This is a genomic window from Rhodanobacter sp. FDAARGOS 1247, from assembly GCF_016889805.1.
Classification (GTDB): Bacteria; Pseudomonadota; Gammaproteobacteria; order Xanthomonadales; family Rhodanobacteraceae; genus Rhodanobacter.
Window position 1 is genome coordinate 3114654 of the sequence record NZ_CP069535.1, and the last position, 54605, is coordinate 3169258.

A 54605-nucleotide genomic window follows, 5' to 3' on the forward strand; every position below is an offset into this window, starting at 1 on the left:
GTGATGCAGCCGTCCATTCGCCACGCCATCCGCGCACCCGTCACGGAGCGGTCCCGGCAACTTCATGGAGCTGATCCGTGAGTGCCGGCCAGCGCCGTTTTGGTTGAATGGCGCCGGCGCCGGATGCATCGCCCGCGTCAGGCGGGCCGCCGCCTTCGTGCCATCACCACGGTCACGAAGGCGCCCAGGAACAGGCCCAGCAGGAGGCCGATGCCCCAGGTCAGTTCGGGATTGGGAAACGCCTGCTTGTCGGGCACGTAGGCTGGCCACATCATCGACGTGCTGTAGGTGTAGGTGGGCCCGAGACGCTCCAGCAGATCGATGCGCCCTGCCCGCAGGCCGCGGATCTCTTCGTTCTTGTTGGCCAGCAGCAGGCTGGCCAGCATCGGGTTCTGCACGTCCTTGCTGTCCGCCCCGCCCTGGTTTCCCGGCATCGCCGCCTGCCGGTAGCGGGCCTGGTCGGCCAGCGCCGTCTGCAGGTCGGCCTCGAGCTGGCTGAGGCGCGCCCGCGCCGCCTTCAACGGCACCTCCTCGAGTTGCCGATGGACCTCGCTGAGCCGGGCGACCGTCGCGTTGGCCAGTTCGACCGCCTGCTGGCGCGAATACGCCCGCACCGTGAGGCGGATCAGCGGGCCGGCATAGGGCATCGGCTCCAGCTTCAGGCTGTTGCGATAGAGCCTGGCCACCGGCGAGGTGTCGGCATAGCCAGCGCTTTTCAGGATCTCGTTTTCGAACGGCACCCGTTCCAGCCGCTCGATCACCCGCAGCAGCGGCTCGACCTTCGGATCCTGGCCGGACATGACCTGCCCGACCTGGCCGATCTGGATCCACGCGGTCGCCTGCCATTGCCGTTTCACCGTGTGCGCGAAGACGTAGGTGCAGGCCAGGGTCAGCAGCAGCACCCCGACGAACCACATCCAGCCACGGGTGAAGATCCGCCACAGATCGATCAGATAGATTTCGTCTTGTTCCATGGTTCTGCGCTCAGCGGGAAGAGGAAGGGAAAGGGGTGTGCGCGGTCGTCGCGGGCACCGGTTCGGGCGACCGCCGGTTCGGCAGCCACGCGGCGAAAACCTGCAGGACCAGGCACAGGCCTATGAAGCCGGCGTTCGTCCACGTGTAGGCCTGCGGCGCGAACGGCGCCATCACGCAGACGTAGGAAACCCGCAGGAAGATCAGCAGGGAAAACAGCGGCACCGTGGGGCGCAGGCGCTGCACGCTCCACAGCAGCATCGCGTACAGCCCCACGATGGAAACCACCGCGCCGAACGGGCCGAGCGCCATCAGGAACGGGAAGAACTCCGTGCCCACGTTGATGTTCGACGCATCCAGCGGGATCGTCGTGCCGGCCGTCGCGACCGAACCGCTCAGCGGCACGACCTGGTGGATCAGGAAGTCGGCGTTGACGTACCCCTTGGCCAGGATCGCGCTGAAGTTGTAAGGCCCGGCGCTGACGTAGAGCAGCAGCCACTTGATTCCTTCCGGCGCCGCGCGGTACATCGCGCCGAACGGCAGGGTGACGTGATCCAGCGGCCCCGAGCGCAGCATGCCGAGAACCGAGAAGACGCTGACGCCGACGAAGCCCAGCAGGCCGACGGCCTTCCACGGCAGGGGCCTGGCCTCGTCCCGCCGCAGCATGATCAGCAGCGCAAACGCGAACACCGTGGCGAACACCCGGTTGCGATCGATCACCAGCACCGGGAACAGGAAGCCGACGGCGATCAGCGTGTTGCGCAGCCAGCGATTCCTTGCGCACAGCAGCCCGATCGGCGGCAGCACCCAGCACATGTCCGACACGTGCCGGATGTGTTCGTGGCCGCCTTCCATCACCGCGTAGGCCGACGGATTGTTGAACAGCGGGATCGGGAACAGCGCCAGGTCGAGCAGGCAGAAGGCGGCGACCAGCCCGGCCAGGACCAGCGCCACGAAGGCATCGCGCGTGCCGCCGTAGCGGCGGGCGCGGAACCGCGCGGCCGGCGGAATCCTGACCCCTGCCTGCACGTCGAACAGCAGGATCGCCGCAGCCATCACCGCCAGCAGCAGCACGCCCGGCAGGTAGTCGAGCGGAAGCTCGTAGGTGAACAGCGTCACCGCGCAGGCCAGCAGCAGCGGCAGCGCGAGATAGGCCGAGGGCAGGCACACCAGGCGTTTCATGTCGCCTCCGCGCGGTGGTCCGCCGAGGGCGACGCCAGCCTCGACATCGCGGCCAGCCAGGCATACGCCAGCAGGTGGGCGGCCACCGGCAACGGCTGCCGCTGGAGGAACGAGATCTTGGCCCCGATGTAGTGCGACTGCGCCTGCAGCAGGGTCTTGTACGGTTCGTCGAACAGGCAGGCCCGGCGCTGCGCCACCTGCCGCGACTCGGCCAGGTTGGCGATCCGGGTCGCGGTGTGTCGCGTCTTGCTCAGGTTTGCGCCGTGGATGCGGTAGGCGCAGACGCTGACGTCGATGAAGCCCAGCGCATCGGCCGCGGCCAGGCGCAGGAACAGATCCCAGTCCTCGATGCGCAGGCCTTCGCTCCAGCGGTCGACGGTGTCCAGCGCGCTTCGTCGCATCAGCGCCACCGGCCCGCCGATGGCCCAGTGGCTGATGATGGCGCGGCGGATGCCGTCATCGGATCGATACAGCCGCTTGTCGGCACGATGCAGCACGCGCATGCCGCTGTCGTGCATCCGGTTGCCATGCTGGTCGACGACGATCGAGTCACCGATCACCGCGCCCTTGTCCGGATGCGCCAGCAGGTAGCGCATCTGGGCGTCGAGTCCGCCGGGCAGCAGGTAGTCGTCGCTGGCGCCCGGGCGCAGGAAGTCGCCGTTGGCGCGCGCCGCCAGTTCGTTCAGCGTCGCCGCGATGCCGCGGTTCTCCCGTCGCACGTACTCGATCGGGATGTCCATGCAATGCATCGCCACCCAGTCGGCGATGCGTTCGGCGGTGCGGTCGGTGGAGCCGTCGTCGATAACGATGAGCTCCTTGGCCGGATACGGATCTTCCAGCACGCTGTCCAGGCAGCGCTGCACGAAGCGCTCGTGGTTGAACGCCGGTATCAGCACGGACACCAGCGGCATCGCCGCCACGTCCCTCGGCACGTCGCCGTCCATCATCGCAGCCCTCCCAGGTAGCGCCGGGCCACCAGCAGGTTGAAGCCCAGATACAGCAGGTAGTTGAGCGCGAACGCATACATCGCGCCGACCAGGCCGAAGCGCGCGGCAAGCACCCAGACCAGCACGACATAGCTGGCGGCGAACACGCATTCGGAAACGACGAACAGCTTCGTCATCGCCTTGGCCAGCATCAGGTAGGAAAGGATGAAGGAGGCGATCTTGATCACGTCGCCGACCAGCTGCGGGCCGTACAGCGCGTTGGCGGCGGCGAAGTCCGGCGTGAACAGCAGCCGCGTCACCCATTCCCGCAGCGCGTAGACCGCCGCCGCCAGCACGACGACCGCCGGCAGCAGGATGCGGCAGGCGGTGCGCAGTTCGGCCAGCAGGGCCGCCCGCTCGTGCGTCGACGCCAGCCTGGGCAGGTAATGGATGTTGATCGCCGTGGTGAAGAACAGCAGGTAGGCGTCCGACACCTTGCTCACGGCCTGCCAATAGCCGACCGGCTCCCAGCCGAACTGCAGCGCCAGGTGATCGCGCACCGCGATGTTGACCAGCGGCGGCAGCAGGGCGGAGCTGAGCGTCATCACCGAGAACGTGGCCAGCCGCAAGCTCATCTCGCGGTCGTAGCGCAGCCGCAGCATGCCGCGGCGGAAGTACGAGCTGCGCCACCACGCCGGCAGGCCCACCAGCAGCCACGACAACTGGCCCAGCACCAGCGCCAGCAGCGCACCATGCAGGTGCTGCCAGCGCGCCAGCCAGACCATCATCACGATGCCGATGAGCGAGCCGCTGACCTGGATGAAGGCCAGCCGGCGCACGTCCATGAAGCCGTTGACCACCGCGAGGAGGTAGTTGAGCAGCGCAATGCCGAGCTGGGCGACGGCGAGCACGCGGATCAGCCCGGCGTACTGCGGATCGCCCAGCAGCCATGTCGCGAGCTGCCGGCTGAGCAGCAGCGCCACGCCACCCATCAGGCAGGACGCGCAGAACGCGTAGCACAGCGCGGCGGACAGCAGGCGCGACAGCCGCTGCGGATCGTCGCGGTACTCGGCGACATGTTTCACGATGGCCGCGCCGATGCCGCCGCCGGCCAGCACCGCCAGCAGCGACATCAGGCTCATGAACTGGCCGAGCTTGCCCACGCCCTCGGGCCCGGCGAACCACGCCACCAGCTTGATCGCCACCAGCCCGGCGAGCAGCCGCGCCGCGGTGGCGATGCTGGTGTAGAAACCGGTGCGGACGATGTTCATGCGCCGCGCCCGAACGCGTTGCAGGCGTCGATCACGCGATCCACGTCGTCATCGCGCAAGGTCGGTCCCATCGGCAGGCTCAGCACTTCCCCGCACAGCCGCTCGGTCAGCGGCAGGTGGACGTGCTGCAACGACGGGTACGCAGGCTGCCGATGCACCGGCACCGGATAGTGCACCAGGGTCTGGATGCCCCGCGCGCGCAGATGCCGCTGCAACGCATCGCGCTGCGCGCTGCGCAACACGAACAGGTGCCAGGCGTGCTGTTCCCCGCGAACCACGTGCGGCAGCCGGATCTGCGGATGGTGGATGCCATCGCGATAGCGACGCGCCACGCGGCGGCGCCACGCCACGTCCGCATCGAGATGCTTCAGCTTCACCCGCAGCATGGCCGCCTGCATTTCGTCGAGGCGCGAGTTCACGCCCTGGTAGAGGTGGCGGTATTTCACGTCGGAGCCGTAGTTGCGCAGCGCCGCGATCCGTCGCGCCAGCGCGTCGTCGTCGGTCACCACCGCGCCGCCGTCGCCCAGCGCGCCGAGGTTCTTGGCCGGGAAGAAGCTGAAGGCCGCGGCGTCGCCGAACGCGCCGGCCCGGCAGCCGTCGCGCATCGCGCCGTGGGCCTGCGCCGCATCCTCGATCAGCAGCAGCCCGTGCTGCCTGGCCAGCGCCCGCAGCGCCGGCATGTCGGCCAGCTGGCCATACAGATGCACCGCCATGATCGCCCGCGTGCGCGGACCGATCGCCGCTGCCACGCAGGCCGGATCGATATTGAACGTCGCCGCGTCCGGCTCCACCGGCACCGGCACCAGCCGGTTCTCGCTGATCGCCAGGAAGCTGGCGATGAAGGTGTTGCCGGGCACGATGACCTCGTCGCCCTCGGCGAGCAGGCCGAGTTCCCGGTAGCCGCGCAAGATCAGCGACAACGCATCCAGCCCGTTGCCCGTGCCCACGGCATGGCGCAGGCCGCACCAGGCGGCGAACTCCCGCTCGAACGCCGCCAGCTCCTCGCCCAGCACATACCAGCCCGAATCGATGACGCGCGCCGCCGCGGCCTTCAGCTCGTCGGCGTAACGCGCATTGACCTCGCCGAGATCCAGGAACGGTACGTCGACCCGGCGGGTATCCGCGATGGCGTCCATCACAGCGGCCACTCGTAGACATCGTGCACGATGGCGCGTGCGCCGAAATATTCCTTCTGCGTGACCAGCCCGCCGTTGAGCACGGTGCCGGCCTGCTCGGTGGAGACACCGAAGGAAAAGTGATGCCGGTCCGCATACGTGTCGCCGATCAGCGCGGCGAGCAGGAAGCTGAGCGCATCGAGCGGTCGCCCCTGCTCCGAGGCGGCCAAGTACTGGGTATGCACCACGCGGCCAAAATCGTAGACCAGGGCGCCGGCCAGCAGCACGCCCTGCCTGCGCGCCTCGTGCAGCACGATCTGCCCGGGGAAGCGCGCCTGCAGCAGGCGCAGCTCCGCCAGACTGTGGGTCGGTGCGACGTGGTGCCTGTCCAGCACCTCCACCAGCAAGGCGTGGAAGTCGGCCGGATCGGCGCCGACCTGCAGGTCGATGCCTGCCCGTGCCGCCTTCCTGACCGAACGCCGGCGCGCCTCGGTAAACCGGAACGGCTCCCGCAGCGCGATCACCGACGACAGGTCGCGACGGATCAGCCGCGCGCCCATGCGCTGCAGCGCGTACAGATCCTCCTCGGCCGGATACGCATGGAACACATGGGGCACCGCCTTGTAGACGATGCGCTCCACGCCGAGCGCGCGATAGTGCCCGGCGATCTGCCCGAACACGGCCAGCGTCGCTTCGGCGCGCAGGGCCTGGCTGCTGATCAGCCCGGCGTAGGTGAGGCCGCCGTGGCTGGTCGCCAGCTTGCCCGCGAGGTTCGCCGGAAACACCGCCACGACTTCGCCATCGCGCTCGACCAGCAGGGAGCCATCGACGAAGCGGTCGGCGTGATAGTCCATGTAGCCGCGCCGATGCAGCAGGTTGCCGTTGCGCGAGCGCGCCACCAGCGCATCCCAGGCGCTCGCGTCGGTCGATGCATAGGGCCTGATGGTGAGCATCACGCGCCACCCTCGACAGGGGACAGGCGCGCCTCGGCCACGCCAAAGCCATCCACGCCCATGTCGTTGCCGTTGTAGAACATCAGCAGCTTGTCGCGCTGGCGGATCAGCGCGGGATAGCAGAGGGTGCGCGAGTCCCAGCCGCTGGCGGAAAGCGTGAGGCCCAGCGACTCGTCATGGCGTTCCCAGTGGATGCCGTCGTCGCTGCAGGCCACGCCGGGAAAATATTCGCCGGTGAGGTTGCCCCGCGTGAAGTACATGAGGTATCTGCCGCCGAGCCGATAGACGCGCGGCCGACCGATCCGGTACTCGCTGCCGCGCGGCAGCAGGCAGACCTGGTCTTCGCGGGGCATCGCGCGGAGATCATCCGTCTCCGCATGGCGGATGTGGTAGCGCGGAAACGGCTGGCCGCCGATGATTTCCCAGTCGTCGCCCACCGCATACCACAGCCGCCAGCGACCGTTCTCGTGGATGGCCGCATGCACCGCGCCGATGGTGCTGCGACCGGGCGCCCGATCCAGGATCGGCGTTTCCTGCACGCGCCAAAAGTGATCGCCGCCGTCGGTCGAGACAGCCAGGCCGGTGAAGGCCAGGAACTTGGCCCGCGCCACGCGCTGGAAGCCGACGTAGAACATGTGCAGGCCGCCCGGCGCGTCGACCACGTCGCCCAGGATCATCCCGTTGTCGTCGAAGCAGCCGGGGCGGCCGATGTCGAGCACCGGTTCGGCGCCGACCCGCACGATCGTCGCCGGATCGTCCGCCCGCACGTCGACGTGGCCGATGCGGCTGACGCCTTCGTCGTCGCGAAACCCCGCGTAGACGCGGATGGTCTCGTCGTCGAGGCGATACGGCGTGGGCGTGAGCGCGGAGTGGCGCATCCAGCCGCCCACGCCCTGTCGCGCGGTTTCGAACACCAGCCCCTTTTTCCTCCACGCGTACATGCGCGCTCAGAGCTTCACGTCGAAGCTGGACTTGTCCGGCACGGCGTGCGCGGGCGAGCCCACGTAGATCCGCCCCGGCTCGGTATCGCGCGTCACCAGCGCACCGGCGCCGATCACGTTGTCGGACGCCACCTTGACGTGGTCGTTGAAGGTGCTGTTCACGCCGATGAAGCTGTTCGCACCGATCTCGCAATAGCCGGAAATGACCGCGTGCGAAGCGATGAACACGTTGTCGTGCACCACCGTGCGATGGCCCACGTGGTTGCCGCTCCACAGGATGCAGTTGTTGCCGACGCGCACGAACGGCTGGATCACGTTGCCTTCGAAGATGAAGCTGTTCTCGCCCACCTCGGCGTTGCGCCACACGAAGGCGCGCGTGCTGACATAGGTGGCCAGCCGATAGCCGCGGCGCTTCATGTCGAGGTAGAGGCGAGTGCGCAGGCGGTTGAGCTGGCTGGAGGGGACGGCGACAAACACGTCCACCTCGGCCGGCGGGTAATCCGCCTCGAGTGTCTCGAAGGCCACCACGGGACGCCCTGCCAGCGTCGGCTGCGCCAGGTAGTCGCGCTCGACGCTGAAGGCCACCACGTCGAGGTCGCTGTCGTGCTCGAAGTATTCGCAGGCGATCTGCGCGAACTCGCCCGCGCCGATGAGGACTAGCGGCCTTGGCATGCCGTCATGCCCTCCAGCTGTGCGGCGCCGTTGACCTCGCGCTGGAAGTCGCCGTAGTCGGTGATGTAGTCGTCCGGGTCGTACGGATGGTCGGCCAGCACCATCAGCACGCAGTCGTCGCTGAAATCGTACAGCTCGCGCCACACCATGCTGCCCAGCAGCAGTCCGCGCGCGGGGTCGTCCAGCACGACCTCCGCCACGCCGTTGCCATCGTCCAGCAGGAAGGTCACCGATCCGCGCACCGCCACCGCCAGCTGGTTGAGATGGCGATGCGCGTGCCGGCCACGATGCACGTCGCGCCCGGTGGCGAAGATGTAGTACACGCGGCGGATCGCGAACGGCACGTTGCCATCCTGCTCCAGCGCGACGAGCATGCCCCGGCTGTCGCCATGTTTGTGCAACTGGACACACTGGATTTCCATGTTTCAGGCCCGGCTGCAAATCATGGGATGACGACTTACATCGCTGAGTGCCGCCTGGCCGGACAAAGGTTGCGTGGTGCATCGAAGGCGTGAACGACGACGCCTTGCCGACGCCGGCGCAACCTTTCGCGGCCGGCTCGGCACTTACCCGCATTCCTGCAGCGCGGCTGGCATGACCGGGGCGCCGGCGCTGACGGGCACATGACGCTTCGTTCATCGCCGTCCGATCACGACAAGGAAATCCCATGCTGCCTTTCCTGAACCGACCTGCGAACCGCCGTCCCCTGAACCCGTGGCTGTGGCACGGCCTCGCGCTGTTGCTGCTGGTCGCCGGCAACAGCGCGCAGGCGACTCCCTCGTTTGCCCGGCAGACCGGCTACGTCTGCGCGGTCTGCCACGCCAGCGCCTACGGCGGCGGCGACAACGGGCCGGCGCTGACGCCGACCGGCATGCGCTTCAAGATCAACGGCTACACCGAGGCGAACATCCCCGGTGCACTGCCGCTGGCCGCGCAGCTCACGCTGGCGCACACCAACCCTGCCCGCGGCGAGGACCGGACCCGGCTGACGGAAGCCGACATCTACCTGGCCGGACGACTGACCGATCATGTCGGCGGCTTCGTCAAGATCGAGACCGACAATGTCGGCGGCGGCAAGTACAACACCAAGCTGAGCAACCTCGACCTGCGCTTCGTCGCCAAGTCGCTCAAGCTCGGCGGCAAGGACCTGACGCTCGGCGTGAGCGTCAACAACAACCCGGGCTTCAACGATCCGCTCGCCGTCCTGCCAGCCGCTTCGACGCTGGGGCCGCCGGGAGTCACCGGCACCCTGCTGAATCTTTCCAGCCCCGCCGCCCCGGCCAACCACGTGATCGGCGCCACGGTCTACGGCCTGTATGACTCGAACTGGTATGGCGAAGTCGGCACCTACAACTCGCTGCAGCCGTCGGTGCAGGATCGCCTGGGCTATTCCCTCGGCAGCGATCCGGGCCGGCTCAGCGACACCGGGTATTTCCGCTTTGCCTACATGAGGGAATTCAAGACCCAGTTCTTCTCCGCCGGCGTGGTCGGCTTGTCGACCCGCCGCCAGCGTCCGCGCCTGGGGCCCGCCGACGACATCACCGACCTGGGTTACGACCTGAGTTACCAGTACCTGGGCAATCGGCAACACATCGTGCAGCTCAGCTACGTGAACATCTTCGAGAAGCGCGATTACGGCAGCACGCCGCCCAGTCCGGTGGTGCCGGGCCTGCTGGCGCTGTCGCACGGCGACGCCCGCGACCAGATCGCCACCGCCATCTATACCTTCAAGCAGAGCTACGGCATCGCCGTGTCCCACATGGTCAGCACGGGCTCGCGCGATCCCGCCCGTTACATCCCGTATGGCAGCCCGGACACCACCAGCAATCTCGTCAGCGTGTTCTGGGTGCCTTTCGGCAAGGAGTCCTTCAACTCGCTGGCCAATCTGAGGATCTACGGCACCTGGTTCCGCTTCAGCCGGTTCAACGGCGCCGGCACGAACATCTTCGGTGCGCCGCCCGGAGCGCCGGCGACCAACGCCAGGGACCTGGACGCCTTCACGATTTCCGTGAGCGCGGCGTTCTGAAGGGCGCGGGCGACACCGGCGGGACATCCAGCGCTCGCAAATCGGTTATAAGGCAGGCATGCCCCGGTGGTGCGGCAAGACCATCGGAGGCAACCCTGCCCGGTCGAGCGAATGACGAGACGATGTGGTTCAAACGCATGCAGCCCGATGCTCCTGCTGCCACGCGCCGCGACCACGCGCGTTCGCGGCACGGCCCTGCCGTCAGCAGCTCCGCCCGCAGCCGGGCGGGTCTGCTTGTCCTGGCCATCGTCGCCTGCCACCCCACGCCGGCGGATGCCGGGTCGTCCGCCACGAACGGCACGATCGCGCTCAGTTCGCAGCTGGTCGACCGCGGCCTGGCGATCACGCCGGCCACGCCCATCATCCAGGCGGCCGTTTCGTGGGCGTCGCCGGCGGGCTGGTCACTGGGCCTGTCCGGCAGTACCGAACTGCGCTCGCCACGACGCATCACCCAGAGCCTGCTGCAGGGCTCGCGCTCCTGGTCGCTTTCCGGTGACTGGCAAATGCAGGCCGGCGTGCTCTACTACCGCCACTCCGGCGACGCCCGTTCGACCGCCTACGACCGCGGGGAGGCGGGGATCAACTGGCTCTACCGCGACACCCTGACCTTCGGCGTGTCGGCCATCCGCCTCATCGGCGCGGGCGACCGCCGGACGCGGGCGGCCGCCGACCTCGATGTCCACTGGCCGCTGACGGAGCACCTGTTCCTTTCCGGCGGCGCCGGCGTGGCGCACGTTCCCCCGGTGCGCTACAGCTACAGCTACAGCCGCTACCGGCACTACCGCTACCACGATCGCGAAGGCTTCTACCGCTACGGCCATGTCGGCCTGATGTGGGTTGACGGGCCATGGCGGGTCGAACTCGATCGCGTCGCCACGGACCTGGAGTCGTCGCGCTCGACGCCGGACCCCGACGCATCGCCCTGGATGGCCACCATCTCGCGATCCTTTTGATGCGACGGCAACCTTTTGGGGCTGAAACGTCACCTACGCACTGACCGACCGGGGTCCGACCGCAAGCTGCGAAGCCATGAACGACGCTAATAACGATGCCGACACCGCCGACCGCATGCTGCTCCAGCGCATGGCGGCGGGCGATCGCGCCGCGCTGGCGGTGCTCTACCGCGGCTACCACGGCAGGTTGTGCCGCTTCCTGTCGCGTCTGACGCGGCGCGCCGATGTCATCGAGGAAGTCATCAACGACTGCTTCTGGATCGCCTGGCAGAAAGCGGACAACTTCCACGGCGACTCGCGGGTTTCCACCTGGATCATGGGCATCGCCTATCGCTGCGGCCTGAAGGCCCTGCGCCAGCATGGCGACGAACCGGTCGCGGACGACGCGGTGCCGGAAGACCGCGTCCCCGCCCACAACCCGGATGAGGACCGCGAACTGCGCGACTGGCTGGGCAAGGGACTCGTCCACCTGTCGGTCGACCAGCGCGTCGTGATCGAACTGGTCTACGGCGTGGGACACTCGCTGGACGAGGTGGCCGCCATCATGCAGTGCCCGGTCGGCACGGTGAAGGCGCGGCTGTTCCATGCGCGCGTGAAGTTGCGCAACGTGTTGCCCCCCCTGGCTGGCGACTCGCCGATACGTGAAGAGAGCGTGCCATGATGTTCCAGACAAATTCCGGCCGGGACTGCGCCCGCGCCTGGGAAGCCATGCCCTGGGTACTGCAGGGCAGCGCCCCGCAGGAACAGGGCGAATCACTGATGAGCCACCTGGTGCATTGCGAGGCGTGCCGCACCGAGTTTGCGCGGCAGAGCCGACTGCAGCTGGCGCTGTCGCTGCCCTCGGACATTCCGCTGGATGCCAACGTGGGACTGAAGCACCTGCTGGGTCGCCTGGATGCGCCCGCCCCGCTGGAAGCGCCCGCCCGCTCGCGCACGGCAGGCTGGCTGACCCGCGCCCTGGTCGCCGCCGTGCTGGTCCAGGCGATCGGCCTCGGTGCGCTGGGCATGCGACTGTGGTCCGAAGACGCCAGCCCCCGCTACCGCACGCTCAGCGAATCGCCCGTGCCCGGCACGCCGGGCTCGATCGCAGCGGGCTCCATCCACGTCGTGCCCGATGCCGGCATGAAGCTCGCCGACTGGGATGCGTTGCTGCATGCCCTTGGCCTGCAGGTGGTCGCCGGTCCCAATGAGGTCGGCGCCTATACGGTCGTGCCGCGAGGCCCGAACTCGACCCGGCAGCACGTGCTGCAGCAGCTGCGCGCCACCCGCGGCATCCGCCTGGCCGAACCGGTGACCACCACGCCATGAAATGCGGCGTCCTGGTCCTCGCTGCCGCGATGGCCCTGAGTGCCTGCGCGCGCCTGCCGCCGGTGGCGTCGGCCGGCGATCACGCCGCTACGGGCCGCGCCACGCTGGCCAGCGTGTCTACCATGGACAGCCAGCGCGACATCGTGCTGGCGGTGGCCAATCCGCTGGCACCGCCTGCTACGCACGCGGGTTCCAGCCTGCTCGGTTACCTGCCATCGGCGAACTACGGGATCGGCCAGCGGGCGGCATCGACCCTCGCGGCGCTGAAGAAGATCTATGGCTGGCAGGAGGTGACCGGCTGGCCGATCAAGGCGCTGGACGTGTACTGCATCGTGCTGACGCCGCCCCCCGGGATGTCCCGCGACACGCTGCTCAAGGCGCTGGCCGCGGACGCCCGGGTGCGACTCGCCCAGCCGCTGCAAAGCTATTCGACCTACGCCGACCCGCCGCCACCGGATGCCCGCCGATACAACGATCCCTACGCCGACCTGCAGCGCGGCTTCGTCGAGACCGATGCCGCCGTCGCGCACAACCTCAGCCGCGGCGACGGGGTTCATGTCGCGATCATCGATACCGGCGCCGACCTGGCCCACCCCGACCTGCAGGGGCGCATCCGCGACACGCAGAACCTGGTCGACGCGGACCGCACGGCGTTCGACCGCGACAACCACGGCACCGAAGTCGCCGGGGTGATCGCCGCCACCGCCGACAACCACCGGGGCATCGTGGGGATCGCGCCCGGCGCGGTACTGAGCGTCTACAAGGCCTGCTGGTATCCGCCGGTGCCCGGCGCGGGCGCCCGCTGCAACACCTTCACCCTGGCCAAGGCGCTGGCGGCGGTGATCGACACCGATACGCGCATCATCAACCTGAGCCTGGGCGGCCCCGCCGATCCCCTGCTCGACGAATTGCTGAGCCGTCTGCTCGAGCAGGGCCGCATCGTGATCACGGCGATGCCGCCGGACGGCAACGTCGGCGGATTTCCCGACCGCGCGCCGGGCGTCATCGTGGTGCGCACCAGCCGTGCGACGGAGGCGCCGCCCGGCGTGCTGAGCGCCCCGGGCAGCGACATCCTCACCACCCAGCCCGGCGGCGGCTACGACTTCACCTCCGGCTCGTCGATGGCGGCGGCACATGTCAGCGGCATCACCGCTCTGCTGCTGGCGATGGCCCCCGCGCTGGATGCACGTTCGGTCCACGACCTGCTGCTGCAGAGCAGCCGCGTTTCCGACGGCATGCTCCAGGTGAATGCGGCGGCGGCCATGGCGCGCCTGCGCGAGAGGCGGAAAGCCGGCCGCTGACCCGGCCGCCACATCAGCGAGGCCGTGATCTTGCGCCCCGCGCGTCGTGTCGCCGGCGGGCATCTTCGCCGGCACCCACGGATGGACACCACGGCTCAGCCGCTGCGTATTTCCTTGTCGTTCGAACGTTCCGCCTGCTGCTCGGGCCGCGCCTTTTCGCCGCGGGCGGCGGACAGTCCGTGGGTGAGTTCGGCGCCCATCAGCACGATGGTCGAGGCGTAGTAGACCCAGGTGAGCAGCACCACCAGCGCGCCCGCCGGTCCGTAGGCGCCGCCCACGCTGGCGTGGCGGATGTACAGGTCGATCGCGTACTTGCCGGCGATGAACAGCACGGTGGTGAGCAAGGCGCCGCGCCAGGCATCCGCCCACGCGATGCGCGCATCGGGCAGGACGCGATACATCGCGCCGAACGCCGCGATGAACACCAGCAGCGAAATCACCTGCTCGGCGACGCTCCAGATCCACGAATCCGTCGGCACGAAGAAACGGATCAGCGTGCTGACCACGAACGACACGATCAGCAGGAAGGTGACGCCGACCAGCAGCGCGATCGCCCGGGCGCGCGCCCACAGCCAGGCGGTGATGGCCTTGCCGGGGCGGGCCTGGACATCCCAGATGACGTTGAGCGCGCCCTGCAACTGGGCGAAAACCACCGAGGCGCTGAACAGCGTGATCAACAGGCCCACCACCCCGGCGACGTTGCCCAGCGTCGGCCTGGACTTCGCGTTCTGCAGCACCAGGGTGATCGCGCCGGCGGCCTTTGCGCCCAGTATCCCGGCCAGCCCGTCGGTCAGCTGTTGCTGCCACTCCGGCCGCAACGCAGCCAGCAGCCACAGCAACAACACGATCAGCGGTGCGAACGACAGCGCGGAGTAGAACGCGATGGCCGCCGCGCGGGTCAGCAGCGCGTCGTCGCCGATCCCTCCGATCGTCTTGCGCAGGATGCTGGCCAGTCGCGACAGCTGCATGGGCTTCCCCGGTGGTTGACCGTTGGCGGCGCGTCTACGCCGACCGCTTCTTCTTCAGCACGCTGAAGGAGCCGTCGCTTTCCAGGTACATCGCCCTGACCTCGTCGAGCCGCTCGACGTCGGACAGCCGCAACTGCGCTTCGATCTCCTGCTCGGTGAGGTTTTCCCGGCGCATGTTGCCGCGCTGCAGGCGACCGTGGCGGATCATGAGCACCGGCGGCGCGTCGGTCAGCCGCGAGATCAGCGCGTAACGGCAACCCAGGTAATCCAGCAGATAGTTCCAGCAGACCAGGGTGGCGATCAGGGTCGCGCCGTCGGCCACCGTCTGGCCGTCGCCGATCATGGCGTTCTGCGCCGCGTCGCCCAGCAGCACCACGAACAGGATGTCCGCGATCCCGGCCGATCCCGCGTTGCGGCGCAGGACGAAGCGGAAGATCACGAACAGGAACCAATACATCAGGCTGCCCCGGACCAGGATCTCCAGGGGCGACATGCTGAACGCGAGAAAGGACATGTTCATCGGTCTGTCCACGGCTTGCCGCGGGTTCGTGCGCTCCCCCGCGGGCATCCGGCGGCCACGGTCACGGCCGGAAGCCTGAAGCGGATGCCGGCGGGCATCGACCGATCAACCCGCACCGGTCTTGCGGCGGGACTCGCTGTCGATGTCCTGCCGGTCTTCGCGGACCTCGCGGTCGCGCTCTTTCTGGTTGGGGGCGTCCTTCTTCGCGACATCGTCGTCGTTGCGATCGCCGTCGCCATGCCTGCGGTTTCGAACCGGCTCGACCATGTCTGCGCTCTCCTGTCGAAAGCTGCACCTTGCACGCGGTCGCATCAAGAAAGGGTGACCACAAACCGCCCCCTGATCCGGTACCCGGCACCACCCGTCTTCATCGGCGGACCACGGCCGGCGCGGTAGCGTCATCGCCCATCGATGACTTGTGGAAGCTCCATGGCCAGACTGCGCATCGGCATTTCCGGCTGGCGCTACGCGCCATGGCGTGGAAGGTTCTATCCGCAGGAGCTGCCGCAGCGACTGGAACTCCACTACGCCTCACGCCAGCTCGACACCATCGAGATCAACGGTTCGTTCTATTCGCTGCAGCGGCCCGACAGCTGGCGCAGCTGGTATCGCGACACGCCGCCCGGTTTCGTCTTCGCCGTGAAGGCGCCACGCTTCATCACCCACGTGCGCCGGCTGCGCGAGGTGGACAAGCCCCTGGCCAATTTCTTTGCCTCCGGTGTGCTGGAGCTGCGCCAGAAACTGGGACCGCTGCTGTGGCAGTTTCCGCCGAACCTGAAATACGACCACGGGCTGTTCGATGCCTTCCTTGCCTCGCTGCCGCGCGACAGCCAGTCCGCCCTGCGACTGGCCAGGCAACACGACCATCACGCCCGCTTCGTCGGCGACCTCTCGCCACGACGCAATCACCGCCTTCGGCACGCCATCGAAATACGCCGCGACAGCTTCAGCAATCCTGCCTTCATCGCCCTGTTGCGCAGGCATCGCGTGGCCCTGGTGGTCTCCGACGCGGCCACGACGTGGCCCCAGCTGCATGACCTGACCGGAGGCTTCGTCTACATGCGCATGCATGGCGACCAGGTCCTCTATTCCAGCGGCTATTCCGATGCCGCGCTGGACGAATGGGCCCGACGCATCCGCGCATGGATGAGCGGCGGGCAGTCCGCCGACGACAGCCATCGCGCCAGCAGCACGCCCCCACCACCGCGAAAGTCGCGCGACGTGTACTGCTACTTCGACAACGACGCCAAGGTGAAGGCGCCGTTCGACGCGATGAAGCTGCGCCGGCGCCTGCAGGCCTGACAGCCGCCTTCAGCGCACCGTGAAGCGCTCGCCGTACTTGTCGGCGTGGGCGATCAGATAGGCGTTGAAGAACTCCTGGTCGCTGTAGCCCTCGCCCCTTATCCGTTCCAGCAGGTCCGGGTCCATCTGCGAGCGGATCTGTGCCAGATCATGGCGGCGTCCTTCATGGATGATGCCGTGAGCTTCGGTGGCGCCCGTCGCCTCGACCTCGGGCACCTTCGCCGGCACGAAGGGCGAAACCGGATCGCTGGCCGGGAAGGTTTCTTCCAGCGCCTCGTCCTGGTTGTCGCTTTCCCTGGCCTTGCGTTGCGCACGCATGGCCGGCGTTTCCGGCGCGGCCGGGGTGTCCTTGCAATCGGGATGTGCCGGATCTTTGCGGTCATGGCTGGACATGGGCGTCTCTGCTGCGGGAGGGGGATCGCAGCGTGCCGGCCGGGCGGTTAAGTCCCGATGTGCGTTCTGTCTAGAGCTTGTGCCGACGCACCTGCGCAAACGGAAAGCCCGGCGGGCGTGACGCCGTCTGCGCAAACCTTGCACGACCCATTCACTGGCGGGTGGGCATTGTCGGCTTTCCCCCAAACGGAGCTCCCCATGGACGCGATCACCCTGCTCAAGAACGACCACGATGCGGTGGAAAAGCTGCTCGAGGAATTGGCGCAAAGCACGCCCCGCGGCGTCAAGAAGCGCACCGAACTGCTGGAGAAGATTCGGGTGGAGCTGAAGGCCCACACCACCATCGAGGAAGAGATCTTCTACCCCGCATTCAAGGCCCGCGGCGACCAGTCCGATGACGACAAGATGTACTTCGAGGCGCTGGAGGAACACCGGGCCGCCGGCGACCTGGTGCTGCCCGACCTGCTGGCGACGCCCGTGGGCAACGAGAAATTCTCCGGACGCGCCAAGGTCCTCAAGGAGCTGGTGACCCATCACGCGGACGAGGAAGAGAAGGAGATGTTCCCCCGTGCGAAGAAGTTGCTCGACAAGGCGACCCTGGCGTCGCTTGGCGAAAAGATGGCGATGCGCAAGGCCGAGCTGGTCAAGCAGTTGAAGTCGGATCGGGGATGAACCCGTTGCCATGCGCCTGAGCTGTCGCCCGGCACGACCGGACTTCACGCAGTCCGGCCGTGCCGGACGTTCCGTTTCTTTCCGGAAGGCTTACACTCACCCGGACAATGCACGGTCGCCGGGACTTGGAAGATGCCATTCGAAAAGGGAAAGCGGGTCTTGGTGGTCGAGGACGACCCCGTCGTCGCCATGGTGGTGGAAGACAGCTTGCGCGACATGGGGCTGGAGGTTTTCGTCGACCTCTCCCTCATCGATGCGCTGGGTGACATCGAGAGCGGCGACTTCGATGCGGCCCTGCTCGACGTGGGCCTGCGTGGCGAGACCGCGCACCCGGTGATGCTCGCGCTGCAGCAGCGGCAGGTGCCGTTCATGGTGATGTCGGGTGGTGACCTGCAGGAGCTGGCAGCGGAATTCCCCGGCGTCCGGATGATGTCGAAGCCGCTGGACATGAAGTCGCTGTGCAAGGCCGTGCAGGATCTGCTGGCCTGACGTCGGCTTGCCGACGGTTCGCTGAACGACCGCGCGTTTCACGCGCTCAGGACAAGTCCCCCGCCCGGGCATCCCCCAGCATTCGGCGCAGCCGGGTCGCCAGCGCCTCGACGGTGAATGGCTTGGTGATCAGCTCCATCCCCGCGGCAAATCCTTCGGATGCCGAAGCATCGGACGCGTAGCCGGTCATCAGCAGGACCTTGAGGTCGGGCCGCAGGGCCCGCGACGCATCGGCCAGGGCCCGACCGTTCATGCCGGGCAGGCCGATGTCGGAAATCAGCAGGTGGACGTCTTCGCAGGACCTCAGCGCAGCCAGCCCCGCTTCGCCGTCGGCGGCCTCCAGCACCATGTAGCCCAATTGATGCAGCACCTCGACCACCACGTGGCGCACCACCTCTTCATCCTCCACCACCAGCACGATCTCGCCCTGGCCGGGCGCAGCCGGCGCGAGCCGTGTCGGCGGTAAGGTTTCCCGCCCGGTCTCGTCCAGGTGATACGGCAGATACAGCACCACGGTGCTGCCCTGGCCCGGCATGCTGCGGATGTCGCAGTAGCCGTTTGACTGCCGCGCAAACCCGTACACCATCGACAGGCCCAGCCCCGTGCCCTGGCCCACCGCCTTGGTGGTGAAGAAGGGCTCGAACGCACGATCGATCACCTCGGGACTCATGCCGATGCCGGTGTCAACGACCTCGATGCAGATGTAGCGGTCGCTGTTCACTTCATGCCATTGGCGCGTCTTGACGTCGTCGGCGGTCACGTTGCGCGAGCGGATGATCAGCCGGCCACCCTCGGGCATCGCGTCGCGGGCGTTGATCGACAGGTTCAGCACGGCGCTTTCGAGCTGGTTGGGATCGCATAGCGCCGGCCAGAGGTCGGGCGCCAGGTCGAATTCCAGGCTGACCTGTTCGCCCAGGGTGCGCTGCAACAGGTCGGCCATCGACAGCATCAGCGGATTGGCCTGCACCGGTCGCGGGTCCAGCGGCTGGCGTCGCGAGAAGGCCAGCAGCCGATGGGTCATCGCCGCGGCGCGGTTGGCCGAGTTCAACGCGCCATCGACGAAACGCGTCACCTCGCTCGTCCTGCCCGCGTCCACCCGCAGCTGGATCAGGTCGAGCGAACCGATGATCCCCTGCAGAAGATTGTTGAAGTCGTGGGCAAGCCCGCCGGTCAGCTGGCCCACCGCCTCCATCTTCTGCGCCTGACGCAGTTGCGCCTCGATCAGCACCTTCTCGCTGAGGTCGCGGATGAAGATGTTGGTGCGGTAGCCCTGGTGCAGGGACAGCGAGCTGACGCTGATCTCCACCGGAATCCTGCGACCATCACGGCTGACCATCTCGATCGGCCGCACGGCCGCGCCCGAGGCACCCCGCGCGGACGGCGAGCGCAGGCTGTCCTCGAAGCGCTGGCGGTCCGGCTCCGCCACCACCAGGGCGGACAGCGGCTGGCCGATGGCCTGTTCCCGCTGCCAGCCGAACAGGCTTTCCGCGCGCGGATTCCAGCGGACGATCAGGCCGCCCTCGTCCAGTTGCGCGAAGCCGTCCAGCGCGGTGTCGATCACGCCGCGAGCCAGGTATTCGCTTTCCACCAGCGCCGTCTCGGCCTGCATCCGCTCGGTGACGTCACGGGTGATCTTGGCAAAACCGATCAGCCTGCCGCCGTCGTGGATCGGGTCGACCACCACGTTGGCCCAGAAGCGGCTGCCATCCTTGCGCACGCGCCACCCTTCCGCGTTGTAGCGTCCTTCGCGGCGGGCGGTCTCCAGGGCGGCCGCCGGCATGCCCCTGGCGCAATCCTCGGGCGTGTAGAAGCGGGAGAAATGCGTGCCGATGACATCCTCGGCGGTGTATCCCTTGATGCGTTCGGCGCCGGCGTTCCAGTTGGTGATCACGCCCTGCGGATCGAGCATGTAGATCGCGTAGTCGATCACGCTGCCCACCAGCAGGGCGAAATTGCGCTCGCTGCGATGCAGGTTCATCGACGTCGTTTCCGCCACCCGGATGCGTTCGGACACGCGCTGTTCCAGCCGGGCGTTGCGCCCTTGCAGGGCCTGCTCGGCTTCCTTTTGTCCGGTGACGTCGAGCAGCATGTTCACGCCGCCGCTGAGGCTGCCGTCGTCATCGAACAGGGGCGTGGGATAGGTGGCCAGCGTGAGCCGGCTGCCATCGGGCCGTTCGGCCACCACCATCTCGCCGTGCACCGGCCGCGCCTCGCGGAGCGCGATGGCCATCGGATACCGCTCGCGAGGCAGCGGTGTGCCGTCCAGTCCGGACAGCTTCCACGAGGCCGCCCAGTTCTCGCCCAGCGAGGGGCGCCGTCCGGCGAGATCGATCGCCGCCTCGTTGAAGAAGGTGAGCCTGCCTGCCGCATCGGTGGTGTAGACCGCCACCGGCAGGGCCTGCAGCACCTGGCCGGAAAACTGCTCGCGCTTGCGGATCGTCCGGCTCAGCTGCTCCTGCCCGGAGACGTCGACGGTGAAGCAGCGCGAGTGGACGAACTGGCCATCGGCAAAGCGGCCGCTGGAGCTGATCTGCACGTGCCGCACGCGACCGTCCGCACCCACCAGCCGGGCCGGATACCGGTCCACCGATTCACCCGCGCGGACCTGTTCGAGCAGCCGGGCCAGGCGGTCGCCGTCGGCATCGAACTCGCCCAGCTTGTGGCCCACGTATTCGTCGCGCCGGTAGCCAAGCAGGTCCAGTTCCGTCCGGTTCGCGCGCAGTATCGTGCCGTCCGCCGCGACCAGGCGCAGCCCCACCGCGCCGTTCTCGAAAAGGTCTTCCGCGTCGTCGCTGGCGCGAGCCAGCTGGAAGCATTTCAGCAGAACACCGGAAGGAAGCTCGCCGCCCATCACGGCCGACACGCTGAGCGAAGCGCGCAGCCGCTCGCCGGCGGCGGCCTCCAGCACGATGTCGATGTCGTCCGCTGCATCGCTGGCCTGTGCTGCATGCGGCGATGCCCCGGCCGCGGTCCACAGCGCGTGGTCGCTGCCGCCGACCCGCAGGGCATCGCCCCACAGCCGGGCGGCCTTCGCATTGCAGGCAAGCACCACGCCGCTGCCGTCGCACAGATAGGCCGGCATCGGCATCGCCTCCAGCAAGGCCGGGAAAGATCCGGAGTAACCTCCCGCGCCAACTGTCCCAGCCATCCGCCCCACCCCCATGCCCTGTCTGTCGACCTGATTCGAAGGGCTGGCTTCGAAGCGTCGTGCGATGCATTCACGACCCTCTCACGCGGCGTCTTCAATCTTCGATCTTCAACTATAACAACGCCCGCCCTCCACACCCCGCCAAGCATGCTGCCGTGACTGTCCACGCGATGTGTCGACCCGAGCTGTTGATCGGCTGCGCCGGCTGGTCGATCCCTGCCGCCCACGCCGATCGCTTCCCCGAGGGAGGCAGCCATCTCGAACGCTATGCGCAACGCTTCAACTGCGTGGAGATCAATTCGTCGTTCTATCGCCCGCATCGACCGGCCACCTGGCGACGCTGGGCGGCCAGCGTGCCGCGGGATTTCCGTTTCGCGGTGAAGATGCCCCGCACCATCAGCCATGAAGCCCGCCTGCGCCACGCCGAACCGGCATTGCGGGAGTTTCTGGCTCAGGTCGACGAGCTCGGCGTGAAGCTGGGTTGCCTGCTGCTGCAGTTGCCGCCAAGCCTCGTCTACAAGCCGTTGGAGGTGCTGCCGTTCCTCGATCAGCTGAGGCGCCTGCACGCGGGTCCGGTGGCGTGCGAGCCGCGGCATTCGTCGTGGTTCCATCCTGCCGTGAGCCGCTTCTTGCGCGAACGCGGCATCGCGCGGGTGGCCGCCGACCCCGCTCGGCATCCTCGCGCCGCCGTGCCGGCGGGCGATCACCATCTGCAGTATTTCCGTCTGCACGGCTCGCCGCGGATCTATTACGACGCGTATTCCGAAGCGGCCCTGCGCCGGATCGAGCGCCGCCTGCAACGCCCCGACCCGGAGCCTGCCCGGCACTGGTGCATCTTCGACAACACGGCACTGGGCCACGCGGTGGCCAACGCGCTGGAGCTGAGGTCGCGCGTGGGCGATGCCGCGGACCTCGGCTGAGAGGTCGTGATTTTTTTCAACCTCGAAGCCCGGCCACGGCGAGGGCATGGATGCCCGATGCGATAGAAGAAAACCACTTCCTGTGGTTTTCTTCACAGGCTCCGGGCGCTTCACCTTTCGTGCTCGTTGCCCGTTGCACGATGACCATTCCCCACATGCGGAAGCATCGATGCCGGAAGGTCCTTCCATCGTCATCCTGCGCGAACAGGCGGCCGCCTTCGCCGGGCGCACCATCCGGCGCGCCACCGGCAACGCGAAGATCGACCTGCAGCGCCTGCCCGGCCGCCGGGTGCTGGCCTTGCGCAGCTTCGGCAAGCAGTTCCTCGTCGAGCTGTCCGGCGGGCTGAACGTGCGCGTCCACCTGCTGATGTTCGGCAGCTACCGCATCAATGAAGAACGGGACATCGCGCCGCGACTCGGCCTGGGTTTCGACGAAGGCGAGCTGAACTTCTACAACTGTTCGGTGCGCCTGCTGGAGGGCAGGCTCGACGACTTGTACGACTGGCGCGGCGACGTGATGTCGGAGCACTGGGACCCGAAACTGGCCAGGGCGAAGCTGCGCGCCATGCCGCATACCCTGGTGTGCGATGCCCTGCTCGACCAGACCGTGTTCGCCGGCGTCGGCAACATCATCAAGAACGAGGTGCTGTTCCGCATCCGCGTCCACCCGCTTTCCACCATCGGCGCGCTGTCGCCGTACAAGCTGGCCCAACTGGTGGAGCAGGCCCGCGTCTACGCCTTCGAATTCCTGGCCTGGAAAAAGGCCTTCGTGCTGGCCAGGCACTGGCTGGTGCACAACCGCGGGCGTTGCCCGCGCCACGACATTCCGCTGCAGCGCGCGTACCTGGGCAAGACCCATCGTCGCAGTTTCTTCTGCCTGCGCTGCCAGAAGCTGTACACGGACGACTGACCAATGCCCGCGTCCGCTTCGCACAAGGTGGTCCTTGTCGCCCTGGGCGGCAACCTGATGATCGCGATCGCCAAGTTCGTGGCCGCCGGGATCACCGGCAGCTCGGCGATGCTCAGCGAAGGCGTGCATTCGCTGGTCGACACGGTCAACGAACTGCTGCTCCTCTACGGCTTGCGACGGGCGGCGCGGCCAGCGGATCGCACCCACCCGTTCGGCTATGGCAGGGAGCTGTATTTCTGGAGTTTCATCGTGGCCCTGCTGGTGCTGGCGATGGGCGCGGGCGTGTCGTTCTACGAGGGCGTGATGCACATCCGCCAGCCCGAACCGGTCGCACGGCCGCTGATGAATTACCTGGTGCTGGCGGTGTCGTTCGTGTTCGAAGGCAGCTCGTGGTGGGTGGCGCTGCGCGAGTTCCGCGCGCGCAAGGGCAGGCTGGGCTACTTCGAGGCGTTCCGCCTCAGCAAGGACCCCGCCACGTTCACCGTGCTGCTGGAAGACAGCGCGGCCCTGCTGGGCCTGCTGGTGGCGCTGGCCGGGCTGGTCAGTGCGCAACTGCTCGCCCAGCCCGTGCTGGATGGCGTCGCTTCGATCGGCATTGCTGCCGTGCTGTCGCTGTCGGCGCTGCTGCTGGCCCGCGAAACCAAGGGACTGCTGATCGGCGAACCCGCCCATCCGGTGGTGGGCGAGGCGATTCTCGCCATCGCGGCGGGCGACGCCGGCGTGCGTTGCGCCAACGGCGTACTGACCGTGCAGATGGGGCCGAGCCAGGTGGTCGCCACGCTGAGCGCCGAGTTCGAGGACGCGCTGACCACGCCGCAGATCGAGGCCTGCATCAACCGCATCGAGAAGCAGGCCAAGCAGGCCCACCCGGAAATCGTCTCGCTGTTCATCAAGCCGCAGACCGCCGAAACCTGGCGCGCGCGACGCCACATGATCGAGGCCGAAGGCCGGCACCGGGCCCCGTGATGCAGCACCACGCCGATGGCGCCAGCGCACGCCATGCCGCTTCTTCACGCCGTCTGGCGCCATCGCGGCGGTAGCCTCGTGCACCCGTGGCCTGCCGGAGTCGGTTCGATGAATTCGCTGATGCACTTGTCCATGCCGTGGTGGCATTTCGCGCTGCGTGGCGCGGCGGTCTATCTCATCCTGCTGTGCCTGCTGCGCCTGGCCGGCAAGCGCTCGTTCGGCGAGATGTCGGCCTTCGACGTGGTGGTGCTGATCCTCGTCGGCGGAACGATGCGCACCTCCATCATCGGTTCGGATACCTCCTTCCTCGGCGGCATCATCGCGGTGGCCAGCATTCTGGCGGTCGATCGCGGCCTGGCCTGGATCTGCACGCGCAGCGCCCCGCTCAATCGCCTGGTCGAAGGCTGGCCCTCGATCCTTGCCCGCAACGGCCAGCGCAGTCCGGAAGCCCTGCGCCGCTGCAATCTGCCCGAAGCGGCGTTCGAACGGGCACTGCATGCCGCGGGGCTGGAGAACGAAGCCACCGTCATCACCGCGCGACTCGAACCCAATGGGCGGATCACCCTGATCCGCGAGCACCAGTCGTGATCACCGGACCCGCGAGCACGTCGTCATGGCGCAACTGAGCCTGTTCGACCATGGCCCGCAACGGCTGCTGGACGACGCCAGCGGTCGCATCGTGCTGACCCCGGAGCTGGTGGATGGGGAGACTGCGGCGCGCTGGTTCGAGCAACTGCAGGCCAGCGTGCGGTGGAAAGGCGGAACGCGGCTGATGTACGAGCGCGAGGTGGACGTGCCGCGGTTGCGGGCCCACTTCCGACTGGACGATCCCGCACTTCCCCCGGCGCTGCAGGAGGCTCGCGACGTGACGATCGCCGCGGTCGGCGCACCGTTCGACAGCGTGGGGCTCAACCTCTATCGCGACGAACGCGACAGCGTCGCGCCGCACAACGACAAGCTGGCCGATCTGGTGCGCGGCGAGCCGATCGCCCTGCTCTCGCTGGGCGCCACGCGCCGCCTGACCGTGCGGGCCAAGCAGCCGCCGCGCCGGCTGCTGCACATCGACCTGGAAGCCGGCAGCCTGCTGGTGATGAGCTGGGATACCCAACTGCACTATGACCACGCGATTCCCAAGCAGCGCATGCCGGTGGGTCCGCGCATCAGCCTGGCTTTCCGCGTGCGCGGCGAGCACCTCGCGTGAGGGGCCATCCGCCAGCGCCCGCGTCTAGCGTTCGCCTTGCTTCGCGCGTTCGCCTTGCTTCGCGGCTGGTTGCTTCGTGGCCGGGCGCCGCCGCGGGATGCGGCGCGAGGCGTCCGTATCCGCTGTGTCGGGCAGGTGTTTCTGCCATTCAAGCGGCTCGGGGATCGGCGGATGACGGCCGTCCAGCACCGGTGGCACCGAGGACGGCGAATGGCTGCGTGTGGGGTCGGCTTTCATGTCGATACTCCGCGTGGCAAGGTTTCGAAACCATCGATGCGCGGCCGCGGCGGAACAGCACCGGGAACGCGGGGACCGGATCACGCACGGGTGGGCGGTTGCGGCGGATCGGCCGGCGGATCAGGCGGCGGCACTTCGGGCTCGGCCGGGGGCTGGGGCGAGGGTTCGCCGGGATCGGGATAGGTGGGCGGCGGCGGATCGGGCGGCCGGTACTCGGGATCGCCTGGTGCGCTGGCGGCCACGGCCGCGGCTGGACGGTATGGATGCATGACTGGACTCCCGTGCGAGGTGCTGCCGATCCTCGCCTCTTGCGCGCCCAGCCCGCGTGATATTCATGCAATGCCTTCGTGAGTGCCGTCGCCCGGGCCGGCCTCGCGGATGGATCGAAACTCGGGCATCCGTCATGAGGACTCGCCGATGACCCCGCTGAACAAGCTGCTGCGACGCGAACTGGCGATCGACGATCGCCATTACACGCTGAGCATCGATCCCGCCGGGCTGAAGCTGGTGGAGAAGGGACACCGCAAGGGCGTGACGCTCGCCTGGAAGGATCTGCTCAACGGGGACGCCGCGCTCGCGGCGGCGCTGAAGGCGTCGCTGTCGTAGCGGCGGCTTGCCCTTCGCGCCCGCGCTTGCCGCGAATTTCATGGCGGGGAAGACATGCTGCTGCGGCACCCTCGAACGGCCGCTCCATGAACCTGCTTGGCTGGACCGCATCCATCGGTTTCCTCCTGCTGCTGATGTCGCTGGCGTCGGGCTGGATCAGGCATCTGCCGGTGACCACCTTCAGCCTGTACCTCGCCGCCGGCATCGTGGCCGGCCCCTGGTGCCTGAAGCTGCTGGACATCGAGCTCACCGCGCATGCGCACGGCATCGCCCGGCTGACCGAGATCGCGCTGGTGGTGTCGTTGTTCATGACCGGGCTGAAGCTGCGCCTGGGCTTTTCCGATCCGTCCTGGCGCACCGCCGCGCGACTGGCCTTGCCCGCGATGGTGCTGACCGTGGCAGGCGTGGGCATGGTGGCGCACTGGCTGTTCGCGCTGCCGTGGCCACTGGCGATGCTGACTGGCGCGATCCTCGCCCCGACCGATCCGGTGCTGGCCAGCATGGTCGCGGTGGACGACGCCAGCGATCGCGATCGCCTGCGCCTCGCGCTGTCCGGAGAGGCCGGCCTGAACGACGGCACCGCCCTGCCCTTCGTGGTGCTGGCCCTGCTGTTGCTGGGTGACCATGGCTCGGCCAGCGCGCTGGGAAGATGGCTGGGCCTGGACTTCGCCTGGCCGCTGGTCGGCGGCCTGGGCATCGGTTTCGCACTGGGCTGGATGATCGGCTGGATCGGCGTGCGCATGAAGACCGCCAGCGCGGATGTCACGCCGAACGATGTTCTGGCGCTGGCCCTGATGGCGCTTTCGTATGCCGCGGCCACGGCGCTGTCGGCCTCGGGTTTCCTGGCCGCCTTCGCCGCGGGACTCGGCCTGCGCCACGTGGAGCTGCACGTGGTCAGGCGCCACCCGCATCCGGACCTGGGCAAGGACGACGATCGCGGGGCGGCAACCCATCCGCCAGCCGAAGTGCTCATCGATCCCCGCCGCCGCAACCCCGAACAGGCACGCAAGCCGGTGGCGTCGATGGGCATGGTGGTCTCGGACGCGCTCTCCTTCGGCGATACGCTTGAGCGGCTGATCGCTGCCGCGCTGGTCTTCCTGCTCGGCGCCGCGTTCGCCAACCACTGGCACCCCGCCGCCACGCTGCTGGCGCTGCTGCTGTTTGCCGTGGTGCGACCGCTGGCGATCTGGCTGGCAACGATCGGCTCGCAGATCCCCCGTTCGCGACGCCTGCTGATCGGATGGATCGGCATCCGCGGCATCGGCAGCCTGAATTACCTGGCCTACGCCGCCACGCATGGCTTGGGGTCGACTGCGACATCGGTGGTGGCGGAATACGTGATCACCACGGTGGTGCTGAGCATCGTCCTGCATGGCATCACCACGCCGCCGCTGATGGCGTGGCGGCAGGCCGGCATGCGCAAGCGCGGCACGGCGCCTCCTCCATGAACGTCGCGCGCGAGCCCCGGGGCGCGCATGCTCATTCACGTTCCGGCGACGCTTTCGATGCAACCTTCATGCGAGCTTGACAATCAGGGGTCAGCTCCATGCTCGCCAACCGGGTTCTTCTGGTCGAAGACGACGCCGACACCCGCGAACTCACGGCACTGTTGCTGCATCACGCCGGCTACGAGGTGATCGCGGCTGCCGACCTCGCAGCCGGCATCGCGATATCGCGACAGCAGCCGAACATCGACGTGCTGATGGCCGACATGTACCTGGGCCGCGGCCAGACCGGAACCTCGCTCATACGCAGGCTGCGCGACGACGGCCTGCGCATGCCCATCGTGCTCACCTCGGCCAACAGCGAGGCGTTCGCCGAGGCGCGCGAGTTGAACGTGACATTCCTGCCCAAGCCCTACGGCCGCCAGACCCTGCTGTCGGTGGTGGCCATGGCCAGCGCCGGCGGTATCTGAGGCGCCGGCCAAGCCGGCGGCCGTCATCGTCATTGCACGCAGGCATCACGCCCGCTTCCCGTGGCAAGCGGTTTCATCACCGCTCCCCCGTCCACAGAGGAAGCCCATCATGTCGATGCGACCCTTCATGCGAGCGGCGGCTGGCCTGCTGCTGTGCGGCCTTGCCTTCGCCGCCTGCGCACAGTCCGGCCACGACCAGACCCCGCTGGTCGCCAATGCCGCGGACAGCAAGTTCATGACCCGCGCCGCCAGCGATGGCATGGCCGAAGTCGCGATGGGGCAGCTGGCGCTGGAAAAGTCCTCCCAGGCCGGCGTGAAACAGCTGGCCCAGCGCATCGTGGATGACCACACCAGGGCCAATGACAAGCTGCGGGCGTTGGCCCAGGCCAGGCAGGTCACCCTGCCCGCGGCGCCGGACGACGAGGCGCAACAATCGGCCAGCGCCATGAAGGCGCTCGACGCGAAGAAGTTCGACAAGGCATGGGCCGCGGCGATGGTCAGGGATCATCAGAAGGCCGTCGCGCTGTTCGCCGCCGCAGCCGGGCGAACGCAGGACCCCGAAATGCGCGCATTTGCCCAGGCCACCCTGCCCACGCTGAAGACGCACCTGGAGCTGGCGCGCCAGTTGCAGGACCAGCTGGACATGCCCGCCGCCCGGGACCAAGCGATGAGCCACCGCGCCGCCATGGACGCCAGCTTCGACCACACCCGCCCCGCCGGTGCCGCCACGGTGGCTGCACCCGCGGCAGCCGGTTCGATCTCGACCAGCACCAACGGGAGCCACTGAATGAACACGACCGACAAGCAGCGTTGCGCCCATCCCGCCTGTACCTGCGCGGTTCCCGCCGGTGACGCCTATTGCAGCGAACACTGCCGCAAGCGGGTGGAATCGCCCACATCCGACCAGGCCGCGGGTTGCCACTGCGGTCATGCCGATTGCCATGGAGGCCAGGCGACGGCGTCGACTCAGCGCGAGCCGAAGTAGTCGGCGCTGCGATACCAGTCCAGCACTTCGACGGGCACCAGCACGGACAGATCCATGCCGAGCGCCGCGCAGGTGTCCAGCGCATCGCGCAGTGCCGCGGCGCCGCGGCTGCTTCCGGCCATGGCCGGTGCGTTGAAGTATTCGTACTCCAGCGCATCGAGCATGCGCGCGGACCAGCCGAACAGCGCTTCGGCACGTTCGTCCAGACGCGCCCGCAGCCACGTGGCCAGCGGCGCGTGCAAGGTGTAGCCCTGCTCGTCGCGCAGCCGATGCGCCAATGCTTCGGCTTCGGGCGCGATGCCGCGGAACCATTCGGTATGCCCCGCCGCGGCCTGGCGCACCACCAGCGGCGCCGGCGCCCGCTGTTCGGCGAACGTGGTGATGAACAGGCGCTCGACCTGGCGGGCCTCGCGCAGGCGTTCGGTGTCGATCAGCAGGCCGCGATCCAGGTCGAAGAACTCGAAGAAGCGCCGGTGCAGGGTGCGGAAGCGCTCCAGCGGATCGCGCGAGTAGCCGACCTTGAGGATGTCCTCGTGGCGGCACGGCAGCACGTAGACGAAGGTGCGTCCGCGGCTGACATGACGGGTGGGAGGCGCTTCATCTTCCAAGGGATGCCCTGCTCGCGCGTTCATCGGAGCGTGACAACGCCCGTCCTAGTCTCGGTCGTCATCCCCCAGGCTGCAAGGCAACGATCATGGAAAAACGCGGCGAATCCGCAGCGTCCGGTCTCCGTGCATTCGGCATGAACTGCACGCTCAAGCGTGGTCCGGAAACCTCGTCGACCCAGAAAATCCTCGACCAGGTTCTGCAGGACCTGCACTCGTTCGGCGTCGACATATCCGATACCCGCGTCGTCGACCACGACGTCAGGCCGGGCGTGAAGACCGACGAAGGCGACGGCGACGCGTGGCCTGCGCTACGCCGCAAGGTACTGGACGCCAACATCCTGGTGCTCGCCACGCCGATCTGGATGGGCCAGCCTTCCAGCGTGGCCAAGCGCGTGCTGGAACGGATGGACGCGTTCCTGGGCGAAATCGACGAACAGGGCCGCTATCCCACCTTCGGCCGCGTCGCGGTGGTCGCCGTGGTGGGCAACGAGGACGGCGCGCATCACGTGACCGCGGAGCTCTACCAGGCGCTGGCCGACGTGGGCTTCACGATACCCGGGGGAAGCTCCGCTTACTGGGTCGGCGAGGCGATGGGCAGCGTCAACTACGTCGATCTCGAGAAGACGCCGCCGAAAGTCGCCGACACGATCCGCACGCTGGCCTGCAATGCCGCGCATCTGGCGGGCTTGTTGAAAGCACATCCGTACCCGGCGCCGTGACGGCTCCGCGGCGCGGCCGCGGCGGCGTTGCTCAGGTGGCATCCGACGGGGAGTGACCCGTGTTGGCGTGACCCGTATAGGCGGCTATGTCGGCGTCCCTGCCCGCTTTCACGGGCGGGTCTTTCGGCCGGTCCGGGGGCGTGAGCTCCTGTCCGTCATCGCCTTCCTTGCGCTGCCGCTCCGTGAGCTGGTCCGCTCCGCCCAGGGTATCCCTGCTGTTGCCGGTGTCCGCAGCGCCGGCCTGTGGCAGATTCGTGTTGCCCATGGTGCCTCTCCGTGCGACTGAAAACCAGGGCAAACAGTATGGCGCTCCCGTCGTTGCCGAAGCGTGCATGTCGAGGGGGTTCTGCCGGATGGATCGACGCGTCGTCGGCATGCCCGCACGAACGCTCAACCTGCCTTGCGGGTGGCCGCGCGCTTTTTGGCGGGCGTTTTTTTTGCGGCGGACTTCTTCCCTGCCGTCGACTTGCCCGCCGGCTTGTCCGTGCTCTTGCCGCGGGCGGTTTTGCCGGCGGATTTCGCCGCGGCCTTCTTCGCGGGCGTGCGCTTGTTGCTGGCCAGGCTCTTCTGCAGCAGCGACATGAAGTCGACCACGTTGGTGGTGGCATTCTCCGGCATGTCGGCTTCGTCTTCCGATTCGGTGGTCACCACGCCCTTCGACTTCATCCGCTTCTCGATCACCTTGCGCAGGCGGTCGCGGAATTCGTCGCGGTACTCGGCCGGATTCCACTCGTCGCTCATCGATTCGATCAGCTGTTCGGCCATCTGGATCTCCCTGGGCGAGATCCGGTATTGCGACGCGGCGCCTTCGGGGATCTTGTAATCCTCCGCGTCGACCAGCTCCTGCGGATAGCGCAGCAGCATCAGCACCAGCGCATTGCCGCGCGGCATCACCGCGGAAAGATATTCGCGGGTGCGGATCACCACCCGCGCGATGCCGATGCGGCCGGTGCGCTTGAGCACTTCGCGCAGCAGCACGTAGCCCTTCTCCGCCTTCTTGCCCGGCACCAGGAAGTACGGCTTCTCGAAATACTCGGGGCCGATCGAATCGGCCTCGACGAAGGCCTTCACGTCGACCACCTCGCGTCCGTCGGCGGCGGCGGACTTGATGTCCTCCGGCTCCAGCACGACGTAGCTGCCCTTGGCGTATTCGAAGGCCTTGACGATCTCCTTCCACGGCACCTCTTCGCCGGTTTCGGCATTGACGCGCTCGTAGCGCACCGGCGTGTTGCTGCGGCTGTCCAGCATGCGGAAATGCAGGTCGACGCTGCGCTCGCCGGACATCAGCGACACGGGGACGTTGAGCAGGCCGAATGAAAGGGTTCCGGTCCAGATGGGACGTGCCATGCGGGCGCTCTCCGGCAAGAGTTGGTCGGACCAGAACGCCGGCGCGTCGCGTTCCCACGCCGACGGCGGCACAAGCTGGCGTTGAGCGCGGACTATCGCGGGGCGCGCGTGGACGCGCTGTCAAATGCGCCCTGACCCTTGCTTCACCTGTGGCGTACGCCGTGGCCGCTAGCGTGGTTTCCATCCCCACCCAACGGAGTACCGAACCATGGCAGCAACCACGCGCACCGCCAAGGCGGCCAGGGCAACGGTCGAGCGCCAGCGCGCGATCCAGGCCGCGACCGATCGCGACGACCAGCGCAAGAAGGCGTCCAAGGGGCCGGCGTCGAAGAAGGCGGCTCCGCAAAAGCCGACGGCCGCAACGAAGAAGCCGGCAAACCCGCTGCCGCGGCAGCACCAGAAAAAGCCCGGCAGCGAACAGGAGCTCGACCCGCGTCCCCAGTTCATGGCGCCCAACTACGCCGGTTCGGGCAAGCTGGCCGGCATGTCCGCCCTGATCACCGGCGGCGACTCCGGCATCGGGCGGGCGGTGGCGGTGCTGTTCGCCCGCGAAGGCGCCGACGTGGCCATCGTCTACCTGAGCGAGCATGCCGATGCCGAGGAGACCCGTGACTACGTCGAGGGCGAAGGCCAGCGTTGCCTGCTGATTCCGGGCGACGTCAGGGACCCGGCGTTCTGCCGCAAGGCGGTGGCGAAGACGGTGAAGGCGTTCGGCAAGCTGTCCGTGCTGGTCAACAACGCCGCCTTCCAGGAACACGCCGATTCGATCGAGGACATCACCGACGCGCATTTCGACGAGACCCTGCGCACCAATCTGTACGGCTATTTCCAGATGGCCAGGGCCGCCTCGCCGCACCTGGGCAGCGGCTGCTCGATCATCAACACCGGCTCGGAGACCGGGCTGTTCGGCAATGACAAGCTGCTCGACTATTCGATGACCAAGGGCGGCATCCACGCGTTCACCAGGGCGCTGGCCTCGAACATGGTGTCGCGCGGCATCCGGGTGAACGCCGTTGCGCCCGGCCCGGTGTGGACGCCGCTGAATCCCGCCGACCAGCCGGCCGAACGCGTGCGCGAGTTCGGCAAGTCCAGCGCGATGGGTCGCCCCGCGCAACCGGAGGAACTCGCCCCCGCCTACGTCTTTCTCGCCGCACCCTCGTGCGCCAGCTACATCTCCGGCGCGGTGCTGCCGGTGATGGGCGGACCTACCAGCTGACCCGGAGCGATCATGGGCAACCTGCGGGATTACCAGCGCAAGCGTGACTTTTCGAAGACGCGCGAACCGGCCGACAACGCACCGGGCAAGGCCAACGGCCGGGCCATCTTCGTGGTGCAACTGCATCACGCCAGCCGCCGCCATTTCGATTTCCGCCTGCAGGTCGGCGATACGCTGAAGAGCTGGGCGGTGCCCAAGGGTCCGAGCTACGACCCCGAGGTGAAACGCCTGGCGGTGGAGGTGGAGGATCACCCGATTTCCTACGCGGGTTTCGAGGGCGACATCGAACACGGCTACGGCAAGGGCCACGTCGACCAGTTCGATCTGGGCGTGTGGACCACCGAGGGCGACGCCGAGGCGCAGTTGCTGAAGGGTCACCTGCGCTTCGAGCTGTTCGGCAAGCGGCTCAAGGGTGGCTGGCACCTGGTGCGCAGCGGGCGCAAGGAGCGCCAGCCCGCGTGGTTCCTGATCAAGGCGAAAGACGCGTTCGCCGGCGACGTGGAAGCGGACGACCTGCTCGACGCGAAGATGACCCGCAGCACCCGCGCCGCGGCGAAAACGCCGGCCACCCGGGCGGCCGCGAAAAAGTCCACCGCGCGCAGGAAGGCCGTGCCGAAAGGAAGGAAGTTGCCGCGGCTGCGCCTGGCGAAGGCCGCCGCCGCGCTGGACGGCGCGCGCCCGGCCACGCCCGGCGCGGAATTCTTCAAGCCCGAGCTGGCGCGCCTGCGCGAGTTTCCTCCCGAGGGCGAGCAATGGCTGCACGAGGTGAAGTGGGACGGCTACCGCATCCTTGCCGCGATCGCCGACGGCGAGGTGAAGCTGTGGTCGCGCAATGCGCTGGCGTGGAACGATCGCCTGCCCGACATCGTGCAGGCGCTGGAATCACTGGGGCTGCAATCCGCCCGGCTCGACGGCGAACTGATCGCGCTCGATCCGCGCGGGCACAGCGACTTCAACGGCCTGCAGGCGACGCTGTCCGGCGAGGCGCAGTTGCCGCTGGTCTACATGCTGTTCGACCTGCCCCACCTCGAAGGCAGCGACCTGTCGCGGGTGAGCCTGCTGGAGCGCAAGCAACTGCTGCAACAGCTGCTGGCCCACGCACCGAAACACCTGGCCTTCAGCAGCCATGCGATCGGTGACGGCGAAGGCGCGTTCCGGATGGCCACCGAGCAGCAGCTGGAAGGGATCATTTCCAAGCGCGTGGATTCAGCTTACCGGCCTGGCCGCGGCGACGACTGGCTGAAGATCAAGCGGCTGGAAAGCGACGAGTTCGCGGTGGTCGGCTACACGCCGCCCAAGGGCAGCCGCAGCGGCTTCGGCTCGCTGCTGCTGGCCAGGCCCGACCCGTCGGTGAAGGACGGCTGGGCGTACGTGGGCCGCGTGGGCACCGGCTTCAGCGACGAACAACTGCGGCAACTGGGCAAGACCATCGCCGACAAGGGCAGCAGGAAGCCCACCGTGAAACTCGCCGCGATCGACCCGTTGCTGCGCGACGCGCACTGGGTCGAGCCGAAGGCCGTGGCCGAGGTGTATTACCGCGGCATCGGCAACAAGAACCTGTTGCGCCAACCGAGCCTGAAGACCATGCGTACCGACAAGACTGCCGCCGACCTGACCGACTCCGACCGCACCCCTTCCGCGCCCGCCGCCAGGACGTCCACTCGTCGCAAGCGCGCCAGGGCCGCCGACATCACCATCACCCACCCCGATCGCGTGGTGTATCCCGAGGACGGCATCACCAAGCAGGAAGTGGCCGACTACTACGCCAGCGTGATGACCTGGTTCCTGCCCGGGGTGGTGAATCGTCCCACCTCGGTGATCCGTTGCCCGGAAGGCACAGAGAAGGCCTGCTTCTTCCAGAAGCACATGATCCAGGGACTGAAGCACGTGGGCAGCGCGAAGCTGAAGGAAGAGTCCGGCGCCCAGGCCACCTACATCTATCCGCGCGATGCCGATTCGGTGATCGAACTGGTGCAGTTCGGCGCGCTGGAATTCCATCCCTGGGGCGCGACCATCGCGCAGCCGGACAAGGCCGACCGCGTGGTGTTCGATCTCGACCCCGGCGAGGACGTGGCCTGGGATCGCGTGGTGGCCGCCGCGCGGCTGGTGCACAGGCTGCTGGCGCAACTGGGGCTGGAATCGTTCCTGCGCACCACCGGCGGCAAGGGCCTGCACGTGGTGGTGCCGCTCAACCCCGGTTGCCCGTGGCCGCAGGCAAAGGGCTTCGCCCAGGCCTTCGCCAGCTCGCTGGCGCAGGCCCATCCGCTGGAGTTCATCGCCACCGCCAGCAAGGCGCGGCGGGGCGGCCTGATCTACATCGACTACCTGCGCAACAGCCGCGGCGCCACCAGCGTGGCCTCGTACTCGCTGCGCGCGCGAACCGGCGCGCCGGTGGCGATGCCGCTGCGCTGGAACGAACTGGGCAAGCTGAAAAGCGGCCACGACTTCGACATCCACTCCACGCCGAAGCGGCTGGCGCGCCTGCGCAGCGATCCGTGGGAAGGCATCGACGAGCTGCGGCAGAACCTCGATGAGGTGATGGACAAGCTCGGCTGAATCCCGCGTGCGGCCATGGCCTTAGGCGGTGGCGCCCAGCGCGTCGATGATGGCGTCGGCGAAGGCCGGGATGTCGCCGGGCTTGCGGCTGGTGATCAGCTGGCCATCGCGCACGACTTCGCTATCCTGCCAGTGCGCGCCGGCATTTTCCAGATCCTTGCGCAGCGAAGGCCACGAGGTGAGCTGGCGGTTCCTGACCAGGCCGGCGTCGATCAGCGTCCACGGTCCATGACAGATCGCCGCCACCGGCTTGCCCGCGTCGTCGAAGGCCTTGATCAGGGCAATGGCGGCCGGTTCCAGCCGCAGCTTGTCCGGGTTCATCACGCCGCCGGGCAGCACGATGGCGTCGTACGGTTCGGGCGTGGCGTCTTTCAGCGCCACGTCCACGGCCACCTGCTCGCCCCAGTCGCCCTTGCTCCAGCCCTTGATCCGGCTGGCGCCGCCGGGCGCGATCACGTCGGTCTGTGCGCCGGCCTGCTCCAGCAGGCGCTTCGGCTCGGTCAGTTCGGACTGCTCGAAGCCGTCGGTGGCGAGGATGGCGATGCGGCGACCGGTGAGATTGAAAGACATGACGTGCTCCATGATCGAAAGCCGCAGCATGTTCGACGGGCCGTACAGTCGACGTCGCCTTGCCGTGAGCAGCACGTGACCGGTGCAGGCGCCGAGCGCGTTGACAGCCCATGCACCGGTGGCCTGCGATGGTGCGGACGCGCCGCGGCAACCGTGGCGCGGAAGCTCCGCATCCCCAACCTGCACGGGCACAGCGACATGTCGATCTCACTGCCGATGCGGTTCCGCTCGTGATTGCGCTGGCAAAACCCGTCGGGCACGTGCCCACGGGCCGCCTGGCGACCTTGCGCCGCAAGGCGGCGGATTGCCGCGACTGTCCGTTGTGGCGCCACGCCACGCAGACCGTGTTCGGCCAGGGGCCGGCCCGCGCGCCAGCCATGCTGATCGGCGAACAGCCCGGCGCACAGGAGGACTTGGCCGGCGCACCGTTCGTGGGGCCGGCAGGGCAACTGCTCGACCGGGCGATGGCCGAGGCGGGGCTCGATCGCCGGGCGCTCTATCTCACCAACACCGTCAAGCATTTCAAGTACGAGCTGCGCGGCAAGGCGCGCCTGCACAAGCGCGCGAACGCGGCCGAGCAGGCCGCATGTCGCCAATGGCTGGCCGCGGAACTGGACCGGGTGCAGCCGCGCCTGGTCGTGGGCCTGGGCGCGATGGCGGCGCAGACACTGTTCGGCAATGCGTTCCGCATCAGCACGCAGCGGGGGCAATGGCGCGACCTGGCCTCGCCGGTGCGCGGACTGGCCACCTGGCATCCGTCGGCGGTGCTGCGGATGCCGCGCGAAGAACGCCGCCACGCGGCCTACCTCGAACTGGTCGCCGACCTGCACCAGCTGGCGCTGGCCCTGGCCGCGCTGGCCCGGCAAACCGGAGCGACGCGATGAATCGCCGGCGAGTGGCCTTGCGGGTGTTGCTGCTGGGCCTGATCGCGGTGCTGGCCGCCGGGTTCTACCTGGCCATCACCCACCAGGAGGCGCGTCCGGACGACCGTTCGCCGACGAGCGCCAGCCCGCAACCCTGAACCGCCGACGGCGCGGCTTCAACACGGCGACCGTGCGAGCCCCTGCTGGAAGCCGAAGCTAACCGGCACGCAGGAAGCGCAGCACCCGCTGCTCCAGCTGGCGCGGATGCGCCGCGACGGCCGGCGGAATCGCCCGCTGCAGGCTGCCGTCCAGCCAGCCCTCCAGTACGCGCGGATGGATGTAGGAACCGCGGCACACGGCCGGCGTGTTGCCCAGGATCGCGGCGACTTCGGCGACCGCTTTCGCCAGTGCGCTGCGGCGCGCCTGCTCGCCACCCTTGCGCGGCAGCGGCGTGCCGGCGAGGATGCGCGCCGCGTGCACGGTGCCGCCCCAGGTGCGGAAATCCTTGGCGCTGAATTCATGCTCCTGGCCATTGCCGCAGGCCGCATGCAGGTAGTCGTTGACCATGCCCGAATCCACCGGCTGGCGCTGGCCATCGTCATCGATGTACTGGAACAGTCGCTGCCCGGGCAATTGCTGCACGCGGCGCACGATCCGCACCAGTCGCCGGTCGCCCAGCTCCACCTCGCGCTCCTGCCCGCTCTTGCCCCGGAACGCGAAGCGCAGCCGCCCGCGCTGCGCGCGCACGTGGCGCGTGCGCAAGGTGGTGAGCCCGTAGCTGCGGTTGTCGCGGGTGTAGCAGTCGTTGCCGATGCGGATCAGGGTGTCGTCGAGCAGGCGCACCAGCAGGGCCAGCAGCTTGTCGCGGGGCAGGCCGTCCACGGCCAGGTCCCGCCGCACGCGCCGGCGCAACGCGGGCAGCGCCTTGCCGAAGGCCATGATCCGGTCGAACTTGCCCAGGTCGCGGTACTCGCGCCAGCGCGGGTGGTAGCGATACTGCTTGCGCCCGCGGGCGTCGTAGCCGGTGGCCTGCAGGTGGCCGCGCGGATGGCTGCAGATCCACACGCGGGTATACGCCGGCGGTATCGCCAGCGCGCGGATGCGTGCCAGCTCGTCGCGATCCGTCACCTGCCGGCCATCCGCATCGCGGTAACTGAAGCCCTTGCCCCGCCGTCGCCGGCTCAGGCCCGGCTGCGCATCGCTGACATGGACCAGACCCATCGCACGCGTTTCGATTCGCGGGTCGGGAGCGTTCGCATGCGCGGGATCTTTGGCCATTCGCGCCGAGTATGCGCAGGCCGGGTCAACGACAGGTGAGCCTCTCGCGCAAAGAAAAAGCCCATGCAGTGCATGGGCTTTCTTCTGGCTTGCGGCAGGGCGGTGGCAAAACGCAACAACTTCGGCAGGACGCTCGAGGATGGGCACCAAGCAGCAGTGCCGCTCAACCCCGGGGGAACGTTGCAACAGGCATCTGCCCGGTGGTACCGGACATCGCGAAATGCTTTCGGCGGCAAGTGCGTCGTCGCGCATGCCGGAAGCGCGACCCTGCCCGTGCTTCCCCCTGCAACTCAACCACCACCGGCATGAAGAGCGCCGGCAAGCAGGGCTGCCTGGCGGGCTCCCCATTCGGGAAGCCAGCCATCGACCTCATGTCCGGGCATCGGCCTCGCGACGAAATAGCCTTGAACCATGTCGCAACCGGCCGAGCGCAGGAGATCCCAATCCTCACGCTCCTCCACGCCTTCGGCAACCGTGCGCAAGCCCAGCTCGCGGGCCATCCCGATGCTGGATTCGAGCATCACGCGCAGGGATGGCGAGCGGCTTGCGTGGTGGACGAAACTGCGGTCGATCTTCAGCTCGTCGAAGGGCAGGTCGCGCAACTGCGCAAGGGACGAATAACCGGTACCGAAGTCGTCGATGGACAGCTTCACCTGCTTGAGCCGCAGCCGGGTGAGCACGTCCAGTTGCACCTGCGGGTTGTCCATCAGGTGGCTCTCGGTGATTTCCAGCACGAGATGGCGCAACGGCACGCCGGCCACGCGTGCCTGCTCGACGAGAACGTCGGGGTAGTCGAGCGAGAAGCCATCGCCGAACGGGACGTTCACGGCCAGGTCGAGCTCGTGCCCGGCCTCGAGCCAGCGACGCAGGTCGCCCAGCGCCTCACGCACGACCTCCACGCCCAGGGTGCCGACCAGCCCGTGCTTTTCGGACATCGGCACGAAGTGGTCGGGCATGACCAGGCCATCCCGCGGATGCTGCCAGCGCACCAGCGCCTCCAACCCCATCACCTTGCCGGTCGCCAGGCTCACTTTCGGCTGGTAGTGGACGCGCAACTGGCCCTGACGGATGGCCACAGCGAGTTCATCCGGGGCGTAGCTTGGTGCCGGCAGGATCGGATCCCGCGGCCGGCCCGCCTTCACCGCCTCGTCGAGTACGCGGCGAAGCGCCTCGATGGTCACCGGCTTGCCGAGCGTGCCCACGATCTGCAGGCCGTGCGCCTGCGCCAGTTGCTCGACCGCCTGGCGTGTGCGGGACGATTCGCCGCTGACCAGTACCAGGCCGCCCGCATAGCGCAGGTGTACGAGATGGCGGACGAACTCCACGCCATCCATCCCGGGCATCTGCAGGTCGCAGAAGACCAGCCCGATGTCCTGCTCCTGCTCGAGCACTTCCAGGGCAGCCTGCCCGCCGGTACGGCAGACCACCTCGACTTCCCCCGTGCCCAGGTTTCGCAACTGGATGGAAAGCACCTTCAGTGCAACCGGGTCATCGTCCACCAACAGGATCTTCATCATCGCCCCGTCCCCACCCATGGGAGTCCGTTTCCAAGCGCAGGCTCGCCGTCAATGGCCGCTGTTGCTCCCCTGACGGAGGGAACCCGCTCTTCGGCCATGGCTGCGGGGACCGCGATGGACCCTACGGTAGTAGGCCCGCCGCCGAGACGCGAGCCCTCTTCGGTTTGGTGAGCGCAGGCCTCGAACGTGATAGTCGCCAGACACCGGCTCGATGCGCTCGATGGCTGCACCACGTGCCCCTGCAGATCGCGGCCAGTCATGATGGCGTGGCCTCCAGGAAATTCGCGAGGAAGGCATCGACGGCGCTCGCCTGGCGATCGAACCCGGGCAGCAATTGCGCCAGCACGTCGGCGGCCCCTGCCTTGCCGGCGATCTCGATCTGCGCGCAGAACTCGCTCAGCCCAATGGCACCGATCGTGCGCGCGGAGGACTTGAGCCGGTGTGCCTGCTCGCTGATGGTGGCCATGTCGCCGGTGCCGCATGCAGCCCTCAGCGCTTCGATGGCGTGGCCGGCACTGTCGCGGAAGCTCTGCAGCAGGTCGACGATGACGGCCGGATCACTGCCGACGAGTTCCTCGAGTACGCCCAGATTCACGGCGGCGCCATGTTCATCGGCCGACGCATCCGGCGGCAGGCCCGCGGGCCGCGGAAGGGCCGGGAGCAGCTCGGCCAGCGCCACGCGCAGGTCGGCCAGCTGAAGGGGCTTGGTCAGGTACTTGTCCATGCCGGCCGCATGACAGCGTTCCGACTCGCCCTTGAGCGCCGTGGCGGTGAGCGCGGCGATCGGCATGCGCTGCTTGCCCTGCTCGTGCGCGCGAATCGCCCGGGTGAGTTCGTAGCCGTCCATCGTTGGCATGTGCAGGTCGGTGAGCAGCAGCCCGTAGTCGCCGCTGCGCCAGAGGTCCAGCGCCTGCTTTCCGTCGGAGGCCACTTCGGCGGCAATGCCCAGCAGCTCGAGCTGGCGCAGGATCACTTTCTGGTTGGTTGCGTCGTCCTCGGCCACCAGCACCAGCCGCCCGGTCTGGCGGGCTTCCTCGCGCGAGGGCGCATCGAGCTTCCCCGGCTGCCGGCCTGCCGGTGCCGGTGCCGGCGCGCGACCTGCTGCGAGGTTGACGACCCGGCAAAGGCGGCGGCGCGTGAGCACGTTGCCATCCACCCAGACCAGGTCCTTGTCCAGCGCCAGGCCTTGCGGGCTCGAACCGCGGCCAATGGCGACGATCCGCAGGTCATGCTCCGCGGCGCAACGGCCGAATGCGCGCAGCGACGCCTCGTCGCCGGCGGCATCGCTCGCGTCGATCACGCCGATCCATCGTCCCGGTGGCGACGCCTTGATGAGCTCGCACGCCTGCGCCACGTCCGCAGCCTGATGTGTATGTGCACCCTCCGCGGCGAGATAGGCGGCCAGGTCCGCGGCAAGACCATCCACGCGACCGACGACGAGGCAACGAAGCCCGGCCAGCTCGGGCACCGAACCGGCCGGCGCCTCCTGCCCGGTCGAAGGCAATGACAGGTGCACGCTGAAGGTCGAGCCCTGCCCGACCTCGCTCTTCAACGCCAGCGTGCCTTCCATCAGTTCCACCAACCGGCGCGAGATGGCCAGCCCGAGGCCGGTGCCGCCGAAGCGCCGCGTGGTGGACGTGTCGGCCTGGCTGAATGCGGTGAACAGCCGCGCACGCGTCGATTCCTCGATGCCGATGCCGTTGTCGATGACATCCAGCGCCACGGCGGCGGGGCCATCCGCGCAGTGGCCGTCCAGGCGGACGCGCACGGCCACCCGTCCCGGGCGTTCGTTGCCGCTGGAAAACTTGATCGCGTTGCTGACCAGGTTGACCAGCACCTGGCGCAGGCGCAGGGCGTCGCCGACGATCATGGAGGGAATCGCCGGATCGATGAAAAGCGTCAGATAGACACCCTTCTTCAGGGCCAGGTTGGCGAGCATTCCGCAGGCGTTCTCGGCCATCTCGCGCAACGAGAACGGCGCCTGTTCGAGCTCCAGCCGGCCCGATTCGATCTTGGAAAAATCCAGGATGTCATCGATCACGGTCAGCAACGAGAACGCCGACTCGCGGATCAGCTCGAGCATCTCCACCTGATGGCCCTTGAGCTCGGTCTGCTGCAGCACGTCGATCATGCCGATCACACCGTTCATCGGCGTGCGGATCTCGTGGCTCATGGTGGCCAGGAAACTCGACTTCGCGCGGCTGGCCTCGTCGGCCGCGGCCTTCGCCGCCGTCAGTTCCTGGTTGGCCCGTTGCAGGTCCGCGGTGCGCTCGTCCACCCGGTGTTCGAGGCTGGCATTGAGTCGCATGACCTCCTGCTGGGCCAGCTGGCGCTCCTCGGCCTCGCGGCGCACGTCCTGGTAGGACGCCTGCAACGCCTCGGTGCGCCGCTCCACCTCGGCGAGCATGTCGTTGAACGAGTCGACCAGTTCGCCGACCTCGTCGTGGGTGGTCTTGGCGACGCGCCGCGAATAGTCCTGCTGCTCGACCACTTCGCGCGCGATGGATGCCACCGCCGCGATCGGCGCGGTGACCAGCCGCTCCATGCGGCGGATCAGGACCAGCGCGATGCCGACCGAGAGCAGGCCCACCAGCACCGCCACTCCGATCGCGCCGGCGACGATGCCGACGAGGTTGTAGCCAACCTTCAGGTAGACCTTGCCCAGGGGCACGCCGTCGTTGACGATCTGTCGGGTGACCACCAGGGCGGTGCCCTCGACGTGGGTGCCGCTGCGTTCGATCTTCGCGGGAAGGACTTCCCGCTGGTCCTCGGCGATGTAGCCGGCGAAGAGCCGGTCGTCGTCGGTGTAGATCGCCGCCGCACGCACGTTCGGCCGCGCCGCCAGCAGCAAGAGGTTGTCGTGGGCCAGCTTTTCGTCGTCGAACTGCAGTGCCGGCGCGGTCATGCGGCCGAGCAGCTCCGCCGTGGTGCTCACGTCGCTGACATGGCGGTAGTGGTAGGAGACCACGTTGCCGACGATGTTGCCGAGCGTGGCGCACACCAGCGCAGCCACCGTGGCGAGGACCACGATGGCCTGCAGCTTTTCGCGGATGGAGCCGAATTCGGTTTTCATGGATCGCCCCGCACCACCCGCCGCGCGGCAGTGAGCATCAGGGCGCGCAGTTCCAGGCCGCTCGAGGTCACCGGCTTGAGCGCCACGTCGAAGCGCAGGCGCTGGTCGGTCAGGTCGAAGCTGATCATGCTGTCCAGTACCCGCTCCTGCCTGGCATCGGAGATCACCAGCACCGGCCTGCCGCGAACCGCATCGCTGATGGCCCGCAGCGTGTGCTTGTCCATGGCGCCCACGAACAGCATGTGCACGCCTTGCAGCGGGCTGTCGGCCGCCAGCCGCCGGGTCACCAGGGGACGTCCGTTGACCGTCTTGCCGGCGATGGTGCGGGACAGGATCTGCTCCAGGTCGTCGTTTCCGATCACGCCGATGACGATGGGACTGCTCTGGCTGTCGAAGACCGTCGATGGCCATTCGACGTAGCCGGCAAACTTGTAGAGGTAGGCGGCCTTGACCCGCAACGCGGGGTCGCCGGATTCGACTGCCGGCGGCTGCGCGGCATCGGCCCTGGCGGTGAGCGTCACGGGCAGGGCCAGGATCGCGCACACCAGCAGTTGCCGCGCCCAGCGGCATGCCGAAACGATCGCGCAGGAGGCAGTCACATCGCCCACGCCAGCGCGAGGATCACCGTGCGGCCGATTTCGCGCCGCAGGTCGCGCGCCCGGTATTCGCCGTGGCCGCCGGACAGGTTGCGTCCGGTCAGCGAGATCTCGGCACCAGGCGCCAGCGCCCATCCCAGTCGCGCGTCGACGGCCGTGTACGCCGGCACCTCGTCCTGGGCCAGTCGGCCGACGTGGCGCAGGCCGACGTCGAGTTGCCCCTTGCTGCCGAGGTTCCAGCTCGATCGCAGTTGCCAGGTGTTGGAGGGATCAAGGCCCTTCATGCCGGGCCCCGCCACGTCGTTGCTGCCGGGCTTCAGCCGGAAATCTTCGTCGAGCGCCGAGAAACCGGCGCTCAGGCGCCAGTTCCGGGCAGCCTGGAAGCTTCCCCACCATTCGATGCCGTTGGCCTGCCCTTCCATCAGGCTGCCGAAATAGATGTAGGTGAGGCTGGGGCCGATTTCCTGCGTGCGCAGGTGGTCGTAGTCGTTGCGGAAGATCGTCGCCGACCATGAAAGCCGCGGCGTCGGCTGGCCGCGGTAGCCGAGCTCGTAGACCTTTGCCACTTCCGAGCGCACCGGATCGCCGCCATCCAGCAGATACGGCGGCATGGCCGGCACGTAGACATCGCGATCCAGCCGCGACGGCGCCCGCACGGTGCGCGACACGGCCGTCCAGAACAGGTGGTTCGGCGACGCCTTCCAGGCCAGGCGTACATTGGGCAGGAATTCGTCGCCGGTGTAGTCGTTGCGTTCCAGCCGCGCGCCCAGGGTCAGCCGCAACCGTGGGGCCAGCGCCACCTCGTCCTGCGCGAACAGGCTGGTCCAGTGCTGGCGCATGCGCGCCGGAAGGAAGGCGAAATAGGGCGTGCGGTTCTCCACCCTGTCCCGGCTCTGCCTGGCGTTCACTCCCCACACCAGCGAATGCCTGCCCAGCGGCCGCAGCGAGTGCTGCAACTGGACGTCCAGGATATCCAGCCGCTCGCCGAACAGCGGCGGCACGATGCGCCGGGTATGGTCGTAATAGGCCTGCAGGTCGAGGCTGCCGCCTGCGGCAAGCGCGCGATTCCAGCGTGCGGTCAGGTTGGCGCCCGAGTTGGAGACATCGCCCAGCGCCAGGTTCAGGCCGTTGATCGACACCGCACCGGGTGCCGGTTGCTGCTCGGAGCCGTCGTAGAGGTTGCCCTTCAGCATGAGGCTGTCGCTGCCATGGCGCCAATCGGTGCGAAAGCCCACCTGCGTGCGATGGCCGGCATCGTCGACCGGATTCCCGTCCGGGGTTTCGCCACGGTCCCAGTGCGTGTGCTTGGCGTACAGCCGGTAATTGCCGTCGGTGCCGAGCGAGCCGCCATAGCGGAAGCCGGCGTCGTAACCCTCGTTGCCCACCGAGGTCGTCAGCAACGCGCCATGGGTGTCCGCGGCTGACCGGGTGATGATGTTGATCACGCCATTGACCGCGTTGACGCCCCACAGTGTGCCGCCGGGGCCGCTGATCACCTCGATGCGTTCGACGTCCTCCAGCATCACCTCCTGTGCGTCCCAGAACACCCCCGAGAAAAGCGGCGAGTAGACCGAACGCCCGTCGACCAGCACCAGCAGCTTGTTCGGCGCACTGTTGTTGCTGCCGTTCATGCCGCGCGCGGAGATGGCATAGCCCGTGGCGCTGGCCTCGGCGACCTGCAGATTCGGCGCCAGGCGCAGTGCCTCCGGCAGCGTGCGCGCGCCGGAGCGGCGGATGTCGTCCGCGGTAATGACGAAGACCGAGGCTGCGGCGTCCGCGAGCCGCTCGGGCTTCTTGGAAACCGAGGTGATCTGGATGTTGCCCAGTTCCTCCAGCGACAGCGAGGTCAGGTCACTCTGCTGCTCAGGCAATTGGGAAATGGCGGCATGTGCCGACAAAGCCGGCAGGCCCAGCATCAGGGCGGCGCACAGAACTTTCCGTAAAGGATGTCGACGAATGGCAGGAACGCCGTCATCCGGTCTGCCCGGCACATGCATGGCTGGAACCTCCGTCGAGCCGCAGGCCGCTCTTGTTGGCGGTACCCCTTCAGATAGTCGATGCACGGAGCTGGCACGACTTGCCGGCCCGTACTACGCGCAACCCTAATGTCACCACTTGAATGGTTTCCGGCGCCCTTGGGCACCGCCGCCCCTGGAGCTCGTCACACGAAGCTTCTCGCGGAAGTTATAAGCGCTGCAGCAAGGGACTGTCCAGAGGCAGCCTCCATGCTGGCTACTGATGGCGATCCATTTCGGGCCTGCGTCGTCACGAACGGGTTCGGACAGGCGGGGGGCCAGGACGGAAGCCGGCACGAAGTCGTCCAGCTTCAAAAAAAGAAAACCCCCGAAAAATCAGGGGCTTTTTTTGTAACTCACCGCAATCGCATGTCTCGGGTGTGCCCTAAAAAGGAATTTCGTCATCCGCAAAGCCGCTGTCGGCCGGAGCCGGCGCCTGCCGCGACTGGTTGCCGTAGTTGTCGCCGCCGCGCGACTGCGACTGGCCGCCACCGTAGTTGCCGCCGCCCTGGCGCTGGCCGCCGCCGCTCTGCGGACGCTCGCGCTGGTAGCCACCGCCACCGCCGCCGCCGCCACCTTCGTTGCTGCCCAGCATCTGCATCTCGCTGGCGATGATGTCGGTGAAGTATTTCTCGACGCCGTCCTTGCCGGTGAACTTGTCGGTGCGGATCGAGCCCTCGATATAGACCTGGCGACCCTTCTTCAGGTACTCGGCGGCGATTTCGCCGAGGCGGCCGAAGATCTTGATCCGGTGCCACTCGGTGCGTTCCTGCTTCTCGCCGGACTGCTTGTCGGTCCAGGATTCGGAAGTGGCCAGGCTGAAGCTGCAGATGCTGGTGCCGCTGCCGGTGCTGCGCAGTTCGGGGTCGGAGCCCAGGTTGCCGACCAGGATGACCTTGTTGACGCCACGTGCCATGGATGTGTCCTCGGTTGAGCCGGCCGCAAATTTTTCGATGGGTTGCGGGCGGAGTGATGAAACTGGCTGGCCATGATACCTGCGCCGCGTGACGAATCCACCGCCCCGGCCCGGAAATCCGTACGCCCGCGCCGGGGCGGGCTGTCTGCCCCGGGCGGAGGTTCAGGCCGGCAGATCGGCCGTCTGCGGGTCGGCCATCCCGGACGGCGGCGGCAGCCGCTCGATGCCGTAGCCGGCCGCGTCCCAGGCCTCCAGCCCGCCCAGCAGCGGGCGTACCCGCCGGTAGCCCTGGCCGATCAGCACCTTGGCCACGCGGGCGGCGGAGACCTCGTTGGGGCAATTGCAGTAGACCACCAGCTCGTGGTCGAACGGAATGTCGTTCACGCTGCGGTCGATGCCGTGCTCGTCCAGCAGCAGGGCGCCGGGCAGCATCCGGGTATCGAGCAGGCGCGAGCCCGGCGCCCGCACGTCCAGCACCACCGGCGCCCGGGCGGACTGCATCGCCTGATGCAGTTCGTCCACCGAGATGCGCGCCATGCGCAGCGTGCGCAGCAACTGCCGGCGCTGCCACCAGCGCGCCAGCACGTACAGCGCCAGCAGCACCAGCATCGCCTCCAGCGCCAGCGTGCCGGCGTTGGCGATCGCGGCCAGCAGGTCGTCGATCTGGGCCTCGAACGCATAGCCCAGCCCGATCGCCACCGCGGCCCACAGCGCCGAGCCGATGCCGTCGAACAGCAGGAACCTGGAAAGCGGCAGGCCCATCGCACCGGTCAGCGGCGGCGCCACCGTGGCCAGCCCGGGAACGAACTTGGCGATCAGCAGGATCTGTCCGCGCCAGCGCTGGAAGTGCAGCTCGGAGCGCTCCACGCAGGAATCGGGCGACAGCGAAATGCGGCACAGCAGGCGCATCACGCCGCCGCCGTAACGCCGCCCCGCGGCAAACCACACCGCGTCGCTGAGCAGCGCGGCGGCCATCGCGACCGGCAACACCGCGGCCACGCTCATCTGCCCGCCGGCCACCAGCGCACCGGCCACCACCAGGGTCGGCACCGCCGGCAGCGGCGCGCCCAGCTGGGTCACCAGCACATTGAGGAACACCAGCAGCACGCCGTATTGCGCCATCAGCGCGATGATTTCATGAGCCATCGGAGCGGTACTCCATGCAGCGAAGTCGCCGTGGCAACATCATTGGGCCGCCGATCCGCCATTGCAAACCCGGCGCAGTCCGAACGCCGGCGGTGCCGGGATGGGCGCTACGCGGGTTGGGCTTCGCCTGCGGCCTGGCGGCCCATCCGGCGCGCGCCGGCGATCACCAACGGTAGCCACAGCACGGTGAACGCCGCGGCGCAGACGAACACGCCATCCGGCCCGAGCCGGCCCAGCGCCATGCCGCCCAGGGTGCCGCCCACGAAGGCGCCGATGAACTGGCTGGTCGAGTACGCGCCCATCGCGGCGCCGCGCAAATGCCCCGGCGCCAGCCGCGAGACCAGGCTGGGCAGCGCGGCCTCCAGCAGGTTGAAGGCGGAGAAGAACACCGCGGCGGCCACGCCGAACGCGGCCAGGTGGCTGCCCGAGAACGCGAAACCCAGCAGGGCCAGCCCGATCGCCACCACGCAGACCATCACGATGCGCAGGCTCTGCGCCACCTCGCGCATGTGGTGCAGGCTCGCGCCCATCACGAAGGCCGCCACCGTCATCACCGGCAGGTACAGCTCCCAGTGCCGGCTCACCGGCAAATGCAAGGTGTTCGCCAGCAGCAGCGGCAGGCCCACGAAGCTGGCGGTGAGCAGCGCGTGCAGGAAGAACACCGAGCCGTTCAGCACCAGCATGCGGCCATCGCGCAGCATCGCCAGCACGGCGCCGAAGCCCGCCGCGGCAGGTGCCCGCGCACGTTCCGGCGTGGGCACGATCAGCCACAGCAGGATCAGCGACAGCAGGGCCAGCATCGAAGTGGCGCCGAACAGGCCGGGCAGCCCGGCAATCGCCTCCAGCGGCGGCCCCAGGATCAGCGCCAGCAGGAAGGCCAGCCCGATCGACACGCCGATGATGCCCATCGCCTTGCCGCGGTTCTCCTCGGCGGTGAGGTCGGCCACCAGTGCGATGCCGGCGCCCGCCACCGCACCCATGCCCTGCACCGCGCGACCGATCACGATGCCGGTGAGCGTGTGCGACATCGCCGCGATCAGTCCGCCAATGGCGAACAGGATCAGGCCCAGGGTGATCGCCGGCTTGCGTCCGATGCGGTCGGACAGCAGCCCCAGCGGGATCTGCAGCAGCACCTGGCCGATGCCGTAGACGCCCAGCGCCAGTCCGATCATGAAGCCGGTGGAGCCGGGCATCGTCTTCGCGTACAGCGAGAACACCGGCATGATCAGGAACAGCCCGAACAGGCGCAGGCTGATCACGCAGGCCAGGGTCAGCGCGCTGCGCAGTTCGGGACGCGAGAGTTTGCTCACCGGAAGTCGGACATCGAGAAAGTCATGGCCGACATTATAAGGGGAGGCCTTGTCACCCGTTTGCGGCGACATGTCGCGGCGCAGGTTCCTGCAGCCCGTATAATCGCGGTCTACGCCGCTGTGATGCCTCCATGAATTCGATGCCCGCCGACGCTCCCCGACCCGCCGACTTCGCCCAGGTGCGCGACCTCGCCGCCGCCGACATGCAGCGGGTCGACGCGTTGATCCGCCAGCGGCTGTCCTCCGACGTGGTGCTGATCAACCAGATCGCCGACCACATCATCGCCTCCGGCGGCAAGCGGCTGCGCCCGATGCTGCACGTGCTGGCCGCCGGCGCCGCCGGCTACCGCGGCGAACACCACACCAAGCTCGCCGCGATCATCGAGTTCATCCACACCTCCACCCTGCTGCACGACGACGTGGTCGATGAGTCCGATCTGCGCCGCGGCCGCAAGACCGCCAACGCGCTGTGGGGCAACGCCGCCAGCGTGCTGGTCGGCGACTTCCTCTACTCGCGCTCGTTCCAGCTGATGGTGGAACTGGACGACATGCGCATCATGCGCATCCTCGCCGACACCACCAACACCATCGCCGAGGGCGAGGTGCTGCAGCTGCTCAACATCGGCAACGCCGACGTCAGCGAAGCGGCGTACCTCGCCGTGATCGAACGCAAGACCGCGGTGCTGTTCGCCGCCGCCACCGAACTGGGCGGCATCCTCGGCGGCCTGCCGGAAAACCAGATCGCCGCGCTGCGCCGCTACGGCATGGAGCTGGGCTACGCCTTCCAGATCGCCGACGACCTGCTCGACTACACCAGCGACGCCGGCACCCTGGGCAAGAACATCGGCGACGACCTCGCCGAAGGCAAGCCGACCCTGCCGCTGATCTACGCACTGGAAAAAGCCAGCCCGGAACAGGCGCAATCGCTGCGTCACGCCATCGAACACGGCGGCCTCGATTCGCTCGACCGCATCATCGCCGCCATCGGCGAATCGGGTGCGCTGGAGCGCACCCGCGAGCGGGCCCTGCAGCATGCCGACGCGGCGCGCGAAGCGCTGGCCATCCTCGCGCCTTCGGCGCACCGCGACGCGCTGGCCACCCTGGCCGACTACTCGGTGCAGCGCACGTTCTGAGTCGCCATCGGGGCGCTGCGCGTTTGCACGATGCCTGTTCGTGCGCACGCACATTTGCGCGTCCACATGTCTGTCCGCACATCTGTGGTAGCGCATATCACACTCGTCATTTCCGAAGGCCGGGACAGCTTTAAAACAGCGAAGCTGGTCATCGCACTTGCCGTTGCGGACGGCGCTTTTGCGTGCCCCTGCGCATCAGAGCAAAAGCTTTCGTCTGCCTACGGCAGCCGAGCCACCTTTCTCTGAGTGGCCAGAGAAACGTGGCCCAAAGAGAGGCCACCCCGCTTCCGCGCCTTGCGGACATCCTGTCCGCAAGGTCCGCGTGCGGGTTGCGGGGTTTGTCGACAGGGCATCCTGCCCTGACGCCAAACTGACCGGCATCCATGCCGGTCACCCTGCGGGCTGGTCCTCCACCCGCCCGCCGCTGCAGAGGGGCCCCGGATAGAGCAGCGGGCCATCGTGGCCCGCACTTTTCAGAAGAGCCAGATCAAGAGCTAAAGCGGCGACCCGGAGCTTTTGCTCTGGCTTTTCGCTTTTGCCTTTCAGCTTCATCACCGAGTGCGGGCCACGATGGCCCGCTGCTCTACCGGGGTCCCTTGTGCGGCGGTGAGACGGGGCTGACAGGCCGCGCAGCGGGCGTTGCCAGGGATGGCAACGCCTTTTCGCACGGGCAGGATGCCCGTTCGAAAAGCCCGGCCCCGGCTCACGGACTTGTTGGGCAGGACGCCCAACAAGCGCCAAGCGGGGTGTCATTTTCTCTTGGTTACTTCTCTTTTGGACAAGCAAAAGAGAAGTAACTCGCCCTCCGAAGGAGGACGAAAGCTTTTCGCTCTGATGCACAAGGCCACGCAAAAGCGCCGCTCAAAAACAGCAAGCGCGATGCCGGCCTCCACCGGAATGACGAACGCGCAGGGGCGCCGTTACAAGGAGGGAAGCAGGCATCGCCTCGTTCCAACCGGAGCCGGGCGCAGGAAACCCCTCACCCACCTCCGTGGGATCACCAGAGAAACCCACCGTTCACTCCCTGATGCTGGCAGCCGCGCCGCCGATCGGCCAGACTTCGCCCCATGTCCTGCTTGCGCCCAACCCGCTGGCTGTGGTGCCTTGCGGCAATGCTGTTGCCGCTGGCGGCGGCGCGTGCCGCGGAAAATACTTGGCGTTATGACACGGTGCACAGCCAAGTCGTCTTCAGCATCAGCCACAACGGCTACTCGCGGCCGTTCGGACGGCTGCACATCGCGCGCGGCTGGCTGCGTTTCGATCCGCAGGACTGGAGCAGCGCCGCGACCGAGCTGGATATCGACCTGGCCGGCGTCGACATGGGCGATGCCGACTGGAACAAGGCCGTGTGCAAGTCGTCCCTGCTGGATTGCGCGGGTCAACGCCAGGCGCATTTCGTCAGCACCGGTGTCGAGCGCAAGGATGACCGGCACGGCGTGCTGCATGGCCAGTTGACCCTGCACGGCGTCACCCGGCCGCTGGACCTGGCGTTCACCTTCAACCGGGCGGCCAGGACGATTTACGAAACCCATGAAGTCATCGGCTTCTCGGCCACCGCGATGCTCGACCGCAACGACTACGGCATCACCGCCAACCCCAACTCGATCGGCGCGCAGGTCAGCGTGTGGCTGGAGCTGGAGGCCGTCCGTGACGACCACGCCATGACATCCGGCAAGGAGAATCCATGAGCCTGCGCAGCAACGAACGCCAATGGGGTTCGGTCGCGAAGTTCTTCCACTGGACCATCGCGCTGGCGATCCTCGGCAACGGCACGTTCGGCCTGCTGATGGACCTTGCCCACTCGCCGATGCAGAAGATCAACTGGCTGGCCCTGCACAAGTCGATCGGCCTCACCGTGCTGGCGCTGGTGCTGCTGCGCGTGATCTGGCGCTGGCGCGACGGTCGCCCACTGGAAGAGGCGGCACCGCGCTGGCAGCAATGGAGCGCGCGCATCGTGCACGCGCTGTTGTACCTGCTGATCGTGGCGATTCCGCTCAGCGGCTGGTGGTTCAACTCGGTCACCGGCAAGCCGTTGCAATGGTTCAAGCAGTTCAACCTGCCCGCGCTGGCGGCGAAGAACGACGAGTTGCGCGCCTTTGCGCACGGCGTGCACGAGTACCTGTTCTGGTTCCTCATCCTGCTGCTGGTGGCCCACGTCGGCGCCGCGCTGAAGCATCATGTGTTCGACCATGACAACGTGCTGCGCCGGATGCTGCCATTTGGCCGTCCGACTTCCGAAGGAGACCGCTCATGAAACGACTCGCCATCCTGCTCGCCCTCGCCCTGCCCTTCACTGCCGCAGCCACCGACTACACGGTGCAACCGGCATCGAGCACGCTCGGTTTCAGCAACACCTTCCAGGGCGAATCGTTCGACGGAAAGTTCGGCCGGTGGACCGCCGCGATCAGCTACGACGTCGCGAACCTCGCCAGCTCGAAGTTCGACGTCGAGGTGGACCTGGCCAGCGCGAAGACCGGCGACAGCGATCGCGACAGCGCCCTGCCCGGCTCGGATTTCTTCGACGTGGCGAAATTCCCCAAGGCACACTTCGTCACCACCGGCTTCCGCCAGGTCGGCGGCAAGGTGATCGCCGACGGCACGCTCACCCTGCGCGGCATCAGCAAGCCGGTGAGCCTGGACGTGACGTTCAAGCCGCAGGCCGGCGGCGCCACGCTGGACGTGGCCGGCACGGTGAAGCGGCTGGACTTCGGCGTGGGCACCGGCGACTACGCCGACACCTCGGTGATCGGCGGCGACGTGAAGGTCACCGCGCATCTGCAGCTGGCGGCGAAGTAAGCCGCACGATGCCGAACGACAGCCTGTGGCGGCGCCTGCGCGGATGGGTCGGCAGCGGCCGTGCCGAACGGGCCACCACGCCGCCCGTGCGCGCGAACGCGGGCTCCGCCCAGGTGGCCGACAGCCTGCGCGCCCTGCTGGATGACCCGGGCATTCCGGCGTCGGTACGCAGCGAACTGGCCGCGGATTTCAGCCGCATCGAGCAGATGCTGGACAAGCTCCAGCGTGGCGAACTGCACGTAGCCGTGTTCGGCCGCGTCTCCGCGGGCAAGTCGGCGCTGGGCAATGCGCTGCTCGGCCGCGAGGCGTTCACCGTGGGCGTCCTGCACGGCACCACCACCGATGCCGAGCACGCCCTGCTCGACGAGGCCCAGCACGACGGCCTGGTGCTGATCGACACACCCGGCATCAACGAACTCGACGGCGAGGCACGCGAAAAACTCGCGTTCGAGGTGGCCGAGGTCAGCGACCTGGTGATCTTCGTCTGCGACGGCGACCTTACCCGCGAAGAACTCGACGCGCTGAAAAATCTCGCCGCAACCCAGCGCCCGCTGCTGCTGGCACTGAACAAGGCCGACCGCTACGGCCGCGACGAACTGGACGGCCTGCTGGAACACCTGCGCCTGCGCGTGGCCGGGCTGGTGCGCGCCGATGACGTGCTGGCGGTGGCGGCCCACCCGGCCCCGCAACGCGTGGTCGAGGTCGACGCCCGCGGCCACGAACAGCAACGCGAGCAAGCACGCACGCCGGACGTCGCCGCGCTGCGCGAGCGCCTGCTGGCGATCGCCGCCCGCGAAGGCAAGACGCTGTCGGCGATCAACGCCGGCCTGTACGCCGGCCGGCTCACCGACCAGGTCAGCGCGCGCATCGCCGAAACCCGCAAGGCGGTGGCGGCAAAACTGATCCATCACTACTGCATCGCCAAGGGCGTCGCGGTCGCGCTGAACCCGATCCCGGTCGCCGACCTGCTGGCCGCCGCGGGACTGGATGCGGCGATGGTAGTGCAACTGTCACGCGTCTACGGCCTGCCGCTGACCCGCGCCGAATCCGGCCGGCTGGTCGCGGTGATCTCCGCCCAGCTGGCCGCGCTGATGGGCGCGATCTGGGGCATGCAACTGGTCGCCTCGGCCCTGAAAGGCGTCAGTGCCGGGTTGTCCGTCGTGGTCACCGCCGCGGCACAGGGCGCGCTGGGCTGGTACGCCACCGTGCTGATCGGCCGCGCCGCGGAGCGTTATCTGGTCGGCGGAAAATCCTGGGGCGAAGCGGGCGCCAAACGCGCCGTCGCCGACATCGTGGCCAGCCTCGATCGCGATTCGATCCTGCGCGAGGCGCGCGAGGAAATCCTGAAGCGCTTGAAAAGCCGGCGCGGGTAGCCGCTTTTTTTTCCTCCCCCTGCTTGCAGGGGGAGGGTAGGGAGGGGGTCGCTTTTGACCTTGCAATCACGATCAAGAGCGAACCCCACCCCAACCCTCCCCTGCTGCGCAGGGGAGGGAGCTCACTTCGTCAGGAACCTGCGCACCGCAGCCGCATCGAACGGCCAGTCCAGCTCGCGCCCGTCGCGCGTATCGCGCAGCACCGGCACGCGGGTGCCATAGCGCTGTTCCAGTTCGGCCGAATCGTCCACCCATTCGCTGTCGAACTCCGGCGCACGCGCCTCGGCCATCACCGCCAGGGCGAGATCGCACAAGTGACAGTAGTCGCGCTGGTACAGGATCAGGTCGGACATGCGGCTGCGAATGGCTGGGGACGCCGCGTAGAATAACCGGTCAACCCACACCCAAGCAGCGCACTCATGGCCGTCAGCGTATTCGACCTGTTCAAGATCGGTATTGGTCCGTCTTCCTCGCACACCGTGGGCCCGATGCGCGCCGCCGCGCGCTTTGCCGAGCGCTGGCTGGACGAGAAGGGCGTACTCGACCGCGTGACCCGGGTACGCGCCGAACTGTACGGCTCGCTGGCGATGACCGGCCGCGGCCACGGCACCGACAAGGCCGTGCTGCTGGGCTTCGAGGGCCAGCATCCGGACACCGTCGACGCCGACCAGATTCCGGCGGCGCTGGAGCGCATCCGCGGCACCGGGCGCATCCGCCTGCT

Annotated in this window: 58 protein-coding genes (1 of these 58 only partly in view); 28 read left to right on the forward strand and 30 right to left on the reverse strand. The window is 68.0% G+C overall.

Features of this window, described 5'->3' with window-relative positions; genetic code table 11:
• Positions 1-137: 137 nt before the first annotated feature.
• The 9 genes from I6J77_RS14205 to I6J77_RS14245 are packed head-to-tail and all read right to left on the reverse strand — an operon-like array spanning position 138 to position 8454.
• A complete protein-coding gene (locus tag I6J77_RS14205) occupies positions 138-974 on the reverse strand; it encodes a Wzz/FepE/Etk N-terminal domain-containing protein (RefSeq protein ID WP_204109502.1) in 837 nt (278 codons plus the stop codon).
• Positions 975-984: 10 nt separating this feature from the next.
• Positions 985-2154, reverse strand: coding sequence for a hypothetical protein (locus tag I6J77_RS14210; protein ID WP_204109503.1), 1170 nt, complete (start codon positions 2152-2154; stop codon positions 985-987).
• Positions 2151-3098, reverse strand: coding sequence for a glycosyltransferase (locus tag I6J77_RS14215; protein WP_204111500.1), 948 nt, complete (start codon positions 3096-3098; stop codon positions 2151-2153). The genes I6J77_RS14210 and I6J77_RS14215 overlap by 4 nt, the downstream gene beginning before the upstream one ends.
• The gene (locus I6J77_RS14220) at positions 3098-4351 is read right to left on the reverse strand and encodes an O-antigen translocase (protein ID WP_204109504.1); all 1254 of its coding nucleotides are present in this window, start codon (positions 4349-4351) and stop codon (positions 3098-3100) included. Before I6J77_RS14220 ends, I6J77_RS14215 begins: the two co-directional genes overlap by 1 nt.
• The gene (locus tag I6J77_RS14225; RefSeq protein ID WP_204109505.1) at positions 4348-5487 is read right to left on the reverse strand and encodes a DegT/DnrJ/EryC1/StrS aminotransferase family protein; all 1140 of its coding nucleotides are present in this window, start codon (positions 5485-5487) and stop codon (positions 4348-4350) included. The genes I6J77_RS14220 and I6J77_RS14225 overlap by 4 nt, the downstream gene beginning before the upstream one ends.
• A complete protein-coding gene (locus tag I6J77_RS14230) occupies positions 5487-6419 on the reverse strand; it encodes a GNAT family N-acetyltransferase (RefSeq protein ID WP_204109506.1) in 933 nt (310 codons plus the stop codon). The genes I6J77_RS14225 and I6J77_RS14230 overlap by 1 nt, the downstream gene beginning before the upstream one ends.
• On the reverse strand, positions 6419-7360 hold the full coding sequence (locus I6J77_RS14235; protein ID WP_204109507.1) for a hypothetical protein: 942 nt from the start codon (positions 7358-7360) through the stop codon (positions 6419-6421). The genes I6J77_RS14230 and I6J77_RS14235 overlap by 1 nt, the downstream gene beginning before the upstream one ends.
• A 6-nt stretch (positions 7361-7366) precedes the next feature.
• A complete protein-coding gene (locus I6J77_RS14240; RefSeq protein ID WP_204109508.1) occupies positions 7367-8032 on the reverse strand; it encodes an acetyltransferase in 666 nt (221 codons plus the stop codon).
• Positions 8017-8454 carry an FdtA/QdtA family cupin domain-containing protein gene (locus I6J77_RS14245; protein ID WP_056715508.1) on the reverse strand — a complete coding sequence of 146 codons (438 nt, stop codon included), beginning with the start codon at positions 8452-8454 and terminating at the stop codon, positions 8017-8019. The genes I6J77_RS14240 and I6J77_RS14245 overlap by 16 nt, the downstream gene beginning before the upstream one ends.
• Positions 8455-8699: 245 nt before the next feature.
• Between I6J77_RS14245 and I6J77_RS14250 the strand changes: the two genes are divergently transcribed.
• The 5 genes from I6J77_RS14250 to I6J77_RS14270 all read left to right on the forward strand — a co-directional run bounded on the left by I6J77_RS14250 (position 8700) and on the right by I6J77_RS14270 (position 13620).
• Positions 8700-10058 (forward strand): cytochrome C, encoded by a 1359-nt coding sequence (locus tag I6J77_RS14250; RefSeq protein WP_204109509.1) that lies wholly within the window; start codon positions 8700-8702, stop codon positions 10056-10058.
• A gap of 122 nt (positions 10059-10180) precedes the next feature.
• Complete coding sequence (locus I6J77_RS14255; RefSeq protein ID WP_239309010.1) at positions 10181-11011, forward strand: hypothetical protein; 831 nt, start codon at positions 10181-10183, stop codon at positions 11009-11011.
• Between the two features lie 76 nt (positions 11012-11087).
• Complete coding sequence (locus I6J77_RS14260; RefSeq protein WP_204109510.1) at positions 11088-11672, forward strand: sigma-70 family RNA polymerase sigma factor; 585 nt, start codon at positions 11088-11090, stop codon at positions 11670-11672.
• Positions 11669-12319, forward strand: a complete 651-nt coding sequence (locus tag I6J77_RS14265; RefSeq protein WP_056715519.1) for a hypothetical protein — start codon at positions 11669-11671, stop codon at positions 12317-12319. Before I6J77_RS14260 ends, I6J77_RS14265 begins: the two co-directional genes overlap by 4 nt.
• Positions 12316-13620, forward strand: coding sequence for a S8 family serine peptidase (locus I6J77_RS14270; RefSeq protein ID WP_204109511.1), 1305 nt, complete (start codon positions 12316-12318; stop codon positions 13618-13620). Before I6J77_RS14265 ends, I6J77_RS14270 begins: the two co-directional genes overlap by 4 nt.
• Positions 13621-13715: 95 nt before the next feature.
• On the opposite strand, the gene I6J77_RS14275 is transcribed toward I6J77_RS14270, so the two are convergent.
• The 3 genes from I6J77_RS14275 to I6J77_RS14285 form a co-directional block, all read right to left on the reverse strand.
• Entirely contained in the window at positions 13716-14588 is an 873-nt protein-coding gene (locus I6J77_RS14275) for a YihY/virulence factor BrkB family protein (protein WP_204109512.1), read from the reverse strand.
• Positions 14589-14622: 34 nt separating this feature from the next.
• Positions 14623-15108, reverse strand: coding sequence for a DUF421 domain-containing protein (locus I6J77_RS14280; protein ID WP_056715528.1), 486 nt, complete (start codon positions 15106-15108; stop codon positions 14623-14625).
• 105 nt (positions 15109-15213) lie between these two features.
• Entirely contained in the window at positions 15214-15375 is a 162-nt protein-coding gene (locus I6J77_RS14285; protein ID WP_204109513.1) for a hypothetical protein, read from the reverse strand.
• A gap of 162 nt (positions 15376-15537) precedes the next feature.
• Between I6J77_RS14285 and I6J77_RS14290 the strand changes: the two genes are divergently transcribed.
• Positions 15538-16410, forward strand: a complete 873-nt coding sequence (locus tag I6J77_RS14290) for a DUF72 domain-containing protein (protein WP_204109514.1) — start codon at positions 15538-15540, stop codon at positions 16408-16410.
• 9 nt (positions 16411-16419) lie between these two features.
• On the opposite strand, the gene I6J77_RS14295 is transcribed toward I6J77_RS14290, so the two are convergent.
• A complete protein-coding gene (locus tag I6J77_RS14295) occupies positions 16420-16803 on the reverse strand; it encodes a hypothetical protein (protein WP_056715535.1) in 384 nt (127 codons plus the stop codon).
• 198 nt (positions 16804-17001) lie between these two features.
• Here I6J77_RS14295 and I6J77_RS14300 point away from each other — a divergent pair, with 198 nt between their 5' ends.
• Positions 17002-17475, forward strand: a complete 474-nt coding sequence (locus tag I6J77_RS14300; protein WP_056715537.1) for a hemerythrin domain-containing protein — start codon at positions 17002-17004, stop codon at positions 17473-17475.
• A gap of 132 nt (positions 17476-17607) precedes the next feature.
• Positions 17608-17964, forward strand: coding sequence for a response regulator (locus I6J77_RS14305; RefSeq protein ID WP_204109515.1), 357 nt, complete (start codon positions 17608-17610; stop codon positions 17962-17964).
• 46 nt (positions 17965-18010) lie between these two features.
• Here I6J77_RS14305 and I6J77_RS14310 read toward each other — a convergent pair whose 3' ends face one another.
• The gene (locus I6J77_RS14310; protein WP_239309012.1) at positions 18011-21046 is read right to left on the reverse strand and encodes a PAS domain S-box protein; all 3036 of its coding nucleotides are present in this window, start codon (positions 21044-21046) and stop codon (positions 18011-18013) included.
• Positions 21047-21282: 236 nt separating this feature from the next.
• Here I6J77_RS14310 and I6J77_RS14315 point away from each other — a divergent pair, with 236 nt between their 5' ends.
• The 5 genes from I6J77_RS14315 to I6J77_RS14335 all read left to right on the forward strand — a co-directional run bounded on the left by I6J77_RS14315 (position 21283) and on the right by I6J77_RS14335 (position 25109).
• Entirely contained in the window at positions 21283-22032 is a 750-nt protein-coding gene (locus I6J77_RS14315; protein ID WP_204109516.1) for a DUF72 domain-containing protein, read from the forward strand.
• A gap of 169 nt (positions 22033-22201) precedes the next feature.
• On the forward strand, positions 22202-22942 hold the full coding sequence (locus tag I6J77_RS14320) for a DNA-formamidopyrimidine glycosylase family protein (protein ID WP_204109517.1): 741 nt from the start codon (positions 22202-22204) through the stop codon (positions 22940-22942).
• A gap of 3 nt (positions 22943-22945) precedes the next feature.
• Positions 22946-23908: a cation diffusion facilitator family transporter gene (locus I6J77_RS14325; protein ID WP_239309014.1), complete on the forward strand. Its 963-nt coding sequence runs from the start codon at positions 22946-22948 to the stop codon at positions 23906-23908.
• Between the two features lie 108 nt (positions 23909-24016).
• Positions 24017-24496, forward strand: a complete 480-nt coding sequence (locus I6J77_RS14330) for a DUF421 domain-containing protein (protein ID WP_056715552.1) — start codon at positions 24017-24019, stop codon at positions 24494-24496.
• Between the two features lie 25 nt (positions 24497-24521).
• Positions 24522-25109, forward strand: coding sequence for an alpha-ketoglutarate-dependent dioxygenase AlkB (locus I6J77_RS14335; RefSeq protein WP_204109518.1), 588 nt, complete (start codon positions 24522-24524; stop codon positions 25107-25109).
• A 24-nt stretch (positions 25110-25133) separates the two neighbouring features.
• On the opposite strand, the gene I6J77_RS14340 is transcribed toward I6J77_RS14335, so the two are convergent.
• A complete protein-coding gene (locus I6J77_RS14340) occupies positions 25134-25346 on the reverse strand; it encodes a hypothetical protein (RefSeq protein WP_204109519.1) in 213 nt (70 codons plus the stop codon).
• An 80-nt stretch (positions 25347-25426) separates the two neighbouring features.
• Entirely contained in the window at positions 25427-25615 is a 189-nt protein-coding gene (locus I6J77_RS14345; RefSeq protein ID WP_204109520.1) for a hypothetical protein, read from the reverse strand.
• A 148-nt stretch (positions 25616-25763) separates the two neighbouring features.
• Here I6J77_RS14345 and I6J77_RS14350 point away from each other — a divergent pair, with 148 nt between their 5' ends.
• The 4 genes from I6J77_RS14350 to I6J77_RS14365 all read left to right on the forward strand — a co-directional run bounded on the left by I6J77_RS14350 (position 25764) and on the right by I6J77_RS14365 (position 28654).
• Positions 25764-25952, forward strand: a complete 189-nt coding sequence (locus I6J77_RS14350; protein ID WP_204109521.1) for a hypothetical protein — start codon at positions 25764-25766, stop codon at positions 25950-25952.
• An 86-nt stretch (positions 25953-26038) separates the two neighbouring features.
• Positions 26039-27400 carry a sodium:proton antiporter gene (locus I6J77_RS14355; RefSeq protein WP_204109522.1) on the forward strand — a complete coding sequence of 454 codons (1362 nt, stop codon included), beginning with the start codon at positions 26039-26041 and terminating at the stop codon, positions 27398-27400.
• Between the two features lie 98 nt (positions 27401-27498).
• On the forward strand, positions 27499-27867 hold the full coding sequence (locus tag I6J77_RS14360) for a response regulator (RefSeq protein ID WP_204109523.1): 369 nt from the start codon (positions 27499-27501) through the stop codon (positions 27865-27867).
• 109 nt (positions 27868-27976) lie between these two features.
• Positions 27977-28654 (forward strand): DUF4142 domain-containing protein, encoded by a 678-nt coding sequence (locus I6J77_RS14365; protein ID WP_204109524.1) that lies wholly within the window; start codon positions 27977-27979, stop codon positions 28652-28654.
• Positions 28655-28833: 179 nt separating this feature from the next.
• On the opposite strand, the gene I6J77_RS14370 is transcribed toward I6J77_RS14365, so the two are convergent.
• Entirely contained in the window at positions 28834-29460 is a 627-nt protein-coding gene (locus I6J77_RS14370) for a GIY-YIG nuclease family protein (RefSeq protein ID WP_239309016.1), read from the reverse strand.
• 134 nt (positions 29461-29594) lie between these two features.
• Here I6J77_RS14370 and I6J77_RS14375 point away from each other — a divergent pair, with 134 nt between their 5' ends.
• Positions 29595-30179 (forward strand): flavodoxin family protein, encoded by a 585-nt coding sequence (locus I6J77_RS14375; protein ID WP_239309018.1) that lies wholly within the window; start codon positions 29595-29597, stop codon positions 30177-30179.
• Positions 30180-30210: 31 nt separating this feature from the next.
• Here the strand turns inward: I6J77_RS14375 and I6J77_RS14380 are convergent, their stop codons facing one another.
• Both I6J77_RS14380 and I6J77_RS14385 read right to left on the reverse strand, forming a co-directional pair.
• Complete coding sequence (locus I6J77_RS14380) at positions 30211-30444, reverse strand: hypothetical protein (protein ID WP_204109527.1); 234 nt, start codon at positions 30442-30444, stop codon at positions 30211-30213.
• Between the two features lie 125 nt (positions 30445-30569).
• Positions 30570-31526, reverse strand: a complete 957-nt coding sequence (locus I6J77_RS14385; protein ID WP_204109528.1) for a Ku protein — start codon at positions 31524-31526, stop codon at positions 30570-30572.
• A gap of 208 nt (positions 31527-31734) precedes the next feature.
• Here I6J77_RS14385 and I6J77_RS14390 point away from each other — a divergent pair, with 208 nt between their 5' ends.
• Positions 31735-32742 carry an SDR family oxidoreductase gene (locus I6J77_RS14390; protein ID WP_204109529.1) on the forward strand — a complete coding sequence of 336 codons (1008 nt, stop codon included), beginning with the start codon at positions 31735-31737 and terminating at the stop codon, positions 32740-32742.
• A gap of 12 nt (positions 32743-32754) precedes the next feature.
• Entirely contained in the window at positions 32755-35298 is a 2544-nt protein-coding gene (gene ligD, locus I6J77_RS14395; RefSeq protein ID WP_204109530.1) for a DNA ligase D, read from the forward strand.
• Positions 35299-35319: 21 nt separating this feature from the next.
• Here the strand turns inward: ligD and I6J77_RS14400 are convergent, their stop codons facing one another.
• Positions 35320-35868: a type 1 glutamine amidotransferase domain-containing protein gene (locus I6J77_RS14400; protein ID WP_204109531.1), complete on the reverse strand. Its 549-nt coding sequence runs from the start codon at positions 35866-35868 to the stop codon at positions 35320-35322.
• A gap of 230 nt (positions 35869-36098) precedes the next feature.
• Between I6J77_RS14400 and I6J77_RS14405 the strand changes: the two genes are divergently transcribed.
• Positions 36099-36752, forward strand: coding sequence for a UdgX family uracil-DNA binding protein (locus I6J77_RS14405; RefSeq protein WP_239309020.1), 654 nt, complete (start codon positions 36099-36101; stop codon positions 36750-36752).
• Complete coding sequence (locus I6J77_RS14410; RefSeq protein WP_204109532.1) at positions 36749-36889, forward strand: hypothetical protein; 141 nt, start codon at positions 36749-36751, stop codon at positions 36887-36889. Before I6J77_RS14405 ends, I6J77_RS14410 begins: the two co-directional genes overlap by 4 nt.
• 58 nt (positions 36890-36947) lie before the next feature.
• Here the strand turns inward: I6J77_RS14410 and I6J77_RS14415 are convergent, their stop codons facing one another.
• From I6J77_RS14415 to I6J77_RS14450, 8 genes are all read right to left on the reverse strand, one after another.
• On the reverse strand, positions 36948-38009 hold the full coding sequence (locus I6J77_RS14415) for a DNA topoisomerase IB (RefSeq protein ID WP_204109533.1): 1062 nt from the start codon (positions 38007-38009) through the stop codon (positions 36948-36950).
• A 290-nt stretch (positions 38010-38299) separates the two neighbouring features.
• The gene (locus tag I6J77_RS14420) at positions 38300-39526 is read right to left on the reverse strand and encodes an EAL domain-containing protein (RefSeq protein ID WP_204109534.1); all 1227 of its coding nucleotides are present in this window, start codon (positions 39524-39526) and stop codon (positions 38300-38302) included.
• A 256-nt stretch (positions 39527-39782) separates the two neighbouring features.
• A complete protein-coding gene (locus I6J77_RS14425) occupies positions 39783-42599 on the reverse strand; it encodes an ATP-binding protein (protein WP_204109535.1) in 2817 nt (938 codons plus the stop codon).
• Positions 42596-43198: a YfiR family protein gene (locus tag I6J77_RS14430; protein WP_204109536.1), complete on the reverse strand. Its 603-nt coding sequence runs from the start codon at positions 43196-43198 to the stop codon at positions 42596-42598. The genes I6J77_RS14425 and I6J77_RS14430 overlap by 4 nt, the downstream gene beginning before the upstream one ends.
• Entirely contained in the window at positions 43195-45192 is a 1998-nt protein-coding gene (locus I6J77_RS14435) for a TonB-dependent siderophore receptor (protein WP_204109537.1), read from the reverse strand. The genes I6J77_RS14430 and I6J77_RS14435 overlap by 4 nt, the downstream gene beginning before the upstream one ends.
• A gap of 403 nt (positions 45193-45595) precedes the next feature.
• Positions 45596-46126 (reverse strand): single-stranded DNA-binding protein, encoded by a 531-nt coding sequence (ssb, locus tag I6J77_RS14440; RefSeq protein WP_204109538.1) that lies wholly within the window; start codon positions 46124-46126, stop codon positions 45596-45598.
• A 162-nt stretch (positions 46127-46288) separates the two neighbouring features.
• Complete coding sequence (locus I6J77_RS14445) at positions 46289-47272, reverse strand: DedA family protein/thiosulfate sulfurtransferase GlpE (RefSeq protein ID WP_204109539.1); 984 nt, start codon at positions 47270-47272, stop codon at positions 46289-46291.
• Positions 47273-47379: 107 nt separating this feature from the next.
• The gene (locus I6J77_RS14450; RefSeq protein WP_204109540.1) at positions 47380-48582 is read right to left on the reverse strand and encodes an MFS transporter; all 1203 of its coding nucleotides are present in this window, start codon (positions 48580-48582) and stop codon (positions 47380-47382) included.
• Positions 48583-48713: 131 nt separating this feature from the next.
• On the opposite strand from I6J77_RS14450, the gene I6J77_RS14455 reads away from it, so the two are divergent.
• Positions 48714-49715, forward strand: a complete 1002-nt coding sequence (locus tag I6J77_RS14455) for a polyprenyl synthetase family protein (RefSeq protein ID WP_056715599.1) — start codon at positions 48714-48716, stop codon at positions 49713-49715.
• 390 nt (positions 49716-50105) lie between these two features.
• Here the strand turns inward: I6J77_RS14455 and I6J77_RS14460 are convergent, their stop codons facing one another.
• Positions 50106-50267 carry a hypothetical protein gene (locus tag I6J77_RS14460; RefSeq protein ID WP_204109541.1) on the reverse strand — a complete coding sequence of 54 codons (162 nt, stop codon included), beginning with the start codon at positions 50265-50267 and terminating at the stop codon, positions 50106-50108.
• 515 nt (positions 50268-50782) lie between these two features.
• On the opposite strand from I6J77_RS14460, the gene I6J77_RS14465 reads away from it, so the two are divergent.
• The 4 genes from I6J77_RS14465 to I6J77_RS14480 are packed head-to-tail and all read left to right on the forward strand — an operon-like array spanning position 50783 to position 53884.
• The gene (locus I6J77_RS14465) at positions 50783-51403 is read left to right on the forward strand and encodes a YceI family protein (RefSeq protein ID WP_204109542.1); all 621 of its coding nucleotides are present in this window, start codon (positions 50783-50785) and stop codon (positions 51401-51403) included.
• Positions 51400-51969, forward strand: coding sequence for a cytochrome b (locus I6J77_RS14470; protein WP_204109543.1), 570 nt, complete (start codon positions 51400-51402; stop codon positions 51967-51969). The genes I6J77_RS14465 and I6J77_RS14470 overlap by 4 nt, the downstream gene beginning before the upstream one ends.
• Positions 51966-52511, forward strand: a complete 546-nt coding sequence (locus tag I6J77_RS14475; RefSeq protein WP_204109544.1) for a YceI family protein — start codon at positions 51966-51968, stop codon at positions 52509-52511. Before I6J77_RS14470 ends, I6J77_RS14475 begins: the two co-directional genes overlap by 4 nt.
• An 8-nt stretch (positions 52512-52519) precedes the next feature.
• The gene (locus tag I6J77_RS14480; protein ID WP_204109545.1) at positions 52520-53884 is read left to right on the forward strand and encodes a GTP-binding protein; all 1365 of its coding nucleotides are present in this window, start codon (positions 52520-52522) and stop codon (positions 53882-53884) included.
• Positions 53885-54006: 122 nt separating this feature from the next.
• Here I6J77_RS14480 and I6J77_RS14485 read toward each other — a convergent pair whose 3' ends face one another.
• Complete coding sequence (locus tag I6J77_RS14485; protein WP_204109546.1) at positions 54007-54237, reverse strand: glutaredoxin family protein; 231 nt, start codon at positions 54235-54237, stop codon at positions 54007-54009.
• 66 nt (positions 54238-54303) lie between these two features.
• On the opposite strand from I6J77_RS14485, the gene I6J77_RS14490 reads away from it, so the two are divergent.
• Positions 54304-54605 carry the 5' end (the start) of an L-serine ammonia-lyase gene (locus I6J77_RS14490; RefSeq protein ID WP_007807684.1) on the forward strand. Its footprint extends 1081 nt past the window's final position, so the window shows 302 of its 1383 coding nt (coding positions 1-302); it begins with the start codon at positions 54304-54306; its stop codon lies off the right edge, out of view.

Bases quoted from the DNA above. Each gene is read 5' to 3' on its own strand.
- I6J77_RS14210 (WP_204109503.1), bottom strand. From the start codon at position 2,154: ATGAAACGCCTGGTGTGCCTGCCCTCGGCCTATCTCGCGCTGCCGCTG.
- I6J77_RS14225 (WP_204109505.1), bottom strand. From the start codon at position 5,487: ATGGACGCCATCGCGGATACCCGCCGGGTCGACGTACCGTTCCTGGAT.
- I6J77_RS14380 (WP_204109527.1), bottom strand. From the start codon at position 30,444: ATGGGCAACACGAATCTGCCACAGGCCGGCGCTGCGGACACCGGCAAC.
- I6J77_RS14360 (WP_204109523.1), top strand. From the start codon at position 27,499: ATGCTCGCCAACCGGGTTCTTCTGGTCGAAGACGACGCCGACACCCGC.
- ligD (WP_204109530.1), top strand. From the start codon at position 32,755: ATGGGCAACCTGCGGGATTACCAGCGCAAGCGTGACTTTTCGAAGACG.
- I6J77_RS14350 (WP_204109521.1), top strand. From the start codon at position 25,764: ATGACCCCGCTGAACAAGCTGCTGCGACGCGAACTGGCGATCGACGAT.
- I6J77_RS14230 (WP_204109506.1), bottom strand. From the start codon at position 6,419: ATGCTCACCATCAGGCCCTATGCATCGACCGACGCGAGCGCCTGGGAT.
- I6J77_RS14245 (WP_056715508.1), bottom strand. From the start codon at position 8,454: ATGGAAATCCAGTGTGTCCAGTTGCACAAACATGGCGACAGCCGGGGC.
- I6J77_RS14485 (WP_204109546.1), bottom strand. From the start codon at position 54,237: ATGTCCGACCTGATCCTGTACCAGCGCGACTACTGTCACTTGTGCGAT.
- I6J77_RS14390 (WP_204109529.1), top strand. From the start codon at position 31,735: ATGGCAGCAACCACGCGCACCGCCAAGGCGGCCAGGGCAACGGTCGAG.
- I6J77_RS14315 (WP_204109516.1), top strand. From the start codon at position 21,283: ATGTGTCGACCCGAGCTGTTGATCGGCTGCGCCGGCTGGTCGATCCCT.
- I6J77_RS14275 (WP_204109512.1), bottom strand. From the start codon at position 14,588: ATGCAGCTGTCGCGACTGGCCAGCATCCTGCGCAAGACGATCGGAGGG.
- I6J77_RS14415 (WP_204109533.1), bottom strand. From the start codon at position 38,009: ATGGCCAAAGATCCCGCGCATGCGAACGCTCCCGACCCGCGAATCGAA.
- I6J77_RS14385 (WP_204109528.1), bottom strand. From the start codon at position 31,526: ATGGCACGTCCCATCTGGACCGGAACCCTTTCATTCGGCCTGCTCAAC.
- I6J77_RS14325 (WP_239309014.1), top strand. From the start codon at position 22,946: ATGCCCGCGTCCGCTTCGCACAAGGTGGTCCTTGTCGCCCTGGGCGGC.
- I6J77_RS14480 (WP_204109545.1), top strand. From the start codon at position 52,520: ATGCCGAACGACAGCCTGTGGCGGCGCCTGCGCGGATGGGTCGGCAGC.
- I6J77_RS14470 (WP_204109543.1), top strand. From the start codon at position 51,400: ATGAGCCTGCGCAGCAACGAACGCCAATGGGGTTCGGTCGCGAAGTTC.
- I6J77_RS14475 (WP_204109544.1), top strand. From the start codon at position 51,966: ATGAAACGACTCGCCATCCTGCTCGCCCTCGCCCTGCCCTTCACTGCC.
- I6J77_RS14285 (WP_204109513.1), bottom strand. From the start codon at position 15,375: ATGGTCGAGCCGGTTCGAAACCGCAGGCATGGCGACGGCGATCGCAAC.
- I6J77_RS14290 (WP_204109514.1), top strand. From the start codon at position 15,538: ATGGCCAGACTGCGCATCGGCATTTCCGGCTGGCGCTACGCGCCATGG.
- I6J77_RS14205 (WP_204109502.1), bottom strand. From the start codon at position 974: ATGGAACAAGACGAAATCTATCTGATCGATCTGTGGCGGATCTTCACC.
- I6J77_RS14260 (WP_204109510.1), top strand. From the start codon at position 11,088: ATGAACGACGCTAATAACGATGCCGACACCGCCGACCGCATGCTGCTC.
- I6J77_RS14280 (WP_056715528.1), bottom strand. From the start codon at position 15,108: ATGAACATGTCCTTTCTCGCGTTCAGCATGTCGCCCCTGGAGATCCTG.
- I6J77_RS14340 (WP_204109519.1), bottom strand. From the start codon at position 25,346: ATGAAAGCCGACCCCACACGCAGCCATTCGCCGTCCTCGGTGCCACCG.
- I6J77_RS14435 (WP_204109537.1), bottom strand. From the start codon at position 45,192: ATGCATGTGCCGGGCAGACCGGATGACGGCGTTCCTGCCATTCGTCGA.
- I6J77_RS14460 (WP_204109541.1), bottom strand. From the start codon at position 50,267: ATGAAGCTGAAAGGCAAAAGCGAAAAGCCAGAGCAAAAGCTCCGGGTC.
- I6J77_RS14250 (WP_204109509.1), top strand. From the start codon at position 8,700: ATGCTGCCTTTCCTGAACCGACCTGCGAACCGCCGTCCCCTGAACCCG.
- I6J77_RS14365 (WP_204109524.1), top strand. From the start codon at position 27,977: ATGTCGATGCGACCCTTCATGCGAGCGGCGGCTGGCCTGCTGCTGTGC.
- I6J77_RS14300 (WP_056715537.1), top strand. From the start codon at position 17,002: ATGGACGCGATCACCCTGCTCAAGAACGACCACGATGCGGTGGAAAAG.
- I6J77_RS14355 (WP_204109522.1), top strand. From the start codon at position 26,039: ATGAACCTGCTTGGCTGGACCGCATCCATCGGTTTCCTCCTGCTGCTG.
- I6J77_RS14220 (WP_204109504.1), bottom strand. From the start codon at position 4,351: ATGAACATCGTCCGCACCGGTTTCTACACCAGCATCGCCACCGCGGCG.
- I6J77_RS14335 (WP_204109518.1), top strand. From the start codon at position 24,522: ATGGCGCAACTGAGCCTGTTCGACCATGGCCCGCAACGGCTGCTGGAC.
- I6J77_RS14425 (WP_204109535.1), bottom strand. From the start codon at position 42,599: ATGAAAACCGAATTCGGCTCCATCCGCGAAAAGCTGCAGGCCATCGTG.
- I6J77_RS14215 (WP_204111500.1), bottom strand. From the start codon at position 3,098: ATGGACGGCGACGTGCCGAGGGACGTGGCGGCGATGCCGCTGGTGTCC.
- I6J77_RS14455 (WP_056715599.1), top strand. From the start codon at position 48,714: ATGAATTCGATGCCCGCCGACGCTCCCCGACCCGCCGACTTCGCCCAG.
- I6J77_RS14255 (WP_239309010.1), top strand. From the start codon at position 10,181: ATGTGGTTCAAACGCATGCAGCCCGATGCTCCTGCTGCCACGCGCCGC.
- I6J77_RS14305 (WP_204109515.1), top strand. From the start codon at position 17,608: ATGCCATTCGAAAAGGGAAAGCGGGTCTTGGTGGTCGAGGACGACCCC.
- I6J77_RS14445 (WP_204109539.1), bottom strand. From the start codon at position 47,272: ATGGCTCATGAAATCATCGCGCTGATGGCGCAATACGGCGTGCTGCTG.
- I6J77_RS14320 (WP_204109517.1), top strand. From the start codon at position 22,202: ATGCCGGAAGGTCCTTCCATCGTCATCCTGCGCGAACAGGCGGCCGCC.
- I6J77_RS14410 (WP_204109532.1), top strand. From the start codon at position 36,749: ATGAATCGCCGGCGAGTGGCCTTGCGGGTGTTGCTGCTGGGCCTGATC.
- I6J77_RS14240 (WP_204109508.1), bottom strand. From the start codon at position 8,032: ATGCCAAGGCCGCTAGTCCTCATCGGCGCGGGCGAGTTCGCGCAGATC.
- I6J77_RS14420 (WP_204109534.1), bottom strand. From the start codon at position 39,526: ATGATGAAGATCCTGTTGGTGGACGATGACCCGGTTGCACTGAAGGTG.
- I6J77_RS14235 (WP_204109507.1), bottom strand. From the start codon at position 7,360: ATGTACGCGTGGAGGAAAAAGGGGCTGGTGTTCGAAACCGCGCGACAG.
- I6J77_RS14345 (WP_204109520.1), bottom strand. From the start codon at position 25,615: ATGCATCCATACCGTCCAGCCGCGGCCGTGGCCGCCAGCGCACCAGGC.
- I6J77_RS14265 (WP_056715519.1), top strand. From the start codon at position 11,669: ATGATGTTCCAGACAAATTCCGGCCGGGACTGCGCCCGCGCCTGGGAA.
- ssb (WP_204109538.1), bottom strand. From the start codon at position 46,126: ATGGCACGTGGCGTCAACAAGGTCATCCTGGTCGGCAACCTGGGCTCC.
- I6J77_RS14375 (WP_239309018.1), top strand. From the start codon at position 29,595: ATGAACTGCACGCTCAAGCGTGGTCCGGAAACCTCGTCGACCCAGAAA.
- I6J77_RS14310 (WP_239309012.1), bottom strand. From the start codon at position 21,046: ATGCCGGCCTATCTGTGCGACGGCAGCGGCGTGGTGCTTGCCTGCAAT.
- I6J77_RS14400 (WP_204109531.1), bottom strand. From the start codon at position 35,868: ATGTCTTTCAATCTCACCGGTCGCCGCATCGCCATCCTCGCCACCGAC.
- I6J77_RS14330 (WP_056715552.1), top strand. From the start codon at position 24,017: ATGAATTCGCTGATGCACTTGTCCATGCCGTGGTGGCATTTCGCGCTG.
- I6J77_RS14270 (WP_204109511.1), top strand. From the start codon at position 12,316: ATGAAATGCGGCGTCCTGGTCCTCGCTGCCGCGATGGCCCTGAGTGCC.
- I6J77_RS14465 (WP_204109542.1), top strand. From the start codon at position 50,783: ATGTCCTGCTTGCGCCCAACCCGCTGGCTGTGGTGCCTTGCGGCAATG.
- I6J77_RS14295 (WP_056715535.1), bottom strand. From the start codon at position 16,803: ATGTCCAGCCATGACCGCAAAGATCCGGCACATCCCGATTGCAAGGAC.